Here is a 56,636-nt window from a genome sequence, read left to right as displayed (position 1 = left end):
GTACTTCTCCAGCCGGGCCTGGGTGCGCTCCGGATCGGCGTCGGTCATGGCCTGCAACAGCGCCGCGGCCAGCACCCCGGGCGCGGCGTAGGAGTCGAACACCAGCCGGGAACCGGTGCCGGTGGCGAAGGTGACGTCGGCCTCGTCGGCCAGCGGCCCGAGCGCCAGGTCCGTCACCAGGGCGACCTTCAGACCCGCGCCGCGCGCCACCCGGACGGCGTGCAGCGTCTCCTGGGAGTGCCGGGGCATGGCGAAGGCCAGCACCCAACTGCCGCCGGCCTCGCGCGACTGCAACAGCGCGTCGTAGGCCACGCTGCCGCCGCGGGTCACCAGCCGCACGTCCGGGTGGATACGGCGGGCCGCGTAGCCGAAGTACTCGGCGAGCGACACCGAGATCCGCAGGCCCAGCACGGTCAGCGGGGTGGAGCGGGACAACGCGCGGCCGACGTGGATCACCCGGTCGGGGTCGGCGAAGTCCCGCCGCAGGTTCTCCAGGTTCTCGATCTCGGCGTCCACGGCCGCCTGCAACTCGTTGGCCCGGTTCTCCTCACCGGGCCCGCCCGCGAGGCTGCTCAGCGCGATCGACTGGAGCTTCTCGCGCAGCGCCGGGTAGCCGCTGAAGCCGACGGCGGCGGCGAAGCGGGTGACGGAGGGCTGGCTGACCCCGACCCGGTCGGCGAGCTCGGTGATCGACAGGAACGCGGCCTCGGTGATGTGCTCGATCAGGTACTGGGCGATGCGCCGCTGTCCCGGCGACAGACGCGGGCCGTCGAAGAGCTCCCTCAGCCGGGAGGTCGGGGCGGCCTCGGCCGCGGGCACCGTCCTGCCCGACGTGATCGCTGATGCCTGTGCGCGTGCCTGCTGCGGCGAGGGCACCGGTCGGCCTCCTTTGTCTGCCACGAGGACTCAACATAGCTCACCGACCGTCATGACCAGGGGGTTGAGACGGCGGGCTCACCGCCGGTACAGGCCGATGGAATGGCCCACTTCGCCGACCGGCCGGCTGCTCGCCAGCAGCTTGGCGAGCCGGCCGCGCGCCTTGGCGGCGGCGGAGTCCGACACCACCAGCAGCCCGTGCACCCGCTCCGGCGGCACCGTGCGCGGATCCGCCGCCCGGATGCCGTAGGACGCCGGGACGCCGCTGCCCTTGTACACCAGCCACACCCGCTCGCCCGGGTACCGCTCCCGGAGCCGGTCGGCGAGCCGGCCCAGGTCCTGGCCCCAGTCCACGTTCGAGTCGTGCAGCAGCCGGTGGGTGTGCGCCGGACCGCCGAACGCCTCGTTGGCGTACGGCAGGTAGTACGGGAACGTCCGCAGCGAACTCACCGCCACCCACAGCACCAGGGCGCCGGCCAGGAGCCCGCGCCACCGCCACCGGAGGGCCGGTACGCAGGCCGCCGCCACCGCGAGGAACACCGGTACGCACAGCGCGTACCGGGTGCCGAAGTCCCGCGACCCCGTCATCGCCGCCGCGAGCAGCACCAGGGGCGGCACCAGCACATACGGAGCCGCCGGACGCAGCCGCCGTACCGCCACCACCGCGACGGCACCGGCCGCGCCCAGCGCCAGCAGCCCGAGCGGGGTCTTCACCAGCAGGGCGGCCGGCAGGTAGTACCAGAGCGAGCCGGTGTACAGGTGCCCGAACAGATACCCCTGCCAGGGCTGTCCCTCCAGCCCGAACTGCACCCGCATCCCCGCCCGGTACGCCGGCGGCACCGGCAGCAGCTCCACCAGCCGCGCCCGCGGCCCGTGCGCACCCGGCACCGGCCCGGCGGGTTCGAACCGCAACCGGGGGTCGACGACCAGGTACGCGGCCCACACCACGGCGAGGGCCACGACCGCGACGACGGCGGCGGCCACCAGCGCCGACACCACCGGACGCCGTGCCCCGGGCCAGGGCAGGGGCCACCGCCGCGCGGCCGGGGCGGAGCGGTGGGCGGCGAGGGCGGACACGGCCGCCAGCGCCATGAGCACCGGTACCGCGGGCAGGGCGCTCATCCTGGTCGCCGTGGCCGCGCCCAGCGCCGCCCCCGCGAGCGGCAGGTACCGGACGGGTCGGCGCCGGGCCCGCCAGGCCAGCCAGGCCGCGGTCAGGACGAACCCGGCCGCCGGCAGGTCCAGCGTGGCGAGCGAACCGTGCGCGATCACGTCGGGTGAGAACGCGTACAGGGCGAGCGCGACCAGGCCGCCCGCCGTACCCGTCAGGTCCCGGGCGAAGGCGAACACCACCAGCCCGGACAGCAGCGTGAGCGCGATCACCGGCAGCCGCGCCCACAGCATCAGCCGCCACGGATCGTTGCCCGACCCGTACAGCAGGTGCCGGCCCACCTGCCCCTGGTCGCCGGCGTACGACGGGTCGTAGTGCGGGTCCGCCGCCACCACCCCGGCCGCGATCAGCAGCTTCCCGAGCGGCGGATGCTCGGGGTTGTACCGCAGCCGGTGCTCGCGCACATAGTCGGTGGCCGTGGCGACGTACACCGGCTCGTCGATGGTGGGGGTCTGCTGCACCGCCGTGGTGACCATCGCCGCGGCCATCTGCCCGAGGAGCAGGACGACCAGGACCGGCGGCAGCCACCGCCGGTGCCGGCGCAGCCGGGCCCACCGCCCCGACGGGCCCTGCCGTACCGGGACCGCGGCGGGAGCGGCGGGGGTGAGGACCGGGTTCTGTTCGCGCGTCATCATCCGTCCCGCGGCGGAAGGGGCCGTGCGGGGGCGGGCGGGCTCGGGGGCCTGATCACCGCCCTACCGTCGCACCGCCGCCGCCCCCGCGGCCGTCACCGCCGCACGAGTCGCACCGGCAGACCTTCTGCCGTGTACACGGGTACGGCCCGCGGCCCGCCGCAGTTCACCTCGATCGGCTTGAACCGCCCGGCCGGCCGGGGCGCGGCGAGGACCGGCGGGAGGGCCCAGGCTTCGGGCGTGTGTGCCGAGGGCGGACGCGCGGGCCGGGCCGACCTGACGAACGCGACCGGGTCACGGCCCCGCCGACCGTGGGCGGAGCGGTTCGCGGGAGCGGTACGCCGGCCGTCGGGGGAGCGGCGGTTCGCGGGGAAGGGCACGTCGGTGGTCGGGGGGCAGCGGTTCGCGGGGAGGTGCACGCCGGCCGGCGGCGGTACGTCAGTTCACGGACGCGGCACGCCGGCCGGTGGCGGCTCGTCAGCTCACGGGACGCAGCACACCGGCCGGCACCACCAGGTCCGCCCACTGCCGTGTCGTCGCGACCAGGTCGGCGTTGCGCTGGTCCGAGCCCAGCACCCAGGCCACGGCCGCCTCGTGCTCCTTGCCGAACTCCTCGTGCCGGGCGACCAGCCGGCGGATCCGCTCGTCCTCGGCGATCTCGCAGAACCACACCTCGTCCAGGCACGGCCGCACCCGCGCCCACGAACCCTCCCGCAGCAGCAGGTAGTTCCCCTCGGTCACCACCAGCCGGGCCCGCGGCGGCACCGGGATCGCGCCCGCGAGCGGCTGCTCCAGCACCCGTTCGAACCCCGGCGCGTACACCACCTCGTCGCTCTCCTCACGCAGCCGCCGCAGCAGCGCCGCGTACCCGGCCGCGTCGAAGGTGTCCGGCGCGCCCTTGCGGTCCCGGCGGCCCAGCCGGTCCAGCTCGGCGTCCGCGAGGTGGAAACCGTCCATCGGCACGTGCGCCGCCCACGGCGGGCCGTCGCCGTTCAGCGCGTCCACCAGCCGCTCGGCCAGCGTCGTCTTGCCCGAACCGGGGCTGCCCGCGATGCCGAGCAGGGCACGCCGGCCGTCCCGGGGCAGGGCGCGGGCACGGCCGAGGAGATCGTCGAAGGTCAGCGGCACACAGAGAGTGTGGCATCCCCCGTCCGCCAGGAGTGTGGCGTGCGCCACCCACTGGAGGGCCGCTTCGCGGGGAACAAGTGCGGATATGACTCAGCTCGGTCTGCCCGACACCATCCAGGCCTGTCTCTTCGACCTCGACGGGGTCGTCACCAAGACCGCCGTCGTGCACGCGGCGGCCTGGAAGGAGACGTTCGACGCCTTCCTGCGTGACTACGAGGGAGAACAGGGGCGGCCGTTCGACGCCGTCACCGACTACGACGAGTACGTCGACGGCCGCCCCCGCGCCGACGGCGTCCGCGCCTTCCTCGCCTCACGCGGCATCCACCTCCCCGAAGGCGGCCCGGACGACCCGCCGGACGCCCGCACCGTGCACGGCCTCGGCAACCGCAAGAACGACCTGCTGCTGGAGAAGATCCGCACCGGCGGGGTCGAGGCCTACGAGGGCACCCTGCGGTACCTGGAGGCGGTCCGCGCCGCGGGGCTGCGCACCGCGATCGTCTCCTCCAGCGCCAACTGCCGGGACGTGCTGCGCGCGGTCGGCGCCGAGCACTTCTTCGACGTACGGATCGACGGCGTGGTCGCGGCCGAGCGGAACCTGCCGGGCAAGCCGCACCCCGACACCTTCCTCGCCGCCGCCCGGGACCTCGGCGTCGAGGCGTCCCGCGCGGCCGTCTTCGAGGACGCGCTGGCCGGCATGGACGCCGGCCGCGCGGGCGGCTTCGGCCATGTCGTCGGCGTGGACCGGGTGGGCCAGGCCGACGCGCTGTACGCGCACGGCGCCGACATCGTCGTCAAGGACCTGGCCGAACTGGGAGGCAAGCAGTGATCACCGACCGCTCCTACGGCGTCGAACCGTGGACCGTCCGGGAGACCGCCCTCGACCTCGACGTCCTCGCCCAGAGCGAGTCGGTGTTCGCCCTGTCCAACGGGCACGTCGGCTGGCGCGGCAACCTGGACGAGGGCGAACCGCACGGCCTGCCCGGCAGCTACCTCAACGGCGTGCACGAGGTGCACCCGCTGCCGTACGCGGAGGCCGGCTACGGCTACCCGGAGTCCGGACAGACCGTCATCAACGTCACCAACGGCAAGATCATCCGGCTGCTGGTGGACGACGAGCCGTTCGACCTGCGCTACGGCCGGCTCGTCGCCCACGAACGCGTCCTGGACCTGCGCCGCGGGGTGCTGGAGCGGACCTGCGAGTGGACCTCCCCGGCCGGCTCCACGGTCCGGGTGCGCTCCACCCGGCTGGTCTCGCTGACCCAGCGCGCGGTGGCCGCCGTGGCGTACGAGGTGGAGGCCGTCGGCAGCCGCAGCCGGGTGGTGATCCAGTCCGAACTGGTCGCCAACGAGAGCCTGCCCGACCCCGACGGCGACCCGCGCGCGGCGAAGGCGCTGAAGTCCCCGCTGGAACAGGAGGACGGCTTCGCCTCCGGCAACCGGCTGCGGCTGGTGCACCGCACCCGGCGCAGCGGTCTCAGGGTCGCGGTGGCCGCCGACCACGTCGTCACCGGACCCGAACGCACCACGAGCCGCAGCGAGAGCGGCATCGACGTGGCCCGGCTGACCGTCACCTCCGTACTGGAACCCGGACAGACCCTGCGGATGGAGAAGCTGGTCGCCCACGGCTGGTCCGGCACCCGGTCGCTGCCCGCGATGGCCGACCAGGTCGACGCCGCGCTCGCCGCCGCCGGACACGACGGCTGGCAGGGCCTGCTCGACGACCAGCGGGCCTGTCTGGACGACTTCTGGGCCCGCGCCGACGTCGAGGTGGAGGGCGACGAGGAGATCCAGCAGGCCGTCCGGTTCGCGCTGTTCCACGTCCTCCAGGCCGGCGCCCGCGCCGAGCAGCGCGCCATCCCCGCCAAGGGACTCACCGGCTCCGGCTACGACGGGCACGCCTTCTGGGACACCGAGATGTTCGTGCTGCCGGTGCTCACCCACACCGCGCCCGCCGCCGTCGCCGAGGCCCTGCGCTGGCGGTACAACACCCTGGACGAGGCCCGCGAACGCGCGGCCCAACTCGGGCTCGCCGGCGCCGCGTTCCCCTGGCGGACCATCGCCGGCCCGGAGGGCTCCGCGTACTGGCCGGCCGGCACCGCCGCCTTCCACGTCAACGCCGGCATAGCCGACGCCGTCATCCGGTACGTGGAGGCCACCGGCGACACCGCCTTCGAGCGGGAGACCGGCGTCGAACTGCTGGTGGAGACGGCCCGGTTGTGGCGCTCGCTCGGCCACCACGACACCCACGGCGTCTTCCACCTCGACGGCGTCACCGGCCCCGACGAGTACAGCGCGGTCGCCGACGACAACACCTACACCAACCTGATGGCCCGCCGGAACCTGCGCGCCGCCGCCGACGCCGTCGAGCGCCACCCGGACCAGGCGCGGCGGCTCGGCGTGGACGAGGAGGAGAGCGCCGCCTGGCGGGACGCCGCCGACTCCATGCACATCCCCTACAACGCCGAACTCCGCGTCCACGAGCAGCACGCCGGCTTCACCCGCTACCAGCGCTGGGACTTCGAGGGCACCCGCCCCGACCAGTACCCGCTGCTGCTCCACTTCCCCTACTTCGACCTCTACCGCAAGCAGGTCGTCAAACAGGCCGACCTGGTGCTGGCCATGTACACCTGCGCCGACTACTTCGAGCAGGAGCGCGACGAGGAGCAGATCGCCCGGAACTTCGCCTACTACGAGCCGCTGACCGTCCGCGACTCCTCCCTGTCCGCCTGCTGCCAGGCCGTCATCGCCGCCCAGACCGGCCACCTGGACCTCGCCTACGCCTACACCGCCGAGGCCGCGCTGATGGACCTCCAGGACCTGGAGCACAACACGCGGGACGGGCTGCACATCGCCTCCCTCGCCGGCACCTGGATGGCCCTGGTCGCCGGCTTCGGCGGCATGCGGCACGACGGCGACCGGCTGCGGTTCGCACCCCGCCTGCCCGAGCGGCTGCGCCGCATCGCCTTCACCATCCAGTTCCGCGGACGCCGGCTGCGGGTGGACATCGGCGCGGACAAGGTGACGTACGCGCTCCTGGACGGCCCGCCGCTGACGCTCCGCCACCACGGCGAGCCGCTCACGGTCGGCGCCGACGACCCGGCCGTCCGCGCGGTACCACCGGCACCGCGACGCCCCACCCCCCAACAGCCGGTGCACCGGGGGCCGGGCGGTGGGGAAGGCGGCGCGTTCGGGGGGTGAGCGGCTGCCGACCGCGGCTGAACGGGGCGAGGAGGGCACCGGGTGCGGGGGCGTGGGCCGACGCCTGACGCATGCCGCGGGCCGGGCGGGTTCCGGACGGTGGCGGGAGCTGGTGGGGCTCGGGCTCTGTGCCGGGCGGCTGCTGAGTGTCGCCGGGTGTCGGCAGCATGCTGAGCGGTGCCGCTCGTGCGCGGAGCGGCGCCGCGCCCGGCTCGCGTTCCTCAGTCGAGCGCCCCGGACAGCAGGTGCAGCAGGTCGCCGGTCGCGTCCGCGGCGAGCAGGGCCGGGAGGGTGCCGAGCGCGAGGACGGCAAGGGCCGCGGACCACAGACGCGGCGGCGGGTTCGTCTGGAGGGCCGCGATCCGGCGGGTGACGGCCCGGTCGGTGAAGTGGAGGGCGCAGCCCACGCGCGCCCGGCCCGCGCTGAGCGCGGCCCGGGCCAGCGCCCGCGCGGTCACCCGCCGGTCCCCGACGACGGCCGCCGCCCGCTCGTCGGCCCACCGCTCCACGAGGAAGGCGACCGCCGCACGCACCGGTTCCAGCAGCGGATCGGCCGCCGCCGCGAGCGTGACCGCCGACACCAACAGCCCGTGCCGGTGCGTGAGATGGGCCCGTTCGTGGGCGAGGAGCACCCTCCGCTCCGCGGGGCCCAGCGCGTTCAGCATCGCGGAGGTCACCAGGATCCGCCCCGGCCGCCCCGGGATCGCGAACGCCCGCGGCACCTCCGAGGCGGCGACGATCAGCTCGGTGTCCGCCGGCTGTCCCGCGCCGAGCCGCCGTAGCGCGCGCTGCGTGCGCCGCTCGGCGCGCACGGCCCGGTGGACGCGCACGGCGACGGCCGCCAGTGCCAGACAGGCGGCGAGCCCGATCACCGTGGGCACCGGGTCGGTCAGCGGGTGCCCGTCCTCGCGGGCCTCGCGGATCACCGGCGGCGTGTCCCCGAGCAGCGCGGTGGTCAGCAGCAGGAGCGACCAGGTGGTGGCCGCCGCCGTCAGCACCGCGGCCGAGGCCAGCACGCGCGCGGCGAGCGCCGGCGCGGCCCGGCGGGCCAGCACGGGAGCGACGGCCGACAGCAGCAGGGACAGCGCCAGCGGGGCGTACACGTCGAACGTCATGCGCCGCACCTCATGAGCCCGGCCTCACGCGCCGTCTCCGGCGAGCAGCTCGCGCAGCGCCCGCTCCTCCTCGGAGCTGAGCCCGGTCACGAACTGCTGGAGCGCCGCGATCGGGTCCGGCCCCCGGTCCAGGGCCTCGTGCATCGCCTCGGCGGTCAGTTCGGCCGCGTTCTTGGCCGGCCGGTACGCGCCGCGCCGCCCGTCGGCGTCCCGGAGCACCAGCCCTTTGTCGTACAGCCGTTTGAGGATCGTATGGACCGTGTTGTACGCGAGCCCGCCACCGATCTCGTGCTGGATCTCCGCCGGGGTCAGCGGCCGCTCGGTGGCCCAGAGGGCGGCCAACACCTCGCTCTCCAGCTCCCCGGCGCTGCGCCGCTCCGCTCTGCCGCGGGACCTTGTGCCAGCCATGCCCCAACCTTACAGCGCGTAGGGCCGTCGGCCGGATGGCCCTGCCTGCGGGCACGGTCAGGCAATTCACGTTAGTTTGTCCGTGTTTTCCCCTACTCCCGTCTCCGGCCCTACGGGTCGTAGGGTGACCGTGGGCCCTACGGGCTGTAGGGGACGGGGACGGAGGGGTGGTCATGGCCGGCAGCGCGCACGCGGCAGTCGACACGGCGAACCGCGAGCACGCGCGCCGCGCGTCCGCCGGCTCCGGGCACGCCGTCTGGCCGACGGCGGTCGTCGCCGCGGCCTTCAGCCTGGCCCAACTGGTCCTCGTGCGCCCCGGTCTGGGCCTCGGCTGGGACGAGACGGTGTACGTCAGCCAGGTCAGCGGACACGCTCCCGCCTCCTTCTTCAGCGCCCCTCGCGCCCGGGGCGTCTCCCTGCTGGTCGCCCCCGTGGCGGCGTGGTCGTCGTCCACGGCCCTGTTGCGGATCTACCTCGCCCTCCTCTCCGGCCTCGCCCTGTTCCTGGCCCTGCGCGCCTGGCGGGGACTGTTCCCCGTCCGGGTCCTCGCCTTCGGCGGCGCCCTGTTCGCCTCCCTCTGGGTGACCCTGTTCTACGGCCCGCAGGCCATGCCCAACTACTGGGTCGCCGTCGCCGCCCTGACCGCCGTCGCCTGCTGCCTGCGCGCCCCCACCGACCGGGGCGCCCTGTGGGGCCTGGCGGGCAGCGCGGCGGTCATGGCGTGGATGCGGCCGGTGGACGCGGTCTGGGCGACGGTGCCGCTGCTCGCCCTCGGCCTGGCACGCCGCCACCGGCGGGCCCTGCTCGTCCTGCTCGCCGGGCTCGCCGCCGGCGCCGCAGAGTGGGTGATCGAGGCGTACGCGAGCTACGGCGGTCTGGCGCGCCGGCTGTCCGACGGCTCGGCGATCCAGGGCGGCCTGGGCTGGCACTTCGCCGTCGTGGACCAACTGCGCGGCCTGGGCGGGCGCACGCTGTGCCGGCCGTGCACCGGCGCCCTGCCGCATCCGCTGGTCACGCTCTGGTGGTTCGCGCTGCCCGTGCTGGCCGTCCTCGCGCTGGTCGTCGCCCGGCGCGGACGGCGCCGGGCGGCCACGGTGCTGCCGCTCGCCTGCGCGGCGACCGCCGCGTTCCCCTACCTGTTCCTGATCGGCTACGCGGCACCCCGCTTCCTGCTCCCCGCCTACGCCCTCCTCGCGATCCCGGTCGCCGACGCACTGGCACACCTGACGGCGAGGTCGCGCCCCCCGGCCCAGCGCTCGGCTTCACGCCTGCCGTCACGTCCGGCCCGGCGCTTGCCGGCGCGCCCCGGCCGGCGTTCCGCCGCGCACCCGAGCGCACACCCGTCCCACGGCTCGACCCCGCCCTCGGCCCCTGCCACGGCCGACCGCCCGACCGTGGACCCCGTCCCGGACTCGCCCCCGGCCGACGTTCCGACCCGGGACCCGGCCCCTGATCCAGCCCCCTGCCCGGCCCCGCACCGATCCCCGTGTCCGACCCCACCCCCGGGCCAGCTCCCCCCACCCCACCCGGCCCGGCGCCCGCTGGCCCTCGTGCTGGTCTGTGCCTGTCTCGCCGTCCACCTCGCCGTGCAACTCGTCGTCCTCCTGCACGTGGTCGGCGCCGCCACCGCCGCGCATGACGCCTGGGGGCGCACCGCGGCCGAGATGCGAAGCCGCGGGGTACGACCGCCCTGTCTGGTCACCGGGCACGAGGCCATCCCCGTCGCCTTCGCCGCCGGCTGCGCCTCCGCCGCGACCTCCGGGCCCAACGCCAACACCACCGAGGACGGCATCACCCGGACCGCGCGGCGGACGCCGGTCGCCACGCTCGTGCCGGCCGGGTCCGCGCCGCCCCGGTACGCCCGCGACTGGCCGTCCGTACCCGTCGGCGCGGTCCGGCTCTACTACGTCGTACCGGGCGCCGCCTCATGACCTCCCCGGCCGGGCTGACCGCCTCCCTCGGCCGCCGGCGCGCCCGCTGGCAGGCCGGCGCCTGTCTCGCCGTACTGCTCGGCGCGCTGTACCTGGCCCACCGCCACTGGCCCGCGGTCGAGAGCGGCGCCGGGCGGCTGGCGGTCGCCGACCAGGGCTGGCTGCTGGTCGGGGCCGCCGCGGCCACGGGCACCTGGGCGGCCTCCGCCCTCGCCCAGCAGGGCGCCGTCGTAGCGCGGCTGCCCGGACCCCGCCTGGTCGCCGCACAGTTCGCCGCCTCCGCCGCCAACCACCTGCTGCCCGCGGGGCTCGGCGCGGGCGCGGTGAACCTGCGGTTCCTGACGCGCTGCGGGCTCCCGGCCGGCCGCTCGGCCGGCGCGCTCGCCGTCAAGGCCGGCGCGGGCGCCGCCGTCCGCCTGGCACTGATCGCGCTGCTCGCCCCGGCCTGCCCCGGGCTGCTGCGCCTCCCGCACGTCTCCCCGACGGCGGTCGCCGTCGCCCTGGGTGTCGTCGCCCTCGCGGCGGCCCCGCTCGCCACCCCCTGGTGGCCGCGCTGCCGGCGAGCGCTCGCCGGCGTGGTGGCCGACATCCGCGCGCTGCACGCCTGCCCGGCCCGCGCCGCGGCCCTGTGGGGCGGCTCCCTGGCCTTCGCCGGACTGCACGCGCTGGTCCTGATCGCCGTCACCCGGGCCGTCGATCTGCCGCTCGCGCCGCTCCAGGTGGCCCTGCTGTACCTCGCGGCGAGCAGCGCCGCCGCCCTGCTGCCCTCCCCGGGCGGCCTCGGCTCGCTGGACGCCGCCCTCGCCCTCGCCCTCACCGCCGCCGGCACCCCGACAGCCGCCGCCGCGTCCGCCGTCCTCGGCTACCGGCTGCTGACCGTGTGGCTGCCGCTGCTCCCCGGCCTGCTGGTGCTCGCGGTGCTGGTGCGCCGCAAGGCCCTGTGAGGACGGGGGAGTTTCCCGCGGGCCCGCTTCAGGTAGGAGTCGGGTACTGCCGTGTGACACAGGAGGGGGAGTCATGCCGGGCAACGACAGCGCGGGCCTGCCGAGCGAGGCGTTCTTCATACCGGGGACGTCGTCCTTCACCGAGTTCCTGAGCGCGCACCGCCCCGGACTGCTGCCCACCGCGCCCCCGTTCCCGCCCGGCGTCCGCGTGCCGGCGGACCGGTTCCCGCACGGCACCACCGTGCTCGCGCTCACCTACCGCGACGGCGTGCTGATAGCAGGGGACCGCAGGGCCACGATGGGCAACCTCATCGCCCAGCGCGACCTGGAGAAGGTGCACCCCGCCGACGACCACACGGCCGTCGCCTTCGCCGGCACCGTCGGCCTCGCCCTCGACATGGTGCGGCTCTACCAGGTCGAGCTGACCCACTTCGAGAAGATCGAGGGCGTCCCGATGACGCTCGGCGCCAAGGCGACCCGTCTCGCGGCCATGATCCGGCAGAACCTCGCCCAGGCCATGCAGGGCCTCGTCGTCGTCCCGCTGCTCGTCGGCTACGACCTCACCGCGCCCGGGGGCGGACGCGGCCGGATCTTCAGTTTCGACGCGGCCGGCGGGCTCTACGAGAAGCGGCACTTCCACGCCGAGGGCAGCGGCTCCCCCTACGCCCGGGGCGCGCTGAAGAAGCTGTACCGGCCGGACCTGTCCCGCCGGGAGGCGGCCCTCGCCGCGCTCCAGGCGCTGTACGACGCCGCGGACGACGACTCGGCCACCAGCGGCCCGGACCTGAACCGCCGGATCTTCCCCGTCGTCTCGGTCATCACCGAGGACGGCTTCGAGCGGCTCCCGCAGACGGAGACGGAGGACCTGAGCCGCGAGACGGTCCGGCAGCGCGCCGGCCGCCCGGACGGCCCGCACGCCTCACCCTGAAGGTCGGCACAAGGCCGTGGAGCGCAGCCGCCCGGCACCGCCGAAGGGCATCACCTCCCGTGACGGCGGGCCCGCCGAACGGTCCGCCGACCGATCTGTCCGGGCGCCGGCGGGGTTAATGATCCGGTCACGGGAAACGCGGACCAGGACCGCCCGCGAACCCGGAGGAGGCGACCATGAGCGACCAGCAGTCCGAGCAGACCCCCATGGCGGACGACGTCTACCAGCCCACGGGCAGCAACGAGGAACAGGAGGACGCCGGGCCCCTGGATTTGCAGGACGCGGTCGGCGAGCGCTCCTACGACGACATGCTCGACGAGGGCTACTCCCCGCCCGAGCGGCCCCTCGGCGTCACCAAGCACGGCACCACCGCGGCCGAGCAGCACGAGGGGGAGAGCCTGCACGAACGGCTCGGCCAGGAGGTCCCCGACGTGACCCCGCCGGCCGGCGACGAGATCGGCGACCTGCCCGGCGGCGAGGGCGAGCCGCTCGACCCCGAGGCCGGCGGGGCCCGCGCGGGCCGGCTGGTCGCGCCGGACGAGGGTGCCCACGCCGACACCACCAAGGAGGAGGTCGCCGAGGACGTCGGCATCGACGCCGGAGCGGCCGGGGCGGAGGAGGCGGCGGTCCACGTCGTACCGGACGACACCGGACTGCCCGAGTGAGGGACAACCGGCGACGCTCCGCGGCGGACTGGTCACCTTCCGTGTGACACCCCGTGCACAGGGTACCGGCCGGACTCACGTCCGGCCGGTCTCCCCGTTCGGGTCCCTGTGCTCCCCGGATCGCCTCAGGGCAGCAGCTTCTCGATGGCCGCCATGCCCTCCGACTCCAGCTTGCGACGCGCCCAGTCAAGCGTCTTCGGTGTGACGTCCCGGCCCGCCGCCATCACCAGGTCCTCTGGGGTGACGTCCTTGGCGGGCGCGGAGTGGAGCAGGGCGTCCGGGGTGCAGACGTCGTCCGACGAACGGGACTCTTCGGGTGTGGATGTCGACATGATGCCTCCTCCTCGGTCCGGATGACCGCATCCGTGCCGGTGCCTTTCGAACGGGGCACACTCTCACCATTGCCCTCCCCGGCGCACCCTGCATCCGGAAGCGCCTCGGGAGCGGGTGAGGACCTCCTGCCCACACCACGGCGAACCACTCGCCTAAGCTGGAAAACACTCGCATCAGGCACATACCGCCCGCACCGCCCCGCCCCCCGGGAGGCCGCCGATGGCCGATTCGCCGTTCCACGGGACCGGACCCCGTGACCACCGCTACCTGCCCATCGCCGAGCACGGACTCATCGGCGATCTGCGCACGGTGGCCCTGGTCGGCAGCAACGGCACCATCGACTGGTACTGCTGCCCGGCCTTCGACTCCCCGAGCGTCTTCGCGGCGGTCCTCGACGCCGAGCGCGGCGGCCGGTTCGAGCTGGCCGCCGCCGTGCCGGCCCGCACCAAGCAGTTCTACTTCCCCGACACCAACGTGCTGATCACCCGGTTCTTCACCGAGGACGGGGTCGGCGAGGTGCAGGACTTCATGCCGATCGTCGGCGAGGGGCCCGTGGATGCGGGCCGGCACCGGCTGATCCGGCGTGTGGTGTGCGTCCGCGGCACCGTCCCCTTCCGGATGCTGGTCGCGCCCCGCTTCGACTACGGCGCCGCCGCGCACACCGTGCGCCCCCTGGACGGCATGGTGGTGTTCGAGTCGCCCGCCCAGTCGCTGTCGCTCACCTCGACCGTCGCCCTGGAGTGCGACGAGCGGGACGCGCGCGCCGACTTCAAGCTCGGCGAGGGCGAGTCCGCCGTGTTCGCCCTCGACCAGGTCGACGGCGAGGTGTCCCCGCGCGGCTGCGCCCACGCCGAGGCGGAGCACCAGTTCAACGCCACGGTCGCCTACTGGCGCCGCTGGCTGCACCAGTCCCGCTACCGGGGCCGCTGGCGCGAGATGGTGCACCGCTCCGCGCTCACCCTGAAGCTGCTCACCTACGCCCCCACCGGCGCCATCGTCGCCGCCCCCACCACCAGCCTGCCCGAGCAGCTCGGCGGCGAGCGCAACTGGGACTACCGGTACGTGTGGGTGCGCGACGCCGCCTTCGCCGTCTACGCCCTGCTGCGGCTCGGCTTCACCGGCGAGGCCGAGGCGTTCATGGGGTTCCTGACCACGCACATCAGCCCCGGCTGCGGCGACGGCTCCGGCCCGTTGCAGATCATGTACGGCATCGACGGCCGCACCGAACTGCCCGAACGCGAACTGCCGCACCTGGAGGGCCACCTCGGCTCCGCCCCGGTCCGGGTCGGCAACGCCGCCGTCGGCCAGCTCCAGCTCGACATCTACGGCGCCCTGATCGACTCCATCTACCTCTACGACAAGTGGGCCCAGCCCATCTCCAGCGGCCAGTGGGACGACGTGTGCCGCCTGGTCGACTGGGTGTGCGACCACTGGGACCAGCCGGACGAGGGCGTGTGGGAGACCCGCGGCGGGCGCAAGGACTTCACGTACTCGCGGCTGATGTGCTGGGTCGCCATCGAGCGGGCCATCCGCCTGGCCACTCACCGCGGGCTGCCCGCCGACCACCGCCGCTGGCGGCAGGCCCGGGACACCATCTACCGGCGGATCATGGAACGCGGCTGGTCGCAGCTCCGGAGCGCCTTCGTGCAGTACGAGGGCGGTGACGTCCTGGACGCGTCCCTGCTCATGATGCCGCTCGCCAAGTTCATCGCCCCCACCGACCCCAAGTGGCTGTCCACCCTGGACGCGCTCACCGAGGACCTCGTCTCCGACTCGCTCGTCTACCGCTACGACCCGCAGGCCAGCCCCGACGGACTCCGCGGCGACGAAGGCACCTTCTCCATCTGCTCGTTCTGGTACGTCGAGGCGCTGGTCCGGGCCGGCCGGCTCGACGAGGCCCGGCTGGCCTTCGAGAAGATGCTCACCTACGCCAACCACCTCGGGCTGTACGCGGAGGAGATCGGCCGCACCGGCGAGCAACAGGGCAACTTCCCGCAGGCCTTCACCCACCTGTCCCTCATCAGTGCCGCGTTCAACCTGGACCGCGCCCTCGGCTGAGGCCGCCCGCACGTCCCGGTCGGGCCACGTCTGTCACCGCCGTGTCACAGCGCGTCCGCACGCCACAACCACCCCCGCCCCCGCCGGGTCGAACCATGCGCCGGCACCGACCAGCCGGCCGACGGATCACCGATCACCCACGGGGGTAAGGGACATGACCAGCCACACCCGACGCACCGCAGGCTCCGCCGCCGTCGCCGCGGCCTCCTTCCTGCTGCTGGCCTCGGCCGGCATCCTCGCCGCCCCGGCCGCGTTCGCGGGCGTGCCCGGCGGCACCACGGCCGCCGACCGCAACAGCGACTTCAACGGCGACGGCTACACCGACCTGCTCACCGGCGTCCCCGAGGGCACCGTCGACGGCAAGGAGGGCGCCGGCTACGTCACCGTGCAGTACGGCGCCCCGAACGGCATCGGCACCGACGCCACCGTCCCCAGGGGCCGGGTCCAGGTCATCAGCCAGTCCACCCAGGGCGTGCCCGGCACCTCCGAGGCCTGGGACGACTTCGGGCAGGCCGTCGCCACCGGCGACCTGGACGGCGACGGCTACGACGACGCGGTGATCGGCGCGCCCGGCGAGGACGAGGGCACCGTCGCCGACGCGGGCCGGGTGACCGTCCTGTACGGCTCCGCGAAGGGTCTCGGAGCGGAGCAGAACGCCTCCGTCACCGCCGCGAAGCCCGCCGCCGGCGCCCGCTTCGGACTGTCCGTGGCCGCCGCCCGGTTCACCGGCGACATCGACTCCGACCAGCTCGTGGTGGTCGACCAGAACGTCGGCCTCACCGTGTTCACCTGGCACGCCGGCGTCCTGCGCCAGGTCGCCGCCCCGCACTCCACCGGCCACCGGCTCCAGCCCGGCTACGTCACCACCGGCGACTACGACCGCAACGGCTTCGCCGACCTCGTCGTCTCCGGCTACAGCCCCGACGACGACCACACCAAGGGCTGGTCGGCGTACTACGCGGGCGGCCCCGACGGCCTCGCCTACCGGCGGGACCTGCACGGCGGCCTCGGCTCGGCCTCCGGCGACATCGACCGCGACGGCTACGACGACCTCGTGGTGGGCCAGCTCAGCGCCGCCGACGAGGCCACCGGCGACGCCGACGCACCCGGCGGCCTGGTCGGCGTCTACTACGGCGGCGACGGCGGCCCGGCCGGCACCCAGGGCCCCGGCACCGCCCCGCAGTGGTGGTCGCAGAACTCCCCGGGCGTCCCCGGCACCGCCGAGGACGGCGACGCGTGGGGCGCCGACCTGTCCGTGGCCGACGTCAACGGCGACGGCTACGCCGACGTGGCGGTCGGCGCGCCCGGCGAGGACATCGGCACCGTCGCCGACGCCGGGGCGGTCTGGCTGCTGCCCGGCTCCCGCACCGGTCTCACCGGCAGCCACGCCCAGTCCTTCGACCAGAACACCCAGGGTGTCCCCGGCACCGCCGAGGCCGACGACGCCTGGGGCGCCCAGGTCCGGCTCGCCGACACCGACGGCGACGGCCGCGCCGAACTGGTGGCCGCAGCGCCCGGCGAGAACGCGGGCGACGGCGCGGTGTGGCTGCTGCCCGCGAGCGGCGGCGGGCTGCTCGCCGACGGCTCCTGGTCCTACGGGGCCGCCGCGCTCGGGGGCACCGCCCACGGAGCCCGCTTCGGCGCCGTGATCGACGAGTAGCACCGGCCCGATCGGCCGGTGTGCCCGCAGGTCGCACGGGTACCCGGCGTGACGGCAAGCGGAATCGCCACAGGGTCGACAGAAGGAGGAGACCCCGGATGACCAGCACCAGCGAGACCGGCGACGTCACCGGCACCCGCGACAAGGACTACAACCTGATCTGGTACGTCGAGGCGTGCCTGAGCAACGCCCTGCGTCTGGAGCAGTACATCCAGGACGCCGAGCGCGACAAGGACAACGAGGTCGTGGAGCTCTTCCGCAAGGCACAGTCCGACAGCCGCAAGGGCGCCGAGCTGGGCAAGCAGTTGCTGCGCTCGCGGCTCGACGGCGGCTGACCGCCGCCCGCTCAGGCGAACCGGGAACTCGGGACCGGCCCGGCGGACCGCACACGCGCCCGTTCACCGCGCAGCCACGTGCCCCTCACGGCCGTGGCGAACGCGGCGAACCGCGCGTCGTCGTCCGCCGGGCCGTCGCCGTCCCCGGGGTCGGGCGACGGGTCCGCCGCGGTGATCCCGGCGGCGATCTCCGCCTCCGGCCGGTCGTCCGCCGGCCCCCGCTCGACCCCGCCGTCCGCCGACGGACGCAGCTGCGGACCCCACGGCGCCACCACCGACTGGTGCAGCAGGGCGGCGCTGTCCGGGGTGACGGCGGGCGGGTCCGTCCAGCAGCACGCGTGCGCGTGCAGCACCTGCCCCGGGGCGCGTGCGAACAGCTCCCCGACCAGCTCCGGCCCGCCGTCGTGCGCCGCGAGCCCGTCGAGGTCGTACGCCACGACCACCGTGTCCGCCCGGCCCGGCGCGAACGGCTCCGCCGGCAGGCCCAGCACCTCGGCCGCGGCCAGCCCGAGGACGCGCGAGTCCCGGTCCGGCAGCAGCGACACCGACCGGGGCCGTACCCCGGTGGCCGCCAGCAGGTCCCGCAGCCGCAGCAGGCCGCGCAGACACTGGTCCGGGGTGTCCTGCAACCAGGCGTAGCGGCCGTTCATGCCCGCGTCGTAGCCGTACGGGGACAGCGTGCCGAGGACCGTGCCGCCGAGCACGTACTGCCAGCCCCGCAGATCGACCGCGTCGAGCGGGCCCGCCCGCCCGGCGTCGGCGGCCCGCGCCAGCATCCGGTCCTGCCGCTCCCGCGCCGGCCGCCACCGCTCGTCCTCCGGGTCGGGCAGCAGCGCGCGCTGACGCCGGGCCAGCTCCAGATCGCCCCCCAGCACGGCATTGAACACCAGCAGATACCGGTCCGGCCAGTTGGCCAGACGGTCCTCGTGGCGGGCGAGTTCGGCCACCGCCTCCCGGTGCCGGCCCTCGTCCTCGTACGCCGACACCAGCTCCCGCAGCACCGGCAGCGCCCCGCCGCTGAGGCGAAGTGCCGCACGCAGCGCGGGAATCGCCAGATCCGGCACCCCGCGCTCGACACACGCGTACCCGAAGTCGTAGAGCGCCCGGGGGTCCTCGGGAGCGGCGGCCAGCGCGGCCGAGGCGTCGGCGAGATCGCCGAACCCGGCCGAGCCCGCCGCCCGCCCCACCACCAGGGCCACCTCGTCGAGCGGCTGATCCTCCCCGGCCGCCCGCACCTGCCGCAGCGCACCGGGTACGTCACCGGCGTCCAGGGTCTCCCAGGCGGTGCGGAGGGCGGGCGACGTGGGCCGGGCGGTGCGGCGATTCCTGCGCGAGAACATGCCGGAGATCATCACCCGCGGGCTGGCGGGCCCTCAAACGATTTCCCCGCCCCTGCGCACGCTCAGGGAAGCGGCTGCTCCGCCCAGATCACCTTGCCGTGCGGGGTGTACCGGGTGCCCCAGCGCTCGGCGAGCTGGGCGACCAGGAACAGGCCCCGGCCCCCCTCGTCGGTGCTCGCCGCGTACCGCAGGTGCGGCGAGGTCGTGCTGCGGTCGGACACCTCGCAGATCAGGGTGCGGTCGCGCAGCAGCCGTACCCCGATCGGGCCGCGCCCGTAGCGGATGGCGTTGGTGACCAGCTCGCTCAGGATCAGCTCCGTCGTGAACGCCAGCTCGTCCAGGCCCCAGTCGGACAGCCGCCGGGTCACCGAGGCCCGCACCTCCGACACCGCCGCCGGGTCGGACGGCACCTGCCACTGCGCGACCCGGTCGTCGCCCAGCACCCGGGTGCGGGCGACGATCAGCGCCACGTCGTCGCTCGGCCGGGCCGGCAGCCGGTCCAGCACGGTACGGCAGGTGTCCTCGGGGGAGGCTCCCGGCGTCCGCAGCAGCGCGTCGCGCAAGCCGCCCAGCCCCTCGTCGATGTCCCGCTCCCGGTCCTCCACCAGACCGTCGGTGTACAGCACCAGCCGGCTGTCCTGCGGCAGTTCCAGCTCGGCCGTCTCGAACGGCAGCCCGCCCAGGCCCAGCGGCGGTCCCGCGGGCACGTCCAGGAACTCCACACCGCCGTCCGGCCGCACCAGCGCGGGCGGCGGATGGCCGGCCCGGGCCATCGTGCACAGCCGGGACACCGGGTCGTAGATCGCGTACAGACAGGTCGCGCCCGTCACCACGGACGCGCCCGTGACCGGTGCCTCGTCCTGGTCGAGCCGGCCGACCAGCTCGTCCAGCAGGCTCAGGAGCTCGTCCGGCGGCAGGTCCAGCGAGGAGAAGTTGTGCACGGCCGTACGCAGCCGGCCCATCGTCGCCGCCGCGTGCAGCCCGTGCCCCACGACGTCCCCGACGACGAGGGCCACCCGGGCGCCGGACAGCGGCAGCACGTCGAACCAGTCGCCGCCCACCCCCGCCTGGGCCGGCAGATAGCGGTAGGCGATGTCCAGGGCGCCCTGCTCGGGCAGGCTGCGCGGCAGCAGGCTGCGCTGGAGGGTGACCGCCATGCTGTGCTCACGGGTGTACCGGCGGGCGTTGTCGATCGACACCGCCGCCCTCGCCACCAGCTCCTCCGCGAGGGCCAGTTCCTCGGCGTCGAACGGCTGCGGTTTCTCCGCCCGCCAGAAGTTCGCCACGCCCAGCACCAGGCTGCCCGCCCGCAGCGGCACCGTGATCATCGAGTGGATGCCGAACGCCAGCACCTGGTCCGTGCGCTCCAGGTCCTGCGCCCGCCAGCCGGGTTCGTCGCGCAGCCGCGGCACCACGACCGACTGCCCGGTCGTCAGGGCCCGCGCCTGCGGCGAGGTGGCCACGAACCGGATCCGCTCGCCGAGCGGATACAGCGGGGCCTCCCCGCGGACGCCCGCGCAGGCCGCGCGGCGCAGCGCCGTCCCCGGCCGCGGCTCCTCCCCGCCCAGCACCGCGTCGAACAGGTCCACCGTCGCGTAGTCCGCGAACCGGGGCACCGCCAGCTCCGCCAGCTCCTCCGCGGTGCGGGTCACGTCCAGGCTGGTGCCGATGCCCACACCGGCCTCGTACAGCATGTTCAGCCGCTCCCGCGCCACCTCCGCGCGGCCCGACAGGGCGCGCAGCTCGGTGGAGTCGCGCAGCGTGGTGACGCTGCCCGGCGGGCCGCCGCGCAGGTCCGTGGGCCGCTGGTTGATCGCCAGCAGCCGGTCCTTGACCAGGTGCACCTCGTCCGTGGCGACCCGTCCCGAGGCCAGCAGCCCCGCCGTCTCGTCGTCCAGGCCCAGCTCCAGCACATGCCGCCGCTCGGCGTCCGCCGGCAGGCCCAGCAGGCGGTGGGCCTCGTCGTTGGCGAGCAGCAGCCTGCCGTCACCGCCGACGATCAGCACGCCCTCCCGGACCGCGTGCAGCACCGCGTCGTGGTGCTCGTACATCCTCGTCATCTCGTACGGCCCGAGGCCGTGCGTCTGGCGCAGCAGCCGTCTGCTGACCAGGGCCGTGCCCGCGGTCGCCAGCGCGAGTGCGGCAGCCGCCGCGGCCAGCAGCAGCGGTAGCTGCTGGTCGGCGGCCCCGCCCACGTGCGCGGTGGTGATTCCGGCCGCCACCAGGCCCACCACCTGGCCACCGGAGTCCTTCACCGGCACCACGACCTGCACCAGCGCCCCGATGGTGCCGTTGACGTGCTCGGTGACCGTGCCGCCGGCCACGGCCGGGGCGATGTTGCCGACGAACTTCTTGCCGATGCGGTCGGCCTTGGGGTGCGTGTAGCGGATGCCGTCGGTGTTCATCACGACGATGAAGTCCACGCCGGTCGCCTTGCGGGCCGCCTCCGCGCGCGGCTGGAGCACGGCCGTGGGGTCCGGGGAGCGCAGGGCGGCGGCCGTGCCGGGGGCGTTGGCGAACGTCTCGGCCACGGCGAGGGAACGGTTGGCCGCCTCGGTGTCGCTGTCGTGCCGCACCTGGAGCACCTGGGCCACCGCCGCCGAGATGACCAGCAGCAGCACGATCACCACTTGCAGGACGAACACCTGCCCGGCCACGCTGCGCCCGGTCACCGCCGCCCGCAGCACCCCCGGCCGGCTTCCGCTCGTGCCGCCGTCCGCCGCCGCTGGGCTGTGCGGTGCGCGCGGGTACCCGAAAGAGCGGGGCGGCCGAGTCACGGGCCGGCCGGGCAGTCGCACCATGTGCCCATGTCTACACTGCCCGGCGCCCGCAGGCGAGACCATCACCCGAGGCGGCGACGGCCGAGCGCCGGGCCGGGGCGGGCCCGGGTGGGCGGGGTGGGCCGGTCACCGGCCGGGAGCGGGCGGCGGACGGCGGGCGGCCAGCAGCAGGGCCACGTCGTCGGGGCGGTCGGTGGCGTGCCGGGCGGTGGCCGTCAGCCGGTCGGCGACCCCGGACAGGGACCGCCCGCCGCCCCGGCCGGTACCGGCACCGGCCTGGGCGAGCGCCAGCCGCAGCGACGCGATGCCGTCGTCGATGTCGGCGCCGGGCCGCTCCACCAGACCGTCGGTGTACAGGGCGAGGATCGCGTCCGGCTCCAGCCACAGCTCGGTCACCGGGTACCGGGCGTGCGGATCCACGCCGAGGACGACACCTCCGGGGATGTCCAGCAGCCGGGTCCGGCCGTCCGGGCAGCGCAGCAGCGGCGGCGGATGGCCCGCCCGGGCGACCCGGGCCCGGCCGGTGGCGGGGTCCAGGCGCAGGTAGCAGCAGCTGGCGAACTGGCCGGGGTCCAGGTCGATCAGCAGGTGGTTGGTGCCGCTCAGGACCTCGTCCGGCGGCCGGTCGCCCAGCGCGAACGCGCGCACGGCGCTGCGGAGCTGGCCCATCGTGGCCGCCGCCTGCACCCCGTGCCCCTGCACATCGCCGATGACCAGCGCGAGCCCGCCCCCGGCCTCCACCACGTCGTACCAGTCACCGCCCACGTCCATGCCCTGCGTCCCCGGCAGATACCGCCCCACGGTCTCCACCCGCGGATGCGTCGACAGCCGACGGGGCAGCAGGGCCTGTTGCAGGCCGCGGGCGAGCGCCGCCTCGTCGTCGTAGCGCCGTGCCCGTTCCATCGCGTGCGCGATCAGCCCGGCGAGCGCGGTGAGGACCGTGCGTTCCTCCGTGCTGAAGGCGCGCTCGCGGTCGAAGCCGAGGATGCAGGAGCCCACCGGCCTGCCCGAGGCGATCAGCGGCAGGAAGGCACGCGAGCCCTCCTGCGCGTCGAGGGCGATCCCCGGATAGGCCGCCGCGATCTGCCCCATGTTCTCGAAGAACAGCGGCCGGCCGGTGGTCAGGGTCTCCACACCGGGCACGTGCGCGTCGAGGCCGATGCCCTCGAACGGCGCGAGGAAGCCCTGCGGGAACCCCGTCTCCCAGGCCAGGTACAGATGCCGGTCCTGGAGCAGGTAGATGGCCAGCCGCCGGCCGCCGAACGCGGGCAGCAACTCCTGCATGACCACCGCCGACACCTGCCGGGCGGTCACCGCGTCCGTCAGCGCGATGGCCAGCGCGATCGGCCGGTACAGCGGCGTCATCGAGCGGGCGCCCGCCACCGCGTCCTTCGGGACCCTGGCCTCCGGCGCCGGCCCGCTCGCGGCGTCCACCCGGCTGGCCGGGACGAGCACGCAGGTCAGCAGGTCCGTGCCGGGGTGCACCGAGACCGCCAGCCAGTCGCCCTCACCGGATTCGTCCCGGTCGTCGGCAGGCCGCCGGGCGTGGAAGTGCACCGGCTCGGGGGAGAGCAGGGCGCCGCGCAGATGGTCGTCGTACGGCGGCCCGGTCAGCCAGGGCAGCGCCTCCCACAGCGCCTGCCCCAGCAGCCGCTCCCGCGCCCGGCCCGTGAGCCGGGCCGCCGCCGGGTTGGCGTACACGATCAGCCCCAGCCGGTCCAGGCAGAACACGCCCTCCGGCAGCAGGTCGGCCGCGCCGTCGGCGGCGGCGGCCGTACCGGGGTCGAACACCACCCCGTGGACCGCCGTCCCGGCGCGGTCCGCGCGGTCCTCGTCGGCCGGCCACAGGTCCAGCAGCCGCGGCGTGCCGTCGCGGGCGCGCAGGCTCAGCGGCGCGCTCGGCGGTTTCCCGGCGGCGGTGTCGCGCAGCGCGGCCAGGATCCGGTGCGCGTCGGCGGGGGCCACGGCGTCCGCGAGCGCCGTCGTCGTCCCCGCGAACTCGCCGGGGCGCAGCCCGAGCAGGGCGTGCAACCGGTCGTCCGCACGGACCACGGAGGTCGCCGGGTCACAGCTGAAGCGTCCTACGGCGGCCCGGGCGGGCCGGCTCGCGGGCGGCCGTACGCACAGCGGCTCGCCGTCCCAGACGATCGCGCCCTCGTCGCCGTCGGCCAGACCGAGCAGTTCGGTGCCCAGCCCCTCGGCCAGCCGGCCGAGCAGTTCCCGGTCGAGCAGGTCGTGCACGGTGTCCGTCACCGCCGGGTGCAGGACCGTGAGCACCCCCAGCGGTGCGGTCCCGCCCGGCACCGGCACGTGCACCGACCCGAACGGGAAGGGCAGACCGGCCGCGAACTGCGGATACCGGCGCATGGTCTCCGTGGCGTTCGGCAGGACCACCTGGACGCCGAGCCGGTAGGCGTCGGCGACCGGGAACGGCCGGCCGACGTGCAGCCGCCACCAGGACCTGAACAGCGGACCTGGCAGCCCCGTGAGCACCGCCAGGCGCAGCAGGCCCGGGGTGCGGGAGCGCAGGTACACGCCCGCCGCCCGGCCGCCGGCCGCGGTGAGGACGCTGGTCGAGACGTCGGTCAGCAGCGCGGTCAGCCGGGCCCGCGTACGGACCGCCTGCTCGTCGCTCCCGGCCATCGGTCCCACCTCGTCCCGTGCGGCTCCGGGTGGATGACACAGCAAGAATGCGCCACGAGACGCACGGAACGCACCTGGACGGGGTGGAGAGGGGCGGGGCGGGCACCCCCGGTACCGGCCGGAGGGCACCGGGCCGGCTCACACCAGTGCCCCGCCCGAGTGGCGGGCTCCGGGGCCCGCTCCTAGTAATGGAGTCCGTGACGCGGCGACCGCAGACGGGGCGCGGGTGCGGTCGCACCCTTCTCCTGGAGACGAGATGACGACCTGCTCTTCATCCCCCCGTCCCGACGACTCGGTGATATCCACGGCACCGGATGCCCCCACCTCGTCCCCGCACCTCCTCACGCGGCCCGTGCAGTCGCTCCCCCCGGAGGAACCCGCGCACGGCGACCCCTTGCGCAGCCTGGTTCACGCGGCCGTCGCCGACCGCCCGCTGGAGGACGTGGTCCGGCTCATCACGCTGCTGGAGAGCACGCCCGAACCGGCCCGGACGACAGCCGACGTGCTGCGCGCGGTCGCGGTCGACCGGTCGGTGGAGGACGTCACCCGCCTGGTCACGCTGCTGACCGAACCGCCCCGGGACAGCGACAGCGCCGACGAGGCGATCCGGGCCGCCGCTCAGCGCCGCCCCCTGGAGGACGTCTCCCGGTTGGTGCAACTGCTGCACCGCGGCCCGGCGGAATCCCACTGCGCGGAGGCCGCTGTGCGGGCGGTGGCGGTGCACCGGCCCGTGGAGGAACTCGCCGAGCTGATCGGCCGACTGGCGGCGGAACGGCGGACGAGTCAGGCCGAGGAGCGGTCGGTGTCCACCGCCGTGGCACCGGCGGTCGTGTGGGAGGTGGGGTGGTCGGCCCCGCAGGCGCCGGCGGAGGCGGGGCGGCCCGCCGCGGCAGAGCCGGCGGCGGGACGGCCGGCCGCGGCAGGGCCGGTGAAGACCCGGCGCATCGTCGTCGAAGGGCGGACGAGGACACCGCGGTCCGACGCGGAGGGGCGGGCGGGAGGACGACGGGCGGGTGCGGACCGGGCCGGGGACGACCGGACGCCGACGGCTTGCCTGTGGGCCGCCCGGTGCGCCGCGCTGCTGGTGTTCCTGTGCGGGACGGCGCATGCCCCGCGCTACTGGACCGCGCTGTCCCACGGCGCCCTCGGGGCCACCCTGCTCGCCTCGGCGCTGTGCGGCCTGCTGGCGCTCGCCCTCACCGCGCGGGCGGCGCCGGCCCGGCTCGTGGCGGCGACGGCCGCGGTCGGGGTCACGGCGGTGCTCGCCGCCGGGCACGTGCTCGGCGGACGGTTCAGCCTGCCGGACCCGGCCCGGCTGCGGGCGGCGACCCTGGCACCGTCGTGGCTGGCCGGCCCGACCGCCGCGGCAGCGGCACTCGGCGCACTGGCGGTCCTGCTCACGGCCCTGACCCCGGGCAAGGCCGAGCGGGAGGACGCCGGTTGAGGCCGTCCGGCCGGGTCGGGCCTGGTTCCGGACCGGCGCCGCCGGGCTCCCCCTACACCGAGGAGGCCGGGCGCTCCGGGGGCGCCCATGGGCGCAGCACCAGGTGGCCGTCCTCCCGGGTGGCCGCCATGGCCGACGGGAACGTGTCCGTCTCCAGGCACACGGCCACGTCCTCGGGATCGACACCGGCCCATCCGCGCCGCACACCGTCGGCCAGCCGGGCGGCGGCGGTGGAGCGCCGGGCCCGCGCCAGGTAGGGGCCCGCGTCGACGTCGTCCGTCCGCACGCGTTCCGCGATGTACTGCGCGCAGGCCCGATCCTCCTCGGCCCGCCCGCCGTCCCCGGTGACCACGAAGGTCACCGTCTGCGCCCGCACCCGCCGCAGCGCCCCGGCGGTCGCCCCGGCCACCGCGAAGCTCGCGCACAGCAGCAGCCCGGCGTCCGCCACGGCCAGCGCCCCGGCCGTCCCGGCGGTGGTCTTCTGGACGACCGTACGGCCCCGCAGGTCCAGGGCACGCAGCCGGGCGGGCGAGTTGACCAGGTCGAACCCCGGCATCGGCGCCCCGTCCTGGCAGGCGAGCCAGTCCGGATGACGGGCCTTCAGCGCCAGCGCCTCCCGCAGCGTGCGGGCGAAGACGATCCGCTCGGCGCCGCGCCGGAACGCCCAGGCGGCCACGGTGAACGCGCGCATCACGTCGACGACCACGGCCACGCCGGGGGCCGCCGGGGCACCGGGGATGCCGGTGAACACGGGTCGCATCGCCCCATGGTGCGGCATACCCCCGGTGCGGTGCACCGCGCCCGGCCGGTCAGGGCTCGGTCGGCCCGCCCGGCAGCGGCCGGGCGGCGCGCAGGCTGCGCAGGGCGAGGAGCAGGACGCCGATGTCGTCCAGGTAGACCGGGTCGGGCAGCAGATCGGTGGGCAGCACCAGATAGGCGACCGCGCCCCAGAACACCCACCGGGGCCCCGTCGGCAGCCCCGCCCGCCGCAGCGTCCGCCGCGCCCGCACCAGCCGCACCAGCAGCCCGACCGCGACGGCGAGCAGCACCGCCGCGACGACGGCGGCGATCACCAGCAGGGTCGTGGTCGTGTCCATTGCGGCTCCTTGCCGAAGCGGGGCGTCTGCGAACGGTACGACCGTCCATGTACCCCGACGGACTCCTACGATGAGCGGCCGTCCGCGTCGCCGCCGGCGCCCGCGGCCCCGGCGCTGCCGTCCGATGGGGAATCCTCGGCGGACCCCTGCTGCTGCCGGCCCTTGGGCGCCAGCTTGAGCCGTTCGAACGTCCGCGTCAGCTGCTGCAACGCGCCCGGTGTCCGGGCGGCGGGCCGCTGCTGGGGGAGGGCGGGCGCGGGCACGTCGCGGTACGCCGCCAGGGCCTCCAGCGCCTGCTCGGCGGCCTGTTTGTACAGGTCCCGGGACTTCGTCATCGCCTCCAGCGCCTCGGCGTACATGGCGACCAGCCGCCGCTCCCGCTCCAACTGCTCCTGAAGGGTCATCAGGGTCCAGTTCTCGCGCAGGTCCGTCAGCGCCTCCTCGGCGTCCCCCGGCAGCGGCCGGGGCAGGGCGACGAAGTGCCGTAGCGCCGCGACGAGTCCGGCCGGTTCCGAACCGTCCAGGAAGACGGTGCGTACGCTGTGCTCCCGGCCGTCGTACCCCTCAGGCGCCGGATCCGGCGGCAGCAGCACCGCGCCGCCGCGCGGCACCTCGACACCGAGGTCCTTCAACGCCCAGTTGACGGCGCGCAGTTGCTGCGGTGCGGCCCGGTGCTCGATGACGCGGTGCCGCAGGCCGGGCGGCAGCAGCCGCGCCAGCGGCAGCCGGCCCCGCTCGTCGGGTGTCATCGCCTCGTGGACGACGACATGGACGCACCACGCCTCCCGCGCCGCGTCCCGCAGCCGGCGCCGCATGTCCTTGTCGTCCTCCGGCAGCGCGTTGACGTGCCGGAAGCGCAGGCCCGCGACCGTGGGGTGATGGTCCCAGGAGCCGTCGTCGTCCTCGTCCGAGCCGCCCTCGGGCCAGAAGAGCGTCGCGGGCGACGGCCAGGCGTCGTCCCACGGACGCTCCGCCTCCGCGACCAGCCGCCACTCGTGGCCCGGCAGCCGGCCCTCCTGCGGTACGAGGGTGAGCCGGGCCCGCACGGTCACCGTGCCGCCGGCTCGCCAGCGGGCCTCGAAGACCCGCCGCGCCGGGTCCCCGGCCGTGGGCGGCTCGGCGAAGTCGTCGATGTCACCGCTCTCCTTGTGCCGTCGCAGGGTGCGGCGGAGGACGTTCTCGGGGGCGGGACCGGTGTGGCGGCCCCGGGCCGCCCAGAGGGTCTGCGGGGTGGTGGCGCGGTCGCCGGCGGAGTTCGACATGAGCCAATCTGCTGATGGGGGCGGGTGTGCCTCCCAGTATCACCGTTCGGCGGGGCGACACGGCGGCGGGGGCCCGGCCCCGCGCGTCGCCCGGGAGTGCGCCCGGAGCGCGGGGTGCGCGCCGTACGCCCGGGGTGCGCGCGGCGCGCGTGAGGCGACCGCGGTTCACCCGTGTCCGGCCGGCGGTCGCGGCGCCCACAATGTCCGGCGAACGGGGCCCGCCCGTCCATCCGCTCAGGGGCGGACCCCGTTCACCCCTGCCGGCGCCCACCGCCAGTACGGAACGGGGCGGGGGCCGGCGCACCGGCGCCGGCCCCCTGGGACCCGGAGGGAGGAGGGCGGTTACGCGCCGCTCTCCCGCAGCATGTCCTCACGCTCGACGATCTTCACGCGCTCGCGGTCCTGCGGTTCGCCCAGGGCACGCTCGGCGGCGTCCAGCTTGTACCAGCCCTCCCAGGTGGTGAAGCGGACGTTGCGCTCGGCGAGGAAGGCGTCCACGGCCTCCGGCTCGGGCGAGGCGGGGGTGTGCAGACGGCCGCCGGCGAAGTCGTCCAGCAGGTTGGCCACGGTCTCGTTGGCGTCGCCCTTGGTGTGGCCGATGAGACCGACGGGGCCGCGCCGGATCCAGCCGGTGACGTAGGTGGACCGCAGGTGGGTGCCGCCCTCCTCGATCACCCGGCCGCCCTCGTCCGGGACGGTCCCGGAGTCGATGTCCCAGGGGAGCTTGGGCAGCTTCTCGGAGAGGTAGCCGACCGCGCGGTAGACCGCCGTGACGTCCCAGTCCTTGAACTCGCCGGTGCCCTTGACGTTGCCGGTGCCGTCCAGGGCGGTGCGCTCGGTGCGCAGGCCGACGACCTTGCCGTCCTTGCTGAGGATCTCGGCCGGCGACTCGAAGAAGTGGAGGAAGAGCTTGTGCGGGCGGTCGCCGGCATCGCGGATCGCCCAGTTCTCCAGCGTCTTGGCGACCATGTCGGCCTGCTTGTTGCCGCGCCGGGTCTCGATCGAGCCCGCGTCGTAGTCGATGTCCTCGGGATCGACGATGACCTCGATGTTCGGGGAGTGGTCCAGCTCGCGCAGCTCCATCGGGCTGAACTTCGCCTGGGCCGGGCCGCGGCGGCCGAAGACGTGGATCTCCACGGCCTTGTTGGCCTTCAGACCGTCGTAGACGTTCGGCGGGATCTCGGTCGGCAGCAGCTCGTCGGCGGTCTTGGCGAGGATGCGGGCGACGTCCAGGGCGACGTTGCCGACACCGAGCACGGCGACCTTCTCGGCCTCCAGGGGCCAGGTGCGGGGCACGTCAGGGTGACCGTCGTACCAGGAGACGAAGTCGGCGGCGCCGTAGGAGCCGTCCAGGTCGATGCCGGGTATGGGCAGCTCGCGGTCGGCCATCGCGCCGGTCGAGAAGATCACCGCGTCGTAGAAGGCGCGCAGGTCGTCCAGGCTGATGTCCGTCGGGTAGTCGACGTTGCCGAACAGGCGGATCTGCGGCTTGTCGAGCACCTGGTGCAGGGCGGTGATGATGCCCTTGATGCGCGGGTGGTCGGGCGCGACGCCGTACCGGATCAGGCCGAACGGGGCGGGCATCCGCTCGAAGAGGTCGATGGAGACACCGGGGTCGGCGGCCACCTCGGACTTGAGCAGGGCGTCGGCGGCGTAGATCCCGGCGGGGCCGGCTCCGACAATGGCTACCCGCAGGGGGCGCGGCATGATCAGGTTCCCTTCGAGCGTGCATGGGCGACTTGATCACGAAGCCTAAACTAAGGCACACCTAAGTCGGTACGCGGGTCCGGTCTATGACCTCATAAGCCGATCTTATGCCTTGCCCAGCGGTGCCTTATGGGCGGGCCTCGTCAGGCGGGCCGGACGATTCGGTGGATCGCCGCCTCGCCGGCGCCGTAGATCGACTCCTCGCGGACGGACGACCCCGGTCCGGGGGCGTGGACCATCATTCCGTCGCCGACGTACAGGCCCACGTGCCGGTCGTCCTGGAAGAAGAGGACGAGGTCGCCGGGTTCCAGCCCGGCCGTCGTGAGCGGCGTTCCGGCCAGCGCCTGCTCGTGCGCGGCGCGCGGCAGTGTGACACCGGCCGCCTTCCACGCGGCCTGGGTGAGGCTGGAGCAGTCGTAGGAGTCCGGCCCGGTCGCACCCCACACGCACGGCTTCCCGAGCTGCGCCCGAGCGAACGCGATGGCCTTGGCGGCACGCAGAGCGCGAGACGACTCGACGGAGGCGGGCGCGGGCAGGGGCTGGGGGAGGGGGAGGGGGAGGGGCAGGGAGCCGGTGTCGGTCATGGGAGCGGTGATGCCGACCGGCGGAGCGGCTGCCATCGGCGCTGCCGACGCAACGGCGCCGTCCGGCGGGCCGAGCCGGGCGGTGCGTCCGGACAGCAGGTCACGCGCCGTGTCGAGCCTGCGCCGGATCCCGGCCTTCGAGGCGGCGGGGGACAGGCGGACGAATCCGGCGGAGCCGGGGAGTGTCCGGGGCAGCTGAACCGCCGCCCGCTGAGCGGCGGGCTGCGCGACGACCGGTAGGACGACCGGTAGAACGTCAGGACTCGCCACTTCCGCCGTGTCCCAGCCGACCGTGTCTGTCGCGCCCCAGCCGGCCGTGTCTGTCGTACCGCCGCTCAATCCCAGGGCCGTACCCGGAAGTTCCATGCTGCTCGCGGTATCGACCAGTGCCGTCCGCCCGGTCTCCAGAGCCGGCAGGGACCCGCCCGTCGGGTCCGTCACCGGGCCCGTCGTCAGTTCGGCCACTGTCTGGCCGGTGTGCGATTCCAGTGCCGCGGGCCGCTGTTCGGGCAGGCCGCCCGTCCCCAGCGCCCGCCGCTCGCCGCTCGGAAGAGCGCGGGTCTCCCTGCCGCCGGCCGGAAGAGCCGGGAGGCCGAGGCCCTCGCTGGCTCCCCTCGGGAGAACGAGGGGCTCGCTGCCGCCGGCCGGCAGGGCGCGTGCCTCCCGCTCACCCCCCGCGGGCGGAAGCCCGTCCATCCGCCCTCGCGAACGCGTCGGCGCGGCAGACCTGTCGGGCCGCCGGTCGGCGGGCAGTACGGCGGGGACGGTCGGGCCGACATCGGCGCGTACCGCGTCGAACCACTGCCGGGCGACCTCGTCCAGTGCCGGGTCCGGACGCCGGTCCGCCCGCTTGGCCAGCGGTACGCCACGCGAACGCGTCCGGGCGGCCATGGCCCGGGTCGCGTTGAAGTTACCGGTGTCGTTCTCCGCCCGGTCGTAGAGGGATGCGATCCGCTGGCGGACCTCGTCGCGGCTCTCCGGCGCCATGGAAGACGTGCTCCTTCCTTGCCCCGCAGGGCAGTTGGGCGGCTCGCCGGGGCAGAGCCGGGCGGCGGCCTCGCGTCAACCTAGCCAACGTGTGTACCTCGTGTGAAGGTTGAGGTGTGAAATGTCCGATACATATTCGTGATGTTCGCGACGGCGTTCGAGAGGGAAGGGGCGGCGGCCATGGTTTCCTGTGAGGTCCCGGTGAATTCGCGATTCTGTTGAACGCGGTGGCTCCGCCCGCCGTATGAAGCCGGGGAGCTCCATGCCCGACCGCCCGGCCCCACCCACCGGCGGTCAGACCACCGGCGATCACACAGGGGACGACCTTGGTACGCAACAGGCGCAGACGTCCGACCGGCGCACGACGCGCGACCCTCGCCGCGGTCGCCCTGATGCTCGGCGGAGCCGGGCTCGTCGGGGCGAACGTCTACGCCTCGGCCACCGAGGGCTGGGGCGACGGATCCGGCACGGACGCCTCCGGACGCGTCCTGTCCTCGGGCATGGCGACCATCGACTGCCCCGATGTCGGCGGCCGGCTGACGGCCGTGCCGGACGCGGCCCGTCCCGAGGTCGACCGCGAACTCGCCGCGCTGGACCAGCAGATCGCGGCGGCGTACCAGCAGGTGCGGCAGGCGGGGTGGGGCGGCGGCGAGGACGCCGGTTCCGCCGGGGAGACCATCATGGGGCCGCTGGAGGAGAAGCGGTCGGAGTCCATCGGACGGATCGCCGACGCCCTCGGCCGGGCGGGGGAACGCCCACGGGGCCTGGACGATCTGGCCGCCTGCACCCTGCGCCCCGGCGACAGCGGTCAGGCCACCGGTACGCCGGACGACGACGGCCGGCAGGGCGGCACCGGCCAGGGGCAGGGCGGAGCCGGTGCGGACCAAGGCGGCAGCGCTCAAGGACAGAGCGGCGGCGGTCAAGCGCAGAACGGCGCCGGGCAGGGCGGCAACGGACCCGTCGTGTCGGACTACGCCGACATCACCGCCGTGCCGCCCGAGGCACCGGCCCCGCCGCCGCAGGCCGACGCCTCGCGCGGCACGTTCACCTCCGACTGCGGTGTCAACGCGGGCGGCCTGTTCAACTCCGACAACGTCATCGTCGCCCCCGGCGTCTCCAACGGCGCCCACCACTTCCACGACTACATCGGCAACCAGGGCAACAACGCCTTCGCGAGCGACGAGGACCTGGCCAAGGCCGGTACGAGCTGTGCCGACCAGGGCGACAAGTCGTCGTACTACTGGCCGGTGCTGCGCCTCCAGAACGGCACCCGGGAGCGGGACGCCGGGGCCCCGGGCGGCGGGACGGAGGGCAACGCGGGCCAGATCGTGACACCCGAGCAGGTCACGCTGACCTTCGTCGGAAACCCGCGCGGCAAGGTCACCGCCATGCCGCGTCTGCTGCGCATCATCACGGGCGACGCCAAGGCGTTCGTCAACGGACCCGGCAACGCCAACGCGTCCTGGAGCTGCACCGGTTACGAGAACCGGCAGCTGAAGGACAAGTACCCGCTGTGCCCGCCGGGCAGCGACGTGGTGCGCACCTTCCGCTTCCAGAGCTGCTGGGACGGCCGCAACATCGACAGCGCCAACCACCGCACCCACGTGGCCTTCACGGCCGCCGACGGCTCCTGCCCGGCGGGCTTCGAGCCCATTCCGCAACTGGTGCAGCGCATCGTCTACGACGTCGACGCGCCGAGCCTCGCGGACGGCGGCCGTACCGTACCGCTGTTCGCGGTGGACTCCTTCCCCGAGCAGTTGCACAAGCCCGTCACCGACCACGGCGACTTCATCAACGTCTTCGGCGAGAACCTGATGCGCGAGATGGTCGACTGCATCAACTCCGGCCGCGCCTGCGGTTCCTCCCCCGACGACGGCTCCGCCGCGACGCCGACGCCCACGGCGACTTCGAGCGCGACGGCGGCGCCGGGGAACGGCTCCAGCGAGGAGAGCGGCGGGAGCGAGCAGAACGGCGGGAGCGAGCAGAACGGCGGGAGTGCCACCTCCCCGCCCGCGCCGTCGGCGTCCCGATCCGGTGCGGCGCCACGGCACGACGCGACCACGTCGCCCGCCCGCACCACCAAGCACGACACGGACGACAAGGCGGCACCTGCCGTGTCCGCCGCACCCCGGTCCACGCCGGCGCGTTCGGCACCGGCTCCGTCCCCGGCGGCGCCGAGTCAGGCCGCCCCCGCCCCCGTCACCGCCGCCGCGTACGCCCCGCCGACGGCCGCGGGGACCGAACCCCAGGCGAGCCGGGGCGGTCTGGCGGAGACCGGCGCGCATCTGTGGCCCGCGGCCATCGGCACGCTGCTTGCCCTGTCGGGTCTGTTCATGCTCCTGCGGGCCAGGCGCATGCGCTACTGACCGTTCGCGGACGACGGCGGCCCCCCTCCGAGGCGGTCGCCGCCGTCCGCCGGCGACGGCTGGCAGGAGCGCTCACGACCCCTTGTGGGAGCGCTCCCAAGGAGGTGAGGATAAGGGAATGCCGTCTCTCCCTCCGCACCCGCTGATCCGGCCCTACCGTCGCGCCGACCGCGACGCCGTGGCCGACGTCTGCGTCCGCACCGCGCACAACGGGGGCGACTCCCGGGCCCTCTACCCCGACCAGCGCCTGATGCCGTCGCTCTTCGCCGAGCCGTACTGCCGTTTCGACCCGGACCTGGCCTTCGTACTGGACGACGGCACGGGCCGGGCCGTGGGATACATCGTCGGTACGGCGGACACCGAGCGCTTCGTGAAGGACTTCCGGCGGAGCTGGATCCCCCGGCTGGCCGGCCGCTATCCGGAGCCCGCCGCGCCGCCCCGCACGCCCACCGAGGAGATGATCCGCCTCCTGCACCACCCGGAGCGGATGCTCGTCCCCGAACTCGCCGCCTACCCCGCCCATCTGCACATCGACCTGCTGCCGGCCTGGCAGGGGCAGGGCCACGGCCGCCGCTTGCTGCACACCTTCCTGGACGCCCTGCGCGGACAGGGCGTCGAGGCGGTCCACCTCGGCATGGTCACCGTCAACACCGCCGCCCGCGCCTTCTACGACCGGGTCGGCTTCCACGAGATCCCGGTCGCCGACGCGGGCCCCCTCACCTACCTGGGCCGGTCCACGGCCCGTGGGTGAGCGGCGGCCCTCAGCCGAGCCTGAGCGTCTGCTTGGCGAGGTCGTAGGCGGGCCGCATCTCCTCGTGCTCCTGGGTGTCCATGCCTCCGAGGTGCAGGACGACGGGGCCGTCGGGCGTGCTGACGGCGAAGGCGCTCTCCTTCTTCGTCTCGTCCAGGAGCTTGCTCGTGTAGAGGTACTCCACCTCCACCGCGGAGACGCCGCCGCCGGTCTTGAAGGAGTGGTACTGGGCCTTGCTCACGTTGTCCTCGGCGGCGACGAACGCGCGCAGCACACCGCCCGCGTCCGCGTCGCCGGCCTTGCCCGTCCACACGCGCAGGAAGCCGATGTTGCCGGCCGGCTTGGCGTCGATCTCGCAGGCGGCCGTGACGGGGCCCTGCCGCAGGAAGGCGTCGGCGAGCGCCCCGCCGAGGTCGCCGTCCTCGCCCTCGGAGGATTTGGCCAACTCCTTGTCGGCGTCGATCGACTTGGCCTTCCAGTGCTGGGCGATGTCGAAGCTCACGGGCAGTTCGCAGGCCGAACCGGCCGCGCCGATCGTGCCGCCACGGGCCGCCGCCGTCCCCTTCGCGCCCGTGCCCCCGGCCGTCGCGCCCTTGGTGCTCGCCGACGCGCTCGCGGCCTTCTCCCCGTCGCCGTCCGCGGACTCGGCGCACCCGCCGAGCACCGCGGCGAGCGCCGCCGCCACGACGATGCGGCCTCCGACGGTCCCCACCCCGACCTGCACTGTTGCCTCCCCTTCGGTTCGGAGCCGTCACTGTAACCGAGGGCACCGACGACGCCGGCCGCGATGCGGGTCACCGGATGCGGCTCACGGGGTGCCTGTCATCCGGCCTCGCGCACACAGTGCAGGAAGAGCTGCGGCTCGGGTCCCGCCTCGGGGCCGCGCGGGGTGAACACGGTCCGCTCCTCGGCCAGGACCGTCAGGCCCGCGCCGGAGGCCAGTTCGGTGAACGCCTCCGCGGTGAAGCTCGTGATCCGGACCGGCTGCCCCATGAAGACACCCTCGGTGTCCTCCAGGTCAAGCGGCACGGTGGCCAGCACGACGAAGCCGCCGGGCCGTACCGCGCGGACCAGCTTCGCCACGACGGCCGCCTGTTCGGTGCGGGACATCTGCACCAGCGAGAAGTACGCGCACGCGGCGTCGAACGAATCCTCCGGCAACGGCGTGTCCCGGACGTCGGCGAGCCGGAACTCGGCCCCGGGGACCTGCCGCACGGCCAGGTCGACCATGACCGGTGAGACGTCGATGCCCAGTACCCGGTGCCCGGCCTCGGTCAGCGTCCGCGCGGTCGGTCGGCCCGTCCCGCTGCCCACGTCCAGCACCCTGCTGCCCGGCGCCAGCCGCTCCACCAGCCAGCGCAGCGACGCCCGGTGCGGTACGGAGTCGGCGAACGCCTGCTCGTAGGCGAGCCCCAGCGCGTCGAACACCACGGCGGCCTGCGCCCTGCGGTCCTCGTCGACCACGACTGATCCTCCTGTCCCGGTCCGGCCGTGCGTCCCGCCCCCGGCGAGCCGGTCGCGTGGCCGTGAACCGCGCTGTGAACGGCATCTCGAAGTGTGCCGGGAAATGCGCCTCGAAGCCGCCCGCCGTTTGCGAGGGACGGTACACGCACGGCAGGGTGCCGGGTGTGCCTTCCCTGCTGATCATCCATCACACCCCTTCACCGAACTGCCAGGCCCTGTTCGAGGCGGTCGTGTCGGGAGCCACGACACCCGAGATCGAGGGTGTGCGCGTCGTACGCCGGGCGGCCCTGTCGGCCACCGCCTCCGACGTGCTGGAAGCCGACGGCTACCTGCTCGGCACGCCCGCCAACCTCGGTTACATGTCCGGCGCCCTCAAGCACTTCTTCGACCAGATCTACTACCCCTGCCTGGACGAGACCCGTGGCCGCCCCTTCGGCTTCTACGTCCACGGCGGCAACGACGTCACCGGTGCCGTCCGCGCCATCGAGTCCGTCACCACCGGTCTCGGCTGGCGCCGGGCGACCGAGCCGGTGACCGTCACCGGCGAACCGGGCAAGGCCGACATCCAGGCGTGCTGGGAGCTGGGCGCCACGATGGCGGCGGGCCTGATGCCCGGAGCCTGAGCCGTCGCGCCGCCACCGGAGTGGTCTTCGTACGGTCGTGCCCCGCTGCCCGGCGTGGGCCGAAGTCACCACGCGTCCGGGTGGTCCCCCCCCCATCCGACCTGGACCGGACGAGTTGCGGTGACCCGGCCCGCCCGCCGGTCCGGCCGGTCCGGCCGGTCCGGCCGGGCCTACGACGTACGGTGGCCGGATCCGGACCGGGTGACCGGGCGCCGTCGGGGCGATTCCTGGTGGTCGCCGCAGTGCGCCGGCGTCGCGGTGTCGTGCCGGTGCCAGACGGCGTCCACCACGCGGCCGTCGGGCAGGGTGTGGCGGCGCGGGCCCTGGTCGGGGACGAGACCCGCGCGGGCCAGGGCGCGCCGGCTCGCGGTGTTCCCGGTCTCGGCCCCGGCCCGGACGGTGGCCAGTCCGAGGTGGGTGTGGGCCAGCTCCAGGCCCGCGCGGAACAGTTCCGCGCCCAGGCCCTGGCCACGGCAGCCCGGAGCCAGCCAGCCGCCCATCTCGCCCGCGAGGTGCTGTAGTTCGAGGGCGCCGGCGTAACCGAGGTCGGACCGGCGCACGCAGACCAGCAGGAGCGGGTCGTCCGGGCCGGGCGTGAACGGTTCCGCCAGCTCGCGGGGGATCCGCCGGCCGTCCTCCCCGGCGGGCCGCCAGGCCAGCAGGGCCCGGCGGACAGCGGGGTCGGGCAGCACCTCGTCCGCCTTGGTGCCGAGCCACCCTTGCGCCTGGGCGTCCGCGCTCGCGGCGATCGCGGCGGCCACGTCCAGGCGGGTGCGCGGGGTGAACAGCAACAGCCGTTCGGTGGCCAGCGCATGCCGCCTCGGCCCGCACCGCCCCGGCACCGGAAGCCCCGGCGCGATCCGGCTGCGGCGGAACAGTGACCAGCCCATGGGACCCCCGGCACTACGGCACACACGGCGGGCACGGCACCGGCCCACCGAGGGCACGGACGCTCCGCACCGGCGGCGAATCTAGCGGGTCGCGGCCGGAGCCGCCGTACCGCTGCGGGGTGTGGTCGGGGCCGTGCTGCCGGGCGCGCTCGGCTCAGTCGGCCGGTTCCTGGGAGCCGGGCCTGGGGCGGGTGCGGGTCCAGGACGGATCGGCGGCCGGGGTCGGGGTGGGGGCGGTGGTGTGGTGCATGGCTGTCCTTCGGACGAGTGGGGGATGGTCCGGGGGCGGTCTGGTGCGTGGTGAACGGGGTCCGGTGAGGCCTCTCCCTCGTCGGCGGAGGAGGGGCCTCCTCGCCCGTGGCGGTGTCCTCCAGCAGAGGGCCGGGGCGGGACGTGTGGCCCCGGAGGCGAGGCGGTCGGGGCCGTGGGGCCCAGGGAGTCGACCGGGATGCTCGCCTCCGGGTGGTACGGGGACGCCGGTTGGGGTCGGCAGCACGTGCGCATCCGGCCTCTCGGGTGGGGGTGAGGGCGTCCTGGGCCGGCCGGTGCGGCGAGTCCACTCTGGCACCCGCCAACCACGCTCCGCAACCGGCAGGTTGAAATTCGCAAGGCGCGAAGTGCATGCTGCATCCGCCAGAACGTGATCGAATAGGCGACGCGCACGGATCGCGTGCGAGGGTGTCCTGGGACCTGACGAGGGGGTGGGAGTGACCGCGGAGACCGACTGGGGCGGCGCCCCGTCCGTGCTGCGCATGATCCTCGGCAGACGCCTGGAGGAACTGCGCACCCGGGCCGGCCTCAGCTACGCCGAGGCCGGTGCCGCCATCGGGGTCAGCCACTCCACGATCCGCCGCATGGAGGCCGCCAAGGTGGCCCGGCTGCGGCTCGCGGACGCCGAGAAACTCCTGCGGGTCTACGGCGTCACCGACCAGCAGGAGATCGACACCTTCCTGCACTCCGTGCGCGAGGCCAACAAGCGCGGCTGGTGGCACACGTACCGCGACGTCATGCCCGACTGGTTCTCCGCCTACCTCAGCCTGGAGCAGGCGGCCCTGCACATCCGCGCGTACGAGAACCAGTCCGTGCACGGCCTGTTGCAGACCGAGGACTACGCCCGCGCCCTGCTCACCGCGGCCGGTCCGCACGTCTCCGCAGAGGCCACCGAGCGCCGCGTCGCCCTGCGCATGCGCCGCCAGGAACTGCTGACCAGAGCCACGCCGCCACGGCTGTGGGTGGTGATGGACGAGACCGTGCTGCGCTGGCCGGTCGGCGGCCCCGAGGTGATGCGCGCGCAGATCGACCACCTCATCGAGGTCAGCCGGCTGCCCCAGGTCACGGTGCAGCTCATGCCGTTCGCCAACGGCCCGCACCCCGCCCTGTCGGCCGGCGCCTTCCACCTCTTCCGGTTCCGGGCCCGCGAACTGCCCGACATCGCCTATCTCAGCGGCCTCCTCGGGGCCGTCTACCTCGACAAGGCCGACGAGGTCGTGGTCTACCGGGAGGCCCTGGACCGGCTGAGCGCCCAGGCCGCGTCCGCCAGGAGGACCGAGACCCTGCTCGCCGCGCTGCGCAAGGAGTGGTGACCCGCCCCGACACCCGCCCGCCCCACCCTCGTACCTGCTGATGCGAAGCCCCGAGCCCCACCTGACCGAATGGGAGACACGGCGTTGCCCGACAACGGATGGCCGGCCGACCGGATCGACACCGAGAACGCCCACTCCGCCCGCATCTACGACTACATACTCGGCGGCAAGGACTACTACGCCGCCGACAAGGAGGCGGGCGACGCCATGTCCCGGGAGTGGCCCGCGCTCCCGGTGCACATGCGGGCCAACCGCGACTTCATGAACCGTGCCGTGCGCTGGCTCGCCGAGGAGGCGGGCATGCGCCAGTTCCTGGACATCGGCACCGGCATCCCGACCTCGCCGAACCTGCACGAGATCGCCCAGGCCGTGGCCCCCGAGTCCCGGGTCGTCTACGTCGACAACGACCCGATCGTGCTCACCCTCTCCCAGGGTCTGCTGGCCAGCGCCCCCGAGGGCCGGACCGCGTACATCGAGGCCGACTTCCGTGACCCGGCGGCCATCCTGGACGCCCCCGAGCTGCGCGAGACCCTGGACCTGAGCCGGCCCGTCGCCCTCACCGTCATCGCGATCGTCCACTTCATGCTGGACGCGGACGACGCGGTCGGCGTCGTACGGCGGCTGCTGGAGCCGCTGCCGTCCGGCAGCCACCTCGCGATGTCCGTCGGCACCGCCGAGTTCGCGCCCGAGGAGGTGGGCCGGGTCGCCCGCGAGTACGCGGCCCGCGACATGCCGATGCGGCTGCGCACCCTGGACGAGGCCCACGAGTTCTTCACGGGCCTGGACCTGGTCGAGCCCGGCATCGTCCAGGTGCACAAGTGGCACCCCGACGGCAGCGGCGAACAGGGCATCCGGGACGAGGACATCGCGATGTACGGCGCGGTCGCCCGCAAGCCGTGACAGACCCGGGGCCGAGGTCCGACCCACCTCCCGGACCTCGGCCCCGCCTCCCGTCGTATCGACGGCCGGGGCGGTCGCCGGCCGCTACCGTGAGCCCATGTACACCACCCGCGTCACCCGGCACGTGGCGGCGCCCCCGCACGCCGTCTACCGGGCCCTGACCGACCCGCAGGCGGTCGCGGCCTGGCGGGTCCCGGCCGGCATGACCGCCCGCGTGCACACCTTCGACGCCCGCGAGGGCGGGGCCTTCCGGATCTCCCTCACCTACGACGACCCGGCCGGCGCCGGGAAGTCCGGCGGACGCACGGACACCTACCAGGGGCACTTCGCCCGGCTCGTGCCCGGCGCCCTGGTCGTCGAGGTCGTCGCCTTCGAGACCGGCGACGACGCCCTGCGCCCCACGATGACCCTGACGACGACGCTCACCGCGGCCGACGGCGGCACGCAGGTGGAGGTCCGGCACGAGGGCGTCCCCGACGCGATTGCGCCCGAGGACAACGAACAGGGCTCCCGCATGGCCCTGGACAACCTCGCCCGACTCGTCGAAGGGCGGGAGCCGGCCGCCCCGGAATGACCGAAAAGAGTGAAGTGGAAAGCGGAACCGGGGCGCGGGAAACGCGGTCTTAGGGTCTGTCGACGGCCGGGATCGGACCGGTCGCGAAGAAACCGGGGGAATGGGACACATGTCCATGCGCAGCCGTAAGACCCTCCTCACCGCCGCGGCCCTCACGGCCGGCCTCACCCTGGCCGCCGTCACGCCCGCCCTGGCGGGGGCCTCCGCGAGCGGCACCACCCGTGCCGCCGCCGTGTCGTCCGCGCAGGGCGACCCGCGGAACGCCACCCAGCACGTGGCCGACTTCTACGGCGCCTACATCGACGCCGTCTGGGCCACCGACGACCCCACCGCCGCGGCCAGTGCCAAGGCGCTGCGCGGCTTCTACCTCTCCGCCGCCGCGCAGAAGAAGGTCGCCGCCTTCGAGAAGAAGGAACACGCCGACGGCATCCTGTTCGCGCAGAACGTGCCGGTGAAGTGGAAGGTGGCCTATACCGGCTCCGGTGCCGGTCACGCCACCAGCCGGGTCACGCTCACCTGGGGGGACGGGCCGCACCCGCAGGTCAGCCGGATCGACGTCCAGTCCGACCTGAAGACCCTGAAGATCACCGATCTGAAGCCGGCCGGCTGACCGGGGTACCGGGCGCGGATCCCGCTCCGCCCCATTCGGAGCGGGGTCCGCGCCCGCCCGGGGCCCTGCCCCGGGCCGAGGCGGGCGCCTGTGCCGGAGGTCAGGCGTTGGGATCGAAGGGGATGCCCGACGGCATGGAGTGCGCCAGCGCGTACTGGAAGTCGCCGTCGTCGATCTTGATGGTGGCCGCTCCGAAGTCCGCGCTCAGCAGCTTCTCGCGGTAGCCCGCCGGATAGCCGTTCCAGCCGACCAGCCGCGGATAGAACCAGCCGCCCGTCACGTTCTCCGGCGGCTCGTCGTTGGTGTTGGCGAACCGGAAGCAGTGGGTCGAGACGCCGTCCTTGTGATAGACGATCTTCGGGTGGGTGCCGTCGAAGCGCACCGAGGAGCGGGCCGCCACCTGGTAGCCGGAGTGCTGGGACACCGAGACGTACTGGACGGTGTTGTCCTTGATCCACACCACCACGTGCTCCCAGTCGTGGGTGTGCCCGATGGCGGCGGGTCCGAGGGTCGCCTGGTCCTTCTCGAAGTAGCTGGCGTACATCACCGCGCACCAGCCGTTGTTGCACTTCTCGCGCGAGTAGGTGTTGGCGTTGGCGAGCTGAGCGTAGTCGTGGCAGTGGCCGTTGACGTCGCCGCCCAGCTTCAGACCGGGGTTGATGGTGCCGTCGCTGCCGATGGCGGCGGTGGCGTAACAGCCGTCCCCGTCGTAGTCGTAGGCGGGGGAGAAGGTCTGCTCCAGGCCGTCGGCGTTCTGCGGCAGCAGTTGCAGGACGTTGGCGTCGGCGGTGCCGGGCGAGGTGAGGACGAGGGCGAGCGCGCCGAGGGCGGCGGCGAGCGCGGAGGTCAACTGACGCACGTGGGCTCCCTGTTGTCGAGGCGCCGCAGATTCTCGCAACGCCTCGGCGGGACGGGCTACCCTCTGAACTGAACTTTGCCGCAAGGCCAGTTGAACGTGACGGCCGAAGCCGCCCGAGTGGGTGCTGTCGTACCGCTATCCGCCGGAAATCAGGCGTTCCCCCTGGTTCCGGCGGTAAGCCGCGGTTCGGGCCGATGCCCGGGTCGTGCGTCGGCGGCGTCCGCGCCGGACGCGCTCACGCGTGGCGGGCCATCTCGCCGCGGCCGTGGTGGCGGCGCTCGACGGGGATGCGGTGCACCGCGATGAGCGCGGCGTCGTCGCCGAGCCGGCCGCCGGCGTGGGCGAGCAGATCGCGCCGCAGGTGGTGCATCAGCGCCTCGGGACTGTCCTCGGTCCACCGCGCGACCCGGTCGGCCAGCGGATAGAACCGGCCGTGCTCGTCCCGGGCCTCCATGACCCCGTCCGTGTAGAGCAGCAGCGTGTCGCCCGGCTCGAAGGAGAACACGTCCAGGGTGTGCTCGGCACCCGCGTGCACCCCGAGCGGCGGCGACGGGTGCAGACTCGGGACGGTCACGACGTGACCGGGGCTCAGCAGCAGCGGCGGCGGATGACCGCAACTGGTCATCCGGGTGACCGGGTCGCGGTCCGGGATGTCCACGAGCAGCGCGGTGGCGAACCGCTCGCCCTCCTCCTCCGCAGTCTCCAGATCGGCCGCGTAGCGGGTGACGCTCTGGTCCAGCCGGGTCGCCAGCTCGTCCAGCGGGATGCGCCGGTAGGCGCTCTCCCGGAACGAGCCGAGCAGCAGCGCGGCCTCGCCGATGGCGGGCAGCCCCTTGCCGCGGACGTCGCCGATGAGGAGCCGGACCGAGCCGTCGCACACGGCCGCCGCGTAGAGATCGCCGCCGATCTGGGCCTCGTCCTCCGCGGCCAGGTACAGCGAGGCGATCCGCAGCGGGCCGATCTGCTCGGGCAACGGCCACATCAGGACGTGCTGCGCGGCCTCGGCGACCGTGCGGACCTGGGCGAGCTGGGTCTGCCGGCGCTCGCGCAGGACGCTGTAGACGACGGTGAGCACCACGAGGATGGCGAGGGTGATGAGCTGCACGATGTGATTGGTGGTGGCGAGTCCGCCGCGGTGGACGCCGATGAGGAACTGGGCGGTCAGCGCCAGCGCCCCGATGCCCGCCGTCGCCCGGGGGCCGGCGAAGGAGGGGGTGAGCGCGGGCGCGATCACCAGGGCCGGTCCGAGATGGATGTCCCAGGGCAGCCACAGCTCCGCCACCGTGATCATCACGATGAGCAGGACCGGGAGCACCAGCAGCGCGTGGGCCGACTGCCACCGCTGCCGGAGGCGGATGCGCGCGGCCCCGGGTGTCATGCCTACCAGCGTGCTCCCGGCCTGGTGGACCGGCCACTCGCTCCGGTTTGCGCCCCTCGCACCGGAGCCCCCGCCCAGCCGGCCGTCGGCCCCGGCACCAGCGGGCCGTACCCACCCTTTCCCGGCACCCCGGACCCCGGCGCTCCCCATCGCCGGAGTGAACCCTTCGGGTGACACCGTGTCGCCGGCGGCGCGCCGGGTACCCGTACGCACCCCGGGGCCGAACCGGCCGCCCCGGGACGCAGGGTGCCGAATGGAGAGGTCATGACGCACAACGGGGAGGACACCGCACCCCTCCGGCGACCGGAGGTCACCGAACTCCGCCTCGCCTCGGACGGGACCGGCCTGGAGTTCTCGTCCGCGCCGGAACCGGCGCAACTGCCGCACGATCGCAGCCAGGCGATCCTGGAGGCCGCCAAGGAGATCGGCTCGCTCCTCAAACGCGCGGGCCACCCCTTCGCGCTCGCCGGGAGCGTGGCCGTCTACGCCCACGGCGGCAGCCGTTATCTCCAGCACGACGCGGACTTCGCCATCCTGCCCGACGACGCCGAGGCGGTGGCCGCCACACTGAGCGAGGCCGGCCTGCCCGTGCGGACCCCACCGGAGGACTGGCTGCTGAAGACCACCTGCCACGGGCAGAACATCGACATCATCTTCGCGCTGGCCCACCAGCCCGTCACCCGGGACATGCTCGACCGGGCCCATGTCCTGCCGGTGGACTCGGTGCTCATGCCGGTGCTGTCGCCGACCGACCTGATCCGCAGCCTGATCAGTGCCTTCTCCGAGCACTACTGCGACTTCGGGTCGGTCCTGCCGGTGGCCCGCGCCGTCCGCGAGAAGGTCGACTGGGACGAGGTCCGCACGACCTGCGGCGGCCAGCCCATGCCGGCCGCCTTCCTCTTCCTCCTCGAACGGCTGAACGTGATCGATGCCCGGGAGGGGCAGCCATGACCGACACGAGCCCGCCGCCCCCGTCGGCGGCAGGGAGTCTCGACTACCGCGTCGCCCACCTCGCCGAGCACCTGGCCTCGGGAGAGCTCGGGGAACTCGGCGTACGGCTCGAACTGCGCGGCGACGCCGTCCTGCTCACCGGCACCGTGCCGTCCACCCAGTGCCGGGACGACATCCTGCGCATGGCCCGCGAGGAACTTACGGGGCACCCGGTCCACAGCGACCTGCTCATCGCCGGGACCTCCTCGCCCGACCACGGAGAGGACCTGACATGATCCGCGTCGCGGCCGTGGGCGACATCCACATGGGCCCCGAGAGCCAGGGCACCCTGCGGCCCTCCTTCGAGACACTGCCCGCGTGCGCCGACGTCCTGCTGCTCGCGGGCGACCTCACCCGTCACGGCACACCGGAGGAGGCCGCCGTCGTCGCCCGGGAGATCAAGGACCTCGGGGTGCCCGTCGTCGCCGTACTGGGCAACCACGACCACCACGACGAGCGGCCCGAGGAGGTCACCGCGATCCTCCGGGACGCGGGCGCGCACGTCCTCGAAGGGCAGGCGGCCGTCGTCACCGCCGACGGCGCCCGGATCGGGGTCGCCGGGACCAAGGGCTTCGGCGGCGGCTTCGTCGGCCGCTGCGCGGGGGAGTTCGGCGAACCGCTGATGAAGGAGTTCGTCCGGTACACCCGGCGGAGCGCCGACAGCCTGCACAGCGCCCTGAAGAACCTGGAGGAGTGGGACTGCGACGTGCGGATCGCGCTGACCCACTTCTCCCCGGTGCCGGACACCCTGGCCGGGGAGCCGCTGGAGATCTACCCCTTCCTCGGCAGCTACCTGCTCGCGGAGGCCATCGACACCGGCGGCGCCGACCTCGCGGTGCACGGCCACGCCCACGCGGGCACCGAGCACGGCATGACCAGTGGGGGCGTCCGCGTACGCAACGTCGCCCAGCCGGTGATCGGCCAGGCGTTCCACGTCTACCACCTGCCAGGCCGGCACGGGTGACGGGGGCGGTGCGCCGGGCCTTCCGGGTGGATGGTCGCGGGCGGGGCGGACCGGCCGACGCCTGGCGCGGCCGAGTCCTTCTCCGCGCGGGTGTCCGCCGCCGAGCTCGGGGACCTCGCGGCTGGTCGCGTCACTGTGACCGGCGCGGCTGCGCCCGCCCGGGTGTCACGCCGCCGTGCTCAGTGCCTCGCGGCCCGTCACGTCGCCGTCCTTCGCGGGCAGTGTCAGCGGCACCGGTTCGCGGCGTCGGCGCAGCAGCAGGCCCGCGCCGATCGGCCCGGCGATCAGCAGTCCGCCGGCCACCAGCGCGCCGCGGGCGCCGGCCCACTCCATGAGCAGGCCCAGCAGCGGCGGACCGCCGAGGCTCCACACCGTGCCGACGCTGCTCCACACGCCGAGCACCCGGCCCCGCAGATGCGGCGGCGGATCGGTCTGGAGCACGGCCGTGCCGGCGGTGTCGGAGACGGACTCCACGATCGCCATCGGCAGCACCAGGACCAGCAGCACGGCCAGCGACGGCGACAGACCCGCCACCACCTGGAGCAGCGCGCCCCCCGCCGCCAGCAGACCCACGGTCCGCACGGAGGGCCTGCGCAGCCGGGCGCCGAGGACGGCTCCGAGGATGCCGCCGACGGCGAGCACCGTGGACACCGTGCCGAACGCCGCGGCGCCGCCGGCCAGCGGTCCGGTGACGAGGACGGCGAGCGTCAGGCCGTAGTTGCGGCCGAAGACGGAGCTGAGCCCGGTGATGCCCGCGAGGGCGACCAGGCGGGGCCTGCGCGCGAAGAAGGACAGGCCCTCCCGCACGGTCATGCCCGCGCGCGCCGGAACCGCCCGCGCCCCGGCCTCAGGCTTCCCGGCGGCTGCGGGCACGGGCCGCAGGAACGGCACCACCGCGGCCACGAACACGAACGACAGCCCGTTCGCGGCGTACGCGGCGGACGTGCCGAGGAACCCGACGGTGACCCCGGCCAGGGCCGTGCCGGCCAGCCGGCCCGAGCTGTGCACCAGCGCGCCCACCCCGATCGCGGACGGCACGTCCTCCACCGGCACCAGATCGTTGCCGAGCAGGGCACAGGCCGGTCCGTCGACGGTGGCGATGACGCCGGTCACGCCGGCCAGCACCAGCAGCGCGGTCATGTCGATCCGGTCCAGCGCCACGAGCAGCGCCGTGGTGAAGGCGACCGCGCCGAGCAGGGCCTGGCTGACGGTGACCGTCAGCTTGCGGGGCCAGCGGTCCACGGCCGCCCCGCCGAGCAGGCTCACGAACAGCGCGGGCGCCGCCTGGACGGACATGGACAGTCCGGTCGCCGCCGCCGAGCCCGTGATGTGCAGGACGAGCAGGTTCTGCACGGTGAGCTGCATCCACGTGCCGGCGTTGGAGACGAAGTTCGCGGCCGACCACCAGCGCATGCCCCGGTGCCGCAGGGAACGCCACGGCGAACGCGAGGCCGGGGCGGTGAGGGGTGCTGACGGGGGCTGGGCGGGGGCAGAAGACACGACGGGGTACTCGACAACCGGGAAAGCGGGGAGGACCGGCGAGCCCGTCGGATCGGCAGCGCTGCACGGCCGGGGCTGCCAGGTCAGGGCGCCGACCATGGTGGCAGACGGGACGGCGCGGTCGACGCCACCGCGTCCGCCGGCACCCGGTCACATCCGTCAAACAGCCTCGGTCGTACGGTGGTTGGAGCGCGCGTGGGGTTCCTCACACGTCCGGTTCCGGCCGGTCCGTCCTGGTACGAGGAGGGGGCCGTCGATCGGCCACCCCCCCGCACCGGCGGGGAGTCCCGCACTCGGCCCTCTAGCGGTTGACGGCCCTCATCCCGGCCTCGTCGTACCGCTCACCTGCCGCCGCGGGCAGCTCCGCGTCGATGCGGGCCAGGTCGTCCTCGGTCAGCTCGATGTCCACCGCGGCGGCGTTCTGCTCCAGGTAGGTACGGCGCTTGGTGCCCGGGATCGGCACCAGGTCCTCGCCCTGGGCCAGCACCCACGCGATGGCCAGCTGGGCCGGGGTCACGTCCTTCTCGGCGGCGATCTCCTTCACCTTCTCCGCCAGCCGCAGGTTCGCCTCCAGATTGGCCTCCGTGAACCGCGGGTTCGTGCGCCGGAAGTCGTTCTCGTCCAGCTCGTCGGGCGAGGTGAAGCGGCCCGCGAGGAAACCCCGGCCGAGCGGCGAGTACGGCACGAAGCCGATGCCCAGCTCCCGGCAGGTGGGCAGCACCTCGGCCTCCACGTCCCGCGACCACAGCGAGTACTCGCTCTGCACCGCGGTGACCGGGTGCACGGCGTGCGCGCGCCGGATGGTCTCGGCGCTCGCCTCGCTGAGCCCGATGTACCGCACCTTGCCCTCGGCGACCAGCTCGCCCAGCGCGCCGACCGTCTCCTCGATGGGCACGTTCGGGTCGACCCGGTGCTGGTAGTACAGGTCGATGTGGTCGGTGCCCAGCCGCTGGAGCGAGCCGTGCACCGAACTGCGCACATGCTCGGCCGAGCCGTCCTGCCGGCCGACCGTGCTCATGTCGCCGGGGACGGCGTCGTCCATCCGGTAGTTGAACTTCGTGGCGATGACGTACTCGTCGCGGTGGCCCCTGATCGCCTCACCGACGAGCGACTCGTTGGTGAGCGGCCCGTAGACCTGCGCGGTGTCGAGGAAGTCGATGCCGAGTTCGAGGGCACGCCGGATGGTCGCGATGCCCTCCTCCTGGTCGGTGGAACCGTAGAAGGCGGACATGCCCATGCATCCGAGCCCGATGGCCGATACCTGGAGGTCCCGTAGCCTGCGCTTCTGCATGTGGGGTCACAGCCTTTCGTGCACTCGTCGGTCGTTCTCCGGGCGCGAGGGCCTGCTTCCATCTAGCGACGGAATCCGGCACCCGGCATCCCGTGGGGGAGCCGGGCGCGGGCCGCGCGCGCCGGTGCTCTGCGACGCTACGAGCTGGAGTGCTCTCGAAGTCAAGCCGTGCCCGGCGGGACGGGGTTCCGCCGCGTCACGGGTTCAGCCGTACCGGCAGTGCGAACAGGTCGTTCTGGGTGACCACCGGCTTGTTGCGCAGTTCGCTCGCGGGGACCGCCAGGTCCAGGCCGGGGAAACGGGCGTACAGCGCGGGCAGGGCGACGCCCGCCTCCAGGCGGGACAGGGCGGCGCCGGGGCACACGTGCGGGCCGTGGCCGAAGGAGATGTGCCGGTTCCTCGTGGCGCGGGTGATGTCGAACTCTCCGGCGGTGGGGCCGTGGGCACCCTCGTCCCGGCCGATCGCGCCGTACGACACGATCAGCGCGTCCCCGGCCGGGATCACCTTGTCGCCGACCGGTACGTCCTCGGTCGCGAAGCGGATCAGGACGTGCGAGGTGGGGGTGGAGTAGCGCAGCGTCTCCTCGACGACCGCGGACCAGTCGGCCCGGCCGGACAGCACCAGGGCGCGCTGCTCGGGGTGGGTGGACAGGTTGACGACGGCGTTGACGATCAGCGAGATCGTGGTCTCGTGGCCCGCCGCGACCATGAGCTGGAGGGTGGAGACGATCTCCTCGTCCGTGAGGCGGTCGCCGTCCTCCGAGGCGAGGATCAGCGCGCTGGTCAGGTCGTCGCCCGGCGCGGCCCGCTTGGCCGCCACCGTCCGCGCCATGATCTGCGCCAGCTCCGTGAGGGTGGCGACGACCTCCTCCGGCGCGGTCTGCGTGGAGAAGAACTTCTCGAACAGCACCTTCAGCCGGGGCAGCAGGCCCTCGTCGATGCCCATCAGGTCGGCGATGACGTACATCGGCAGCGGGTAGGCGAAGGCCGCCTTCAGATCGACGGTCCCGCCGTCCGCCGGCAGCGCGTCCAGCAGGTCCTGGGTGAGCTTCTCGATCCGCTCCCGCATCCGCTCCACCCGGCGCGGGGTGAGCGCCTGTGCGACCAGGGTGCGCAGCCGGCGGTGGTCGGCGCCGTCCACCGTGAGCATGGAGCGGCCCGGGTTGGCCAGGCCGATCAGCGGCCAGTCCGCGGGTATCTCACCGCGCCGCCAGGCGCCCCAGACGTTGATGTCCTTCACCAGCCGCGGGTCGGTGAGCAGCGCCTTGGCCTCGGCGTGGTGGGTGACGGCCCACACCGGGACACCGCCCGGCAGTTCGACGGCGGCGAGCGGGCCGGCCGCGCGCAGCGCCGCGCTCTCGGCGTCCAGGTCGGTGACGAAGGGATCGAGGGCGATGCGGGGTGCTTCGGTACCGGTCGTCATCGTGACGTGCCTCCCAGGGCAGGGGTCGGGTACGGCGGGTACGGCTCCGGTCCGGGGACGGCCCCCGGGCCGGCGGCGGAACAGCGGGTCGGCCGGGGCGCCGCGGGTCAGCGGGCGGGCACGGGGCTGAACCGGACCGGCAGCCCGGACAGTCCCCTCAGCCAGGGCGAGGGCCGACGCGTGAGGGACTCCGCCGGCACCGCCAGATCGATGTCCGGGAGCCGGTCCAGGACCACCTCGATACCGGTCCGCGCGATCACCTCGGCGATCTCCTGCGCGGGGAACGGGCAGCGGTGCTCGCCGTGGCCGAAGGAGAAGTGCGCGTTGTTGCCGCCGGTCAGCGCGGAGGCGTCGGTCCGCACCTGCGGGTCGGAGTTTGCCCCTTGCAGACCGAGCAGCAGCAGATCACCGGCCTTGACGCGCCGGCCGCCGAGGTGCGTGTCGCGGGCGGCCCAGCGGCCCGCCACGTTCTGCGTCGGCGTGTCCTCCCACAGCACCTCGTTCATCGCCTCGGCGACGCTGTTGCGCCCGCCGAACAGGGAGGCGGCGAACCGGTCGTCGGTCAGCATCAGCCGCAGCGAGTTGCCGATCCAGTCGGCGGTCGGCTGGTGCCCGGCCGCCATCATCACCATCAGGTCCTGTGCGATCTCCTCGTCGCTGAACCCGCTGTCGTCGGCCAGCATCCGGGAGACCACGTCGGCCGCCGGCTCCTTCCTCCGGTCGGCCAGCAACTGCGCCATGGACGCGGCCAGATGGGCCTGCCCGGCCAGCGCCCGCTCCCGCCCGTCGATCATGTCGTTCAGGGCGGTGACCAGCCCCGGACCGTCCTCGTCCGGGAAGCCGTACAGCCGGGCCAGGACCCGTACCGGCAGCAGCATCGCGTACTGCGCCACCAGATCGGCCTCGCCCGCCGGGCACAGCGCGTCGATCAGTTCGTCCGCGAACCGCTCGGCGTGCGCGCGCAGTTCGAACGGGTCCACCTCCTCCAGCGCGTTGCTGATCATCGCCGCGCGCTGCCGGTGCCGTTCGCCGACCGTGTAGAGGATCGACGGCTGCTTGTGCCCGATCATGGGCAGCAGCGGCCAGTCCGCGGGGATGTTCTCCCACTGGTTCCACAGGTCCGAGTCCCGGCTGAACAGCACCGGGTCACCGGTCACCTGGTGCAGTTCCCGGTAGCCGAGCACCAGCCAGGCCGGGATGCCGCCGTCGAGCAGCACCGGCACGACGGCGCCGTGGTCGCACCGCATCTCCCGGTACAGACGGGCGGGTTCGGTCTGGAACCGGGGCCCGCTCAGCGGGACGGCGTCGGGCGTGGTCACACGAACTCCCGTCGGGGCAGGACCGTCCGCGCGGACGGGTCGGCGTACCGGTTCTTCACGTGCTGCACCAGCGTGATCAGCACCTGCTTGCCCGACTCCCGGGAGCGGGCGTCGCAGTCGACCAGCGGCACCTGCGGGTCCAGGTCCAGGGCCTCGCGGACGTCCGCGCCGGCGCGGACCGGACCCCCGAAGTCGTTGCAGGCCACGATGAACGGCGTGCCGTGCTGCTCCAGCCGGTCGATGGCGTACCAGGAGTCGTCGATGCGCCGGGTGTCCACCAGGACGACCGCCCCGAGCGTGCCGGAGAACAGCCGGTCCCACAGGAACCAGAACCGCTCCTGGCCCGGCGCGCCGAACAGGTACAGCACATTGCGCGCGTCCAGGCTGATCCGGCCGAAGTCGAAGGCGACGGTGGTGCCGGACTTGCCGCGCACCTGGCGGATGTCGTCCACCGTCGCACCGGCCTGCGTCATCGTCTCCTCGGTGTTGAGGGGGCGGATCTCGCTGACCGAGCGGACCAGCGTGGTCTTGCCGACGCCGAAACCGCCCACGACCACGATCTTGAAACCGTGGTCGGCGGTGGCACCCAACGGGGTGCGCGCGGGAGTGCGCGCGTCAGAGATTGCGGAGTCCAACGAGCACCTGCTCCAGGATGTCGGGATCGGTAATGGCCGGCCTGCGCGGATGCCGGGCGCTGACCCGGCCCGCCGCGAGCAGATCGCACAGCAGCACCTTGGTGATGCCCACGGGCAGCCGCAGTTCGGCGGCGATCTCCGCCACCGAGGCGGGGAACCGGGTCAGCTCCAGGATCGCCACGTGCTCCGACTGCATGCCGGCCGCCGGCTCCGACTCGGCGACCACGAGGGTGACCAGGTCGAAGGGGTTGTCGGGGCCGGTGCGGGTGCGTCCCTGGGTGATGGTGTACAGCCGGTCGGGGGCGTCGTCCCGGCCCGGGCGGTTCATGCTCGGACGGTCCATGTCCGGCCTGTCGCTGTCCGGTCGGCTCATGAGGTGCGGGGCGGAGCGGTGAGGTGCTCGCCGAGCTGCTCCACCAACTCGCTCATGTTGTGTCCGATGACGCCGGCGTCCGCGTCCTCCGTGGCGATCACGGCCAGATGGGCGCCGGCGCCCGCCTCCACGATGAACAGCACACCGCCGTAGAACTCCGTCATCGCCGAGCGCACACCTCCGCTGCCGTCGCCGAACTCCACGGACGCGCCGTGCGACAGCGACTGGATGCCGGCGGCGATCGCGGCCAGCTGGTCGGCCTGGTCGACGCTCAGCTCCGGCGTACGGCACAGCTTCAGCCCGTCCCGGGACAGCACGAGCGCGTGCCGGGCACCCGGGGTCCTCTCCAGCAGGCCCTCCAGGAGCCAGGTGAGCTTGTCGTCGGCGGTGGTCGGGCCGGTCATGAAGTGGTGTCGCCTTCCGGGTACGCGTGCGGGTGGGAGGGGGTGGGGGAGCCGTGTTCGTCGGCGCCGTGCGAGGGGTCGCCGGCCGGCACACCGTCCGGCGGCGGGGTGGCGGCTCGCTCGTCCGGCGCCGTGGTGTGCGAGGGACCGGTGGGGTGGTTCTGGGACTGGTCCGCGGTGGGGTCGGTGCGGCGGGCGCCCGGCGCGGACGGGCGTACCGCCTGGCGGAAGCTGCTGAAGCGGGCGGCGCGGGTCCTGCCCGCGTCGGAGGCCGGGGCGGCGCGGGGTACGTCGGCGGCCGGTGCCGTGTGGTGCCGTGTGGGGTCCGGCGCGGTGTCGTGCTCGGCCGTGTCCGGCGCGGTGCGGCGCTCGGCGTCGCTCGGCGCGGTGCGGTGCCGCGCGTCGTCCGGTGCGGTGTCGTGCTGGGCGGGGGCCGCTGCGGTGCCGGGTGTGCCGGTGCTCGGCGCGGTGCGGTGGTCCGCGGTACCCCGGGCCGTACGGTGCTCCGGCGTGTCCGGCGCCGTCCGGGCGCGCTCCGCTCGGGCGAGGGTGCGGCCCCGGCGACGCCTGGGCAGACCGGCCGGGCCCTCCTCCGGCGGCGCGGCGGGCTCGTGGACGACGGCGGTGTCCACGGCGGCCGGTGCCGGCGCGGACGGGCCGCTCCGCGGCTTCGGGGCCGCGGCGGACGGCTCGGCGGGTGCGGCGGGGCTGGTCAGGATCTCCTGCGGGATGAGCAGCAGCACGCCCGTGCCGCCGCGCGCCGACGGCCGGAACGACACCTTGAGCCCGTGCTTGCGGGCGAGGCGGCCGACCACGGCGAGCCCGAGCCGGGTGCCGGTCAGACCGCCGAGCCCGTCCACGTCACCGGAGACCGCCCGCTCGGCGCGGCGCAGCTGCACCTCGCCCATCACCAGCCCGCTGTCCTCCACGGACACGATGGCCCCGGCCGGCACCTCCTCCACGTAGACGTGGACCTCGGCGGTCGGCGGCGAGAAGTTGGCGGCGTTGTCGAGGATCTCGGCGAGCGCGTGCATCACGCCCTCGGCGGCGTGCCCGGCGACGGCGGCCTCGCTGACCGAGTGCACCCGCACCCGCCGGTACCCGGCGATCCGCCCCATCGCGCCGCGCAGGATCGACTCCATCCCGATCGGCCGTGCCCAGCGGCGGCCCGAACGCGCCCCGGTGAGCACGGCGATGGAGTCCGCGAGCCGGCCGGCCTGGGCGGTGCGGTGGTCGAGGTGGAGCAGGTCGGCCAGCACGTCCTCGTCGGTGTGCCGGTCCTCCATCGCCCGCAGGTCGGCGAGGGTCGCCGTGGCGAGGGCCTGCATCCGGGCGGCGACGTTGGAGGTCGCGGCGACCGCGGCCGCCCGTTCCCGCCGGGCCCGCTCCAACTCGCCCGAGAGACGGGCGTTCTCCTTCGCGAGCCGGTCCAGCTCCCGTGCGCCGTCCTCCTCCAGGCGCGCCCGTTCGGCCGCGAACGACTCCGTGAACTCGGTGCGCTGCTGCGCGAGTTCGTCGATGAGCCGCTGCTGCTCCCGGCGCGCCTCCTCGGCCGTACGGGCCTGCTGCTGGAGCAGCCGTCCGACGTCCTGGGTGACGCTCTCCAGCCTGCGCCGGGTGCCGCGCGCGGTCCGCAGGGCGTGCGCGGCGGTGGCCACCGCCGCGCTGAGCACCACCGCTGCCACGCCCCCGCCCGCGGCGAGCGGGGTGCGCACGGAGTCCGGCGCCGCCGCCACGGCCGCGCAGAGCACGAGCGCCGACAGCACACCGGTCACGGCGAGGGCGGAGACGAACGTACGGAGGGAAGATCGGTCGCCGGGATGCGTGGGCGCGGTCATCGGTCCGGTCTGATCCTTGCGGCGGAGACGGCGGGTCGGGGCGGGGCGGGCAGGAACGTCGGGTGGCAAGGCGTGCCAACGGTGGTGAGGCGTAACACCGGTGGTGAACTGGCGGTCACTATACGAGAGTTCTTGATCTAAACAGAAAGGTTCTGCGCTACTTCCGAACCGCGGCCCCGGAAACGCCTGTGTCCGGGGACGGTTCCGCGGGGGTGCCGGTTGCCTCCCGGCCCCTGGTTTCCGCGCCGTACGCCTGTGGGTCTTCCCACACCGGCGTGCCCTCGCGACGGATGTTGACGCCCGCCTCCCGGCTCGCTGGACTGCACGGAGGGGCGGGTCGGACCGGAGCGATCCGTGCATCCGCACGATCACGCCCGAAGCGGACGGATGGCGGACGGAACGCCTCGCACGGCCGGACCGCCGGGAGCGAGGTGGAGGGGGCGATGCGCGTGACGGGGAACCGACGGCGACGGGCTGCCGTGTCTCATGACCGCTGAAGGGCGCACGCCGCGAGTCCGCCCGCCGCTCGCGCGGCTCGCCCGGTTCACCGGGCGGACGCTGTGGGGCGAGTGGCACGCCATCGTCGTCGACCCGGTGCGGCGGCTCGCGCGGCGCGGACTGTCCGGGCTGCTGCTGGCCTTCGTCGCCGCGTTCGGCGTCGTCTTCTTCCACGACATCGCCCAGCACCCCACGGGAGCGGGGTGGGTGGAGCGGCTCGGCGGGGTCCGGGCCGAGCTTCCGCTGTGGCTGTCCCTGCTGCGCACCCCCGTGTCGCTGTACGTCCCCGCGCTCGACCTGCCGGTATGGGCGGGCATCACCCAGCTGTTCCTCGCCTTCGCCCTCGCCGAACTGGCACTGGGCCGGGTCCGGACCCTGGTGATCGCCTACGCCACCACCCTGGCCGGCACCCTCACCGCCCGTCTGATGATCGCGCTGGGGCCCGGCTGGTGGGGCCTCGGACTGCCGCCCGAGGCCGGGCAGGTCCTGGACACCGGGCCCTCCGCGGCCGTGGTCGGCCTGTTCACCTACCTCTCGGTGGTCCGGCGCGCGCCCGTGGTGTTCACGCTGACCGGCGGCTCGATGGTGTGGGAGTCCGTCGCCGTGCCCAACCTGGCCGGCCGCGAGCACCTGATCGCGGTGGCCGCGGCGATCGTCCTCGGTCTGCTGCACGGCCGGGGGGAGCGGCTGCGTGCCGCCGTACGGCTCCCGCGGCCCACGCGTCGACGGCCCTCGCGCACACCCCCGCCCGGCCCCGGCCCCACCCCGACGGCCGACCGCCCCGGACCTGCCCAGGCCAAGGTCTCGGCGCATTCCCTCGAACGCTAGTCCGACTCGGCGGGGGCAGCCCGCGCCGCGCCGCCCCTTCCGACCCGCCCGGCCCGGCGCGCCCGTGTGGCGCCGCCCACCCCGTCGGTGTGATGGTTTTCGCACATCGACCCGTACGGGCACCCCCTAAGGTGGCCGCGAATACGGCAGGTGTGGCTGACACCAGGGTGTTCGTCGCCGGCAGGCAGCTGAAGGGAATCCAGGATGTTCCGCAAGGTGCTGGTCGCCAACCGTGGAGAGATCGCGATCCGCGCGTTCCGGGCGGGCTACGAACTCGGCGCGCGCACCGTCGCCGTGTTCCCGCACGAGGACCGCAACTCGCTGCACCGGCTGAAGGCCGACGAGGCGTACGAGATCGGGGAGCCGGGCCACCCGGTGCGGGCCTACCTCTCCGTCGAGGAGATCGTGGGCGCCGCCCGCCGGGCGGGCGCCGACGCCGTCTACCCGGGGTACGGCTTCCTGTCCGAGAACCCCGAACTGGCCCGCGCCTGCGAGGAAGCCGGCATCACCTTCGTCGGCCCCAGCGCGGCCACCCTGGAGCTGACCGGCAACAAGGCCCGCGCGGTCGCCGCCGCCCGCGCCGCGGGCGTGCCCGTCCTCGGCTCCTCCCAGCCCTCCACCGACGTGGACGAACTGGTGCGCGCCGCCGAGCGGATCGGCTTCCCCGTCTTCGTCAAGGCGGTCGCCGGCGGCGGCGGGCGCGGCATGCGCCGCGTGGAGGACCCGGCCCAGCTCCGCGAATCCATCGAGGCCGCCTCCCGCGAGGCCGCCTCCGCGTTCGGCGACCCGACCGTCTTCCTGGAGAAGGCCGTCGTGGAGCCCCGCCACATCGAGGTGCAGATCCTCGCCGACGGCGAGGGCAACGTCATCCACCTCTTCGAGCGGGACTGCTCGCTCCAGCGCCGCCACCAGAAGGTCATCGAGCTGGCCCCCGCGCCCAACCTGGACCCGCGGCTGCGCGACCGGATCTGCGCCGACGCCGTCCGCTTCGCCCGCGAGATCGGTTACCGCAACGCCGGCACCGTCGAGTTCCTGCTCGACCGCGACGGCAACCACGTGTTCATCGAGATGAACCCGCGCATCCAGGTCGAGCACACCGTCACCGAAGAGGTCACCGACGTCGACCTGGTCCAGGCCCAGATGCGGATCGCCTCCGGCGAGACCCTCGCCGGCCTCGGCCTCTCCCAGGACACGGTCACCCTGCGCGGCGCCGCCCTCCAGTGCCGCATCACCACCGAGGACCCTGCCAACGGCTTCCGCCCGGACACCGGCCGGATCAGCGCCTACCGCTCCCCGGGCGGCTCCGGCATCCGCCTCGACGGCGGTACCACCCACGCCGGTACGGAGAT

The 56,636-nt window shown here is 74.4% G+C and carries 49 protein-coding genes (2 of these 49 running past the window's edge); 22 read left to right on the top strand and 27 right to left on the bottom strand.

What is annotated here, in order from left to right; translation table 11 throughout:
- From AQJ11_RS08885 to AQJ11_RS08870, 3 genes are all read right to left on the bottom strand, one after another.
- On the bottom strand, positions 1-876 hold the 5' portion of the coding sequence (locus AQJ11_RS08885; RefSeq protein ID WP_059262495.1) for a MurR/RpiR family transcriptional regulator. The gene continues 42 nt to the left of window position 1, outside the view; the window shows 876 of its 918 coding nt (coding positions 1-876); the start codon lies at positions 874-876; the stop codon falls past the left edge of the window.
- A gap of 78 nt (positions 877-954) precedes the next feature.
- Positions 955-2,682 (bottom strand): glycosyltransferase family 39 protein, encoded by a 1,728-nt coding sequence (locus AQJ11_RS08880; RefSeq protein ID WP_059262494.1) that lies wholly within the window; start codon positions 2,680-2,682, stop codon positions 955-957.
- A gap of 474 nt (positions 2,683-3,156) precedes the next feature.
- Positions 3,157-3,807, bottom strand: coding sequence for a nucleoside/nucleotide kinase family protein (locus AQJ11_RS08870; protein ID WP_058083241.1), 651 nt, complete (start codon positions 3,805-3,807; stop codon positions 3,157-3,159).
- Positions 3,808-3,892: 85 nt separating this feature from the next.
- Between AQJ11_RS08870 and AQJ11_RS08865 the strand changes: the two genes are divergently transcribed.
- The gene (locus AQJ11_RS08865) at positions 3,893-4,633 is read left to right on the top strand and encodes an HAD family hydrolase (RefSeq protein WP_059262492.1); all 741 of its coding nucleotides are present in this window, start codon (positions 3,893-3,895) and stop codon (positions 4,631-4,633) included.
- Positions 4,630-7,005 carry a glycoside hydrolase family 65 protein gene (locus tag AQJ11_RS08860; RefSeq protein WP_059262491.1) on the top strand — a complete coding sequence of 792 codons (2,376 nt, stop codon included), beginning with the start codon at positions 4,630-4,632 and terminating at the stop codon, positions 7,003-7,005. Before AQJ11_RS08865 ends, AQJ11_RS08860 begins: the two co-directional genes overlap by 4 nt.
- Before the next feature lie 221 nt (positions 7,006-7,226).
- Here AQJ11_RS08860 and AQJ11_RS08855 read toward each other — a convergent pair whose 3' ends face one another.
- Together AQJ11_RS08855 and AQJ11_RS08850 are read right to left on the bottom strand one after the other, a co-directional pair.
- Positions 7,227-8,120 (bottom strand): M56 family metallopeptidase, encoded by an 894-nt coding sequence (locus AQJ11_RS08855; protein ID WP_059262490.1) that lies wholly within the window; start codon positions 8,118-8,120, stop codon positions 7,227-7,229.
- 24 nt (positions 8,121-8,144) lie between these two features.
- Complete coding sequence (locus tag AQJ11_RS08850; RefSeq protein WP_078611872.1) at positions 8,145-8,528, bottom strand: BlaI/MecI/CopY family transcriptional regulator; 384 nt, start codon at positions 8,526-8,528, stop codon at positions 8,145-8,147.
- Positions 8,529-8,701: 173 nt separating this feature from the next.
- Between AQJ11_RS08850 and AQJ11_RS08845 the strand changes: the two genes are divergently transcribed.
- From AQJ11_RS08845 to AQJ11_RS08830, 4 genes are all read left to right on the top strand, one after another.
- Complete coding sequence (locus AQJ11_RS08845) at positions 8,702-10,459, top strand: hypothetical protein (RefSeq protein WP_059262489.1); 1,758 nt, start codon at positions 8,702-8,704, stop codon at positions 10,457-10,459.
- Entirely contained in the window at positions 10,456-11,403 is a 948-nt protein-coding gene (locus tag AQJ11_RS08840; RefSeq protein WP_059262488.1) for a lysylphosphatidylglycerol synthase domain-containing protein, read from the top strand. The genes AQJ11_RS08845 and AQJ11_RS08840 overlap by 4 nt, the downstream gene beginning before the upstream one ends.
- A 73-nt stretch (positions 11,404-11,476) precedes the next feature.
- The gene (prcB, locus tag AQJ11_RS08835; RefSeq protein WP_059262487.1) at positions 11,477-12,331 is read left to right on the top strand and encodes a proteasome subunit beta; all 855 of its coding nucleotides are present in this window, start codon (positions 11,477-11,479) and stop codon (positions 12,329-12,331) included.
- Positions 12,332-12,507: 176 nt separating this feature from the next.
- A complete protein-coding gene (locus AQJ11_RS08830) occupies positions 12,508-12,996 on the top strand; it encodes a DUF5709 domain-containing protein (protein WP_059262486.1) in 489 nt (162 codons plus the stop codon).
- Between the two features lie 125 nt (positions 12,997-13,121).
- On the opposite strand, the gene AQJ11_RS08825 is transcribed toward AQJ11_RS08830, so the two are convergent.
- The gene (locus AQJ11_RS08825; RefSeq protein WP_014676746.1) at positions 13,122-13,328 is read right to left on the bottom strand and encodes a hypothetical protein; all 207 of its coding nucleotides are present in this window, start codon (positions 13,326-13,328) and stop codon (positions 13,122-13,124) included.
- 220 nt (positions 13,329-13,548) lie between these two features.
- Between AQJ11_RS08825 and AQJ11_RS08820 the strand changes: the two genes are divergently transcribed.
- The 3 genes from AQJ11_RS08820 (at position 13,549) to AQJ11_RS08810 (ending at position 17,382) form a co-directional block, all read left to right on the top strand.
- Positions 13,549-15,387, top strand: coding sequence for a glycoside hydrolase family 15 protein (locus AQJ11_RS08820; RefSeq protein ID WP_059262485.1), 1,839 nt, complete (start codon positions 13,549-13,551; stop codon positions 15,385-15,387).
- 154 nt (positions 15,388-15,541) lie between these two features.
- Positions 15,542-17,047, top strand: coding sequence for an FG-GAP repeat protein (locus AQJ11_RS08815; protein WP_059262484.1), 1,506 nt, complete (start codon positions 15,542-15,544; stop codon positions 17,045-17,047).
- A 98-nt stretch (positions 17,048-17,145) separates the two neighbouring features.
- Positions 17,146-17,382 (top strand): hypothetical protein, encoded by a 237-nt coding sequence (locus AQJ11_RS08810; RefSeq protein WP_014676749.1) that lies wholly within the window; start codon positions 17,146-17,148, stop codon positions 17,380-17,382.
- A gap of 11 nt (positions 17,383-17,393) precedes the next feature.
- On the opposite strand, the gene AQJ11_RS08805 is transcribed toward AQJ11_RS08810, so the two are convergent.
- The 3 genes from AQJ11_RS08805 to AQJ11_RS08795 all read right to left on the bottom strand — a co-directional run bounded on the left by AQJ11_RS08805 (position 17,394) and on the right by AQJ11_RS08795 (position 24,145).
- Positions 17,394-18,722, bottom strand: coding sequence for a hypothetical protein (locus AQJ11_RS08805; RefSeq protein WP_208616466.1), 1,329 nt, complete (start codon positions 18,720-18,722; stop codon positions 17,394-17,396).
- A gap of 62 nt (positions 18,723-18,784) precedes the next feature.
- Positions 18,785-21,523: a SpoIIE family protein phosphatase gene (locus AQJ11_RS08800; protein ID WP_244218162.1), complete on the bottom strand. Its 2,739-nt coding sequence runs from the start codon at positions 21,521-21,523 to the stop codon at positions 18,785-18,787.
- 105 nt (positions 21,524-21,628) lie between these two features.
- A complete protein-coding gene (locus AQJ11_RS08795) occupies positions 21,629-24,145 on the bottom strand; it encodes a SpoIIE family protein phosphatase (RefSeq protein WP_059262481.1) in 2,517 nt (838 codons plus the stop codon).
- Between the two features lie 394 nt (positions 24,146-24,539).
- On the opposite strand from AQJ11_RS08795, the gene AQJ11_RS08790 reads away from it, so the two are divergent.
- Entirely contained in the window at positions 24,540-25,589 is a 1,050-nt protein-coding gene (locus AQJ11_RS08790) for a hypothetical protein (protein ID WP_059262480.1), read from the top strand.
- 52 nt (positions 25,590-25,641) lie between these two features.
- Here AQJ11_RS08790 and AQJ11_RS08785 read toward each other — a convergent pair whose 3' ends face one another.
- The 5 genes from AQJ11_RS08785 to AQJ11_RS52105 form a co-directional block, all read right to left on the bottom strand.
- Positions 25,642-26,349 carry a 2-phosphosulfolactate phosphatase gene (locus AQJ11_RS08785; RefSeq protein WP_208616465.1) on the bottom strand — a complete coding sequence of 236 codons (708 nt, stop codon included), beginning with the start codon at positions 26,347-26,349 and terminating at the stop codon, positions 25,642-25,644.
- Positions 26,350-26,398: 49 nt separating this feature from the next.
- Entirely contained in the window at positions 26,399-26,686 is a 288-nt protein-coding gene (locus AQJ11_RS08780) for a YkvA family protein (protein ID WP_014676756.1), read from the bottom strand.
- A gap of 65 nt (positions 26,687-26,751) precedes the next feature.
- Entirely contained in the window at positions 26,752-27,948 is a 1,197-nt protein-coding gene (locus AQJ11_RS08775) for a hypothetical protein (protein ID WP_059262478.1), read from the bottom strand.
- 342 nt (positions 27,949-28,290) lie between these two features.
- Positions 28,291-29,655, bottom strand: coding sequence for an FAD-dependent oxidoreductase (locus tag AQJ11_RS08770; protein WP_059262477.1), 1,365 nt, complete (start codon positions 29,653-29,655; stop codon positions 28,291-28,293).
- Between the two features lie 143 nt (positions 29,656-29,798).
- Entirely contained in the window at positions 29,799-31,226 is a 1,428-nt protein-coding gene (locus AQJ11_RS52105) for a C40 family peptidase (protein ID WP_279616941.1), read from the bottom strand.
- Between the two features lie 392 nt (positions 31,227-31,618).
- Here AQJ11_RS52105 and AQJ11_RS08760 point away from each other — a divergent pair, with 392 nt between their 5' ends.
- Complete coding sequence (locus AQJ11_RS08760) at positions 31,619-33,592, top strand: DUF1996 domain-containing protein (protein WP_059262476.1); 1,974 nt, start codon at positions 31,619-31,621, stop codon at positions 33,590-33,592.
- Positions 33,593-33,710: 118 nt separating this feature from the next.
- Positions 33,711-34,343 carry a GNAT family N-acetyltransferase gene (locus tag AQJ11_RS08755; protein WP_059262475.1) on the top strand — a complete coding sequence of 211 codons (633 nt, stop codon included), beginning with the start codon at positions 33,711-33,713 and terminating at the stop codon, positions 34,341-34,343.
- 10 nt (positions 34,344-34,353) lie between these two features.
- Here AQJ11_RS08755 and AQJ11_RS08750 read toward each other — a convergent pair whose 3' ends face one another.
- Positions 34,354-35,067 carry a lipoprotein gene (locus tag AQJ11_RS08750; RefSeq protein ID WP_014676762.1) on the bottom strand — a complete coding sequence of 238 codons (714 nt, stop codon included), beginning with the start codon at positions 35,065-35,067 and terminating at the stop codon, positions 34,354-34,356.
- Between the two features lie 98 nt (positions 35,068-35,165).
- The gene (locus AQJ11_RS08745) at positions 35,166-35,807 is read right to left on the bottom strand and encodes a class I SAM-dependent methyltransferase (RefSeq protein WP_059262474.1); all 642 of its coding nucleotides are present in this window, start codon (positions 35,805-35,807) and stop codon (positions 35,166-35,168) included.
- Between the two features lie 164 nt (positions 35,808-35,971).
- Here AQJ11_RS08745 and AQJ11_RS08740 point away from each other — a divergent pair, with 164 nt between their 5' ends.
- Positions 35,972-36,430: a flavodoxin family protein gene (locus AQJ11_RS08740; RefSeq protein ID WP_059262473.1), complete on the top strand. Its 459-nt coding sequence runs from the start codon at positions 35,972-35,974 to the stop codon at positions 36,428-36,430.
- A gap of 170 nt (positions 36,431-36,600) precedes the next feature.
- On the opposite strand, the gene AQJ11_RS08735 is transcribed toward AQJ11_RS08740, so the two are convergent.
- On the bottom strand, positions 36,601-37,320 hold the full coding sequence (locus AQJ11_RS08735) for a GNAT family N-acetyltransferase (protein WP_059262472.1): 720 nt from the start codon (positions 37,318-37,320) through the stop codon (positions 36,601-36,603).
- 707 nt (positions 37,321-38,027) lie between these two features.
- On the opposite strand from AQJ11_RS08735, the gene AQJ11_RS08730 reads away from it, so the two are divergent.
- The 4 genes from AQJ11_RS08730 to AQJ11_RS08715 all read left to right on the top strand — a co-directional run bounded on the left by AQJ11_RS08730 (position 38,028) and on the right by AQJ11_RS08715 (position 40,987).
- Positions 38,028-38,903 (top strand): helix-turn-helix domain-containing protein, encoded by an 876-nt coding sequence (locus AQJ11_RS08730; RefSeq protein ID WP_014676766.1) that lies wholly within the window; start codon positions 38,028-38,030, stop codon positions 38,901-38,903.
- A gap of 84 nt (positions 38,904-38,987) precedes the next feature.
- Positions 38,988-39,803: an SAM-dependent methyltransferase gene (locus AQJ11_RS08725; protein ID WP_059262734.1), complete on the top strand. Its 816-nt coding sequence runs from the start codon at positions 38,988-38,990 to the stop codon at positions 39,801-39,803.
- 97 nt (positions 39,804-39,900) lie between these two features.
- The gene (locus AQJ11_RS08720; protein ID WP_059262471.1) at positions 39,901-40,377 is read left to right on the top strand and encodes an SRPBCC domain-containing protein; all 477 of its coding nucleotides are present in this window, start codon (positions 39,901-39,903) and stop codon (positions 40,375-40,377) included.
- Positions 40,378-40,486: 109 nt separating this feature from the next.
- Complete coding sequence (locus AQJ11_RS08715) at positions 40,487-40,987, top strand: hypothetical protein (RefSeq protein ID WP_059262470.1); 501 nt, start codon at positions 40,487-40,489, stop codon at positions 40,985-40,987.
- Positions 40,988-41,087: 100 nt separating this feature from the next.
- Here the strand turns inward: AQJ11_RS08715 and AQJ11_RS08710 are convergent, their stop codons facing one another.
- Together AQJ11_RS08710 and AQJ11_RS08705 are read right to left on the bottom strand one after the other, a co-directional pair.
- Positions 41,088-41,846: an NPP1 family protein gene (locus tag AQJ11_RS08710; protein ID WP_014676770.1), complete on the bottom strand. Its 759-nt coding sequence runs from the start codon at positions 41,844-41,846 to the stop codon at positions 41,088-41,090.
- A 235-nt stretch (positions 41,847-42,081) separates the two neighbouring features.
- A complete protein-coding gene (locus AQJ11_RS08705; RefSeq protein ID WP_059262469.1) occupies positions 42,082-43,224 on the bottom strand; it encodes a PP2C family protein-serine/threonine phosphatase in 1,143 nt (380 codons plus the stop codon).
- A 264-nt stretch (positions 43,225-43,488) separates the two neighbouring features.
- Between AQJ11_RS08705 and AQJ11_RS08700 the strand changes: the two genes are divergently transcribed.
- From AQJ11_RS08700 to AQJ11_RS08690, 3 genes are read left to right on the top strand one after another with little or no spacing between them, the layout of a single operon-like run.
- Positions 43,489-44,175: a hypothetical protein gene (locus tag AQJ11_RS08700; RefSeq protein WP_014676772.1), complete on the top strand. Its 687-nt coding sequence runs from the start codon at positions 43,489-43,491 to the stop codon at positions 44,173-44,175.
- Positions 44,172-44,450 carry a BON domain-containing protein gene (locus AQJ11_RS08695; RefSeq protein WP_059262468.1) on the top strand — a complete coding sequence of 93 codons (279 nt, stop codon included), beginning with the start codon at positions 44,172-44,174 and terminating at the stop codon, positions 44,448-44,450. Before AQJ11_RS08700 ends, AQJ11_RS08695 begins: the two co-directional genes overlap by 4 nt.
- Entirely contained in the window at positions 44,447-45,178 is a 732-nt protein-coding gene (locus tag AQJ11_RS08690; RefSeq protein WP_014676774.1) for a metallophosphoesterase family protein, read from the top strand. The genes AQJ11_RS08695 and AQJ11_RS08690 overlap by 4 nt, the downstream gene beginning before the upstream one ends.
- 165 nt (positions 45,179-45,343) lie before the next feature.
- Here AQJ11_RS08690 and AQJ11_RS08685 read toward each other — a convergent pair whose 3' ends face one another.
- From AQJ11_RS08685 to AQJ11_RS08650, 8 genes are all read right to left on the bottom strand, one after another.
- Positions 45,344-46,591 carry an MFS transporter gene (locus tag AQJ11_RS08685; RefSeq protein WP_059262467.1) on the bottom strand — a complete coding sequence of 416 codons (1,248 nt, stop codon included), beginning with the start codon at positions 46,589-46,591 and terminating at the stop codon, positions 45,344-45,346.
- 388 nt (positions 46,592-46,979) lie between these two features.
- Positions 46,980-47,969, bottom strand: a complete 990-nt coding sequence (locus AQJ11_RS08680; RefSeq protein WP_059262466.1) for an aldo/keto reductase — start codon at positions 47,967-47,969, stop codon at positions 46,980-46,982.
- 196 nt (positions 47,970-48,165) lie between these two features.
- The gene (locus AQJ11_RS08675) at positions 48,166-49,392 is read right to left on the bottom strand and encodes a cytochrome P450 family protein (RefSeq protein ID WP_059262465.1); all 1,227 of its coding nucleotides are present in this window, start codon (positions 49,390-49,392) and stop codon (positions 48,166-48,168) included.
- A gap of 107 nt (positions 49,393-49,499) precedes the next feature.
- The gene (locus AQJ11_RS08670; RefSeq protein ID WP_059262464.1) at positions 49,500-50,711 is read right to left on the bottom strand and encodes a cytochrome P450; all 1,212 of its coding nucleotides are present in this window, start codon (positions 50,709-50,711) and stop codon (positions 49,500-49,502) included.
- Complete coding sequence (locus AQJ11_RS08665) at positions 50,708-51,346, bottom strand: GTP-binding protein (RefSeq protein ID WP_237281045.1); 639 nt, start codon at positions 51,344-51,346, stop codon at positions 50,708-50,710. Before AQJ11_RS08665 ends, AQJ11_RS08670 begins: the two co-directional genes overlap by 4 nt.
- On the bottom strand, positions 51,327-51,674 hold the full coding sequence (locus AQJ11_RS08660; protein WP_014676780.1) for a DUF742 domain-containing protein: 348 nt from the start codon (positions 51,672-51,674) through the stop codon (positions 51,327-51,329). The genes AQJ11_RS08665 and AQJ11_RS08660 overlap by 20 nt, the downstream gene beginning before the upstream one ends.
- Before the next feature lie 41 nt (positions 51,675-51,715).
- Positions 51,716-52,123: a roadblock/LC7 domain-containing protein gene (locus AQJ11_RS08655; RefSeq protein ID WP_014676781.1), complete on the bottom strand. Its 408-nt coding sequence runs from the start codon at positions 52,121-52,123 to the stop codon at positions 51,716-51,718.
- The gene (locus AQJ11_RS08650) at positions 52,120-53,961 is read right to left on the bottom strand and encodes an ATP-binding protein (protein WP_059262463.1); all 1,842 of its coding nucleotides are present in this window, start codon (positions 53,959-53,961) and stop codon (positions 52,120-52,122) included. The genes AQJ11_RS08655 and AQJ11_RS08650 overlap by 4 nt, the downstream gene beginning before the upstream one ends.
- A gap of 486 nt (positions 53,962-54,447) precedes the next feature.
- On the opposite strand from AQJ11_RS08650, the gene AQJ11_RS08645 reads away from it, so the two are divergent.
- Both AQJ11_RS08645 and AQJ11_RS08640 read left to right on the top strand, forming a co-directional pair.
- Positions 54,448-55,287 (top strand): hypothetical protein, encoded by an 840-nt coding sequence (locus AQJ11_RS08645; RefSeq protein WP_059262462.1) that lies wholly within the window; start codon positions 54,448-54,450, stop codon positions 55,285-55,287.
- Positions 55,288-55,491: 204 nt separating this feature from the next.
- Positions 55,492-56,636 carry the 5' end (the start) of a pyruvate carboxylase gene (locus tag AQJ11_RS08640; RefSeq protein ID WP_059262461.1) on the top strand. Its footprint extends 2,230 nt past the window's final position, so only the first 1,145 of its 3,375 coding nucleotides appear in the window; it begins with the start codon at positions 55,492-55,494; the stop codon falls past the right edge of the window.

It is taken from the genome of Streptomyces corchorusii (assembly GCF_001514055.1).
In the GTDB taxonomy this organism is placed as follows: Bacteria; Actinomycetota; Actinomycetes; order Streptomycetales; family Streptomycetaceae; genus Streptomyces; species Streptomyces olivaceoviridis.
This window is presented reverse-complemented; position numbering and strand designations above follow the sequence as displayed.

Excerpts from the sequence above, each read along its gene's own strand:
- AQJ11_RS08775 (WP_059262478.1), bottom strand. The coding sequence starts at position 27,948 with ATGTCGAACTCCGCCGGCGACCGCGCCACCACCCCGCAGACCCTCTGG.
- AQJ11_RS08680 (WP_059262466.1), bottom strand. The coding sequence starts at position 47,969 with ATGCAGAAGCGCAGGCTACGGGACCTCCAGGTATCGGCCATCGGGCTC.
- AQJ11_RS08800 (WP_244218162.1), bottom strand. The coding sequence starts at position 21,523 with ATGGTGCGACTGCCCGGCCGGCCCGTGACTCGGCCGCCCCGCTCTTTC.
- AQJ11_RS08855 (WP_059262490.1), bottom strand. The coding sequence starts at position 8,120 with ATGACGTTCGACGTGTACGCCCCGCTGGCGCTGTCCCTGCTGCTGTCG.
- AQJ11_RS08815 (WP_059262484.1), top strand. The coding sequence starts at position 15,542 with ATGACCAGCCACACCCGACGCACCGCAGGCTCCGCCGCCGTCGCCGCG.
- AQJ11_RS08690 (WP_014676774.1), top strand. The coding sequence starts at position 44,447 with ATGATCCGCGTCGCGGCCGTGGGCGACATCCACATGGGCCCCGAGAGC.
- AQJ11_RS08700 (WP_014676772.1), top strand. The coding sequence starts at position 43,489 with ATGACGCACAACGGGGAGGACACCGCACCCCTCCGGCGACCGGAGGTC.
- AQJ11_RS08760 (WP_059262476.1), top strand. The coding sequence starts at position 31,619 with ATGCTCGGCGGAGCCGGGCTCGTCGGGGCGAACGTCTACGCCTCGGCC.
- AQJ11_RS08770 (WP_059262477.1), bottom strand. The coding sequence starts at position 29,655 with ATGCCGCGCCCCCTGCGGGTAGCCATTGTCGGAGCCGGCCCCGCCGGG.
- AQJ11_RS08720 (WP_059262471.1), top strand. The coding sequence starts at position 39,901 with ATGTACACCACCCGCGTCACCCGGCACGTGGCGGCGCCCCCGCACGCC.
- AQJ11_RS08695 (WP_059262468.1), top strand. The coding sequence starts at position 44,172 with ATGACCGACACGAGCCCGCCGCCCCCGTCGGCGGCAGGGAGTCTCGAC.
- AQJ11_RS08810 (WP_014676749.1), top strand. The coding sequence starts at position 17,146 with ATGACCAGCACCAGCGAGACCGGCGACGTCACCGGCACCCGCGACAAG.
- AQJ11_RS08685 (WP_059262467.1), bottom strand. The coding sequence starts at position 46,591 with ATGCGCTGGTGGTCGGCCGCGAACTTCGTCTCCAACGCCGGCACGTGG.
- AQJ11_RS08675 (WP_059262465.1), bottom strand. The coding sequence starts at position 49,392 with ATGACGACCGGTACCGAAGCACCCCGCATCGCCCTCGATCCCTTCGTC.
- AQJ11_RS08660 (WP_014676780.1), bottom strand. The coding sequence starts at position 51,674 with ATGAACCGCCCGGGCCGGGACGACGCCCCCGACCGGCTGTACACCATC.
- AQJ11_RS08785 (WP_208616465.1), bottom strand. The coding sequence starts at position 26,349 with ATGCGACCCGTGTTCACCGGCATCCCCGGTGCCCCGGCGGCCCCCGGC.
- AQJ11_RS08780 (WP_014676756.1), bottom strand. The coding sequence starts at position 26,686 with ATGGACACGACCACGACCCTGCTGGTGATCGCCGCCGTCGTCGCGGCG.
- AQJ11_RS08655 (WP_014676781.1), bottom strand. The coding sequence starts at position 52,123 with ATGACCGGCCCGACCACCGCCGACGACAAGCTCACCTGGCTCCTGGAG.
- AQJ11_RS08845 (WP_059262489.1), top strand. The coding sequence starts at position 8,702 with ATGGCCGGCAGCGCGCACGCGGCAGTCGACACGGCGAACCGCGAGCAC.
- AQJ11_RS08850 (WP_078611872.1), bottom strand. The coding sequence starts at position 8,528 with ATGGCTGGCACAAGGTCCCGCGGCAGAGCGGAGCGGCGCAGCGCCGGG.
- AQJ11_RS52105 (WP_279616941.1), bottom strand. The coding sequence starts at position 31,226 with ATGGCGCCGGAGAGCCGCGACGAGGTCCGCCAGCGGATCGCATCCCTC.
- prcB (WP_059262487.1), top strand. The coding sequence starts at position 11,477 with ATGCCGGGCAACGACAGCGCGGGCCTGCCGAGCGAGGCGTTCTTCATA.
- AQJ11_RS08705 (WP_059262469.1), bottom strand. The coding sequence starts at position 43,224 with ATGACACCCGGGGCCGCGCGCATCCGCCTCCGGCAGCGGTGGCAGTCG.
- AQJ11_RS08805 (WP_208616466.1), bottom strand. The coding sequence starts at position 18,722 with ATGTTCTCGCGCAGGAATCGCCGCACCGCCCGGCCCACGTCGCCCGCC.
- AQJ11_RS08650 (WP_059262463.1), bottom strand. The coding sequence starts at position 53,961 with ATGACCGCGCCCACGCATCCCGGCGACCGATCTTCCCTCCGTACGTTC.
- AQJ11_RS08840 (WP_059262488.1), top strand. The coding sequence starts at position 10,456 with ATGACCTCCCCGGCCGGGCTGACCGCCTCCCTCGGCCGCCGGCGCGCC.
- AQJ11_RS08880 (WP_059262494.1), bottom strand. The coding sequence starts at position 2,682 with ATGATGACGCGCGAACAGAACCCGGTCCTCACCCCCGCCGCTCCCGCC.
- AQJ11_RS08715 (WP_059262470.1), top strand. The coding sequence starts at position 40,487 with ATGTCCATGCGCAGCCGTAAGACCCTCCTCACCGCCGCGGCCCTCACG.
- AQJ11_RS08645 (WP_059262462.1), top strand. The coding sequence starts at position 54,448 with ATGACCGCTGAAGGGCGCACGCCGCGAGTCCGCCCGCCGCTCGCGCGG.
- AQJ11_RS08735 (WP_059262472.1), bottom strand. The coding sequence starts at position 37,320 with ATGGGCTGGTCACTGTTCCGCCGCAGCCGGATCGCGCCGGGGCTTCCG.
- AQJ11_RS08820 (WP_059262485.1), top strand. The coding sequence starts at position 13,549 with ATGGCCGATTCGCCGTTCCACGGGACCGGACCCCGTGACCACCGCTAC.
- AQJ11_RS08755 (WP_059262475.1), top strand. The coding sequence starts at position 33,711 with ATGCCGTCTCTCCCTCCGCACCCGCTGATCCGGCCCTACCGTCGCGCC.
- AQJ11_RS08865 (WP_059262492.1), top strand. The coding sequence starts at position 3,893 with ATGACTCAGCTCGGTCTGCCCGACACCATCCAGGCCTGTCTCTTCGAC.
- AQJ11_RS08825 (WP_014676746.1), bottom strand. The coding sequence starts at position 13,328 with ATGTCGACATCCACACCCGAAGAGTCCCGTTCGTCGGACGACGTCTGC.
- AQJ11_RS08830 (WP_059262486.1), top strand. The coding sequence starts at position 12,508 with ATGAGCGACCAGCAGTCCGAGCAGACCCCCATGGCGGACGACGTCTAC.
- AQJ11_RS08795 (WP_059262481.1), bottom strand. The coding sequence starts at position 24,145 with ATGGCCGGGAGCGACGAGCAGGCGGTCCGTACGCGGGCCCGGCTGACC.